Annotated in this window: 52 protein-coding genes, 1 tRNA gene and 1 pseudogene (1 of these 54 cut by a window edge); 38 read left to right on the top strand and 16 right to left on the bottom strand. The window is 71.4% G+C overall.

From position 1 onward, the window contains the following. Window positions 1-92, top strand: partial view of a DUF397 domain-containing protein gene (locus BIV23_RS40335; protein WP_071385975.1) — the final stretch only. Its footprint begins 109 nt before the window's first position; only the last 92 of its 201 coding nucleotides appear in the window; the start codon falls outside the window, past its left edge; it ends in the stop codon at window positions 90-92. Window positions 93-222: 130 nt separating this feature from the next. Continuing rightward, complete coding sequence (locus BIV23_RS40330; RefSeq protein WP_071385974.1) at window positions 223-2,472, top strand: mannosyltransferase YkcB-related protein; 2,250 nt, start codon at window positions 223-225, stop codon at window positions 2,470-2,472. A 63-nt stretch (window positions 2,473-2,535) separates the two neighbouring features. On the opposite strand, the gene BIV23_RS40325 is transcribed toward BIV23_RS40330, so the two are convergent. Next, complete coding sequence (locus BIV23_RS40325) at window positions 2,536-3,294, bottom strand: GntR family transcriptional regulator (protein ID WP_071385973.1); 759 nt, start codon at window positions 3,292-3,294, stop codon at window positions 2,536-2,538. Between the two features lie 466 nt (window positions 3,295-3,760). On the opposite strand from BIV23_RS40325, the gene BIV23_RS40320 reads away from it, so the two are divergent. Both BIV23_RS40320 and cyaB read left to right on the top strand, forming a co-directional pair. Continuing rightward, on the top strand, window positions 3,761-5,143 hold the full coding sequence (locus BIV23_RS40320; RefSeq protein ID WP_218161919.1) for a class I SAM-dependent methyltransferase: 1,383 nt from the start codon (window positions 3,761-3,763) through the stop codon (window positions 5,141-5,143). A 24-nt stretch (window positions 5,144-5,167) separates the two neighbouring features. Further along, window positions 5,168-5,728 (top strand): class IV adenylate cyclase, encoded by a 561-nt coding sequence (cyaB, locus tag BIV23_RS40315; RefSeq protein WP_281250205.1) that lies wholly within the window; start codon window positions 5,168-5,170, stop codon window positions 5,726-5,728. Window positions 5,729-5,947: 219 nt separating this feature from the next. Here cyaB and BIV23_RS40310 read toward each other — a convergent pair whose 3' ends face one another. Beyond that, window positions 5,948-7,438, bottom strand: a complete 1,491-nt coding sequence (locus BIV23_RS40310; RefSeq protein ID WP_177240214.1) for a PucR family transcriptional regulator — start codon at window positions 7,436-7,438, stop codon at window positions 5,948-5,950. A 193-nt stretch (window positions 7,439-7,631) separates the two neighbouring features. On the opposite strand from BIV23_RS40310, the gene BIV23_RS40305 reads away from it, so the two are divergent. The 4 genes from BIV23_RS40305 to BIV23_RS40290 all read left to right on the top strand — a co-directional run bounded on the left by BIV23_RS40305 (window position 7,632) and on the right by BIV23_RS40290 (window position 12,703). Further along, window positions 7,632-9,095 (top strand): sodium:solute symporter family protein, encoded by a 1,464-nt coding sequence (locus BIV23_RS40305; protein ID WP_071385969.1) that lies wholly within the window; start codon window positions 7,632-7,634, stop codon window positions 9,093-9,095. A 63-nt stretch (window positions 9,096-9,158) separates the two neighbouring features. Beyond that, complete coding sequence (gene speB, locus BIV23_RS40300) at window positions 9,159-10,127, top strand: agmatinase (RefSeq protein ID WP_071385968.1); 969 nt, start codon at window positions 9,159-9,161, stop codon at window positions 10,125-10,127. Between the two features lie 23 nt (window positions 10,128-10,150). Continuing rightward, window positions 10,151-11,836, top strand: coding sequence for a thiamine pyrophosphate-binding protein (locus tag BIV23_RS40295; protein WP_071385967.1), 1,686 nt, complete (start codon window positions 10,151-10,153; stop codon window positions 11,834-11,836). 81 nt (window positions 11,837-11,917) lie between these two features. After that, window positions 11,918-12,703 (top strand): phosphatase, encoded by a 786-nt coding sequence (locus BIV23_RS40290; protein WP_071385966.1) that lies wholly within the window; start codon window positions 11,918-11,920, stop codon window positions 12,701-12,703. An 83-nt stretch (window positions 12,704-12,786) separates the two neighbouring features. On the opposite strand, the gene BIV23_RS40285 is transcribed toward BIV23_RS40290, so the two are convergent. The 4 genes from BIV23_RS40285 to BIV23_RS40270 all read right to left on the bottom strand — a co-directional run bounded on the left by BIV23_RS40285 (window position 12,787) and on the right by BIV23_RS40270 (window position 16,157). After that, window positions 12,787-13,089, bottom strand: coding sequence for a hypothetical protein (locus BIV23_RS40285; RefSeq protein ID WP_071385965.1), 303 nt, complete (start codon window positions 13,087-13,089; stop codon window positions 12,787-12,789). 261 nt (window positions 13,090-13,350) lie between these two features. Continuing rightward, window positions 13,351-14,220, bottom strand: a complete 870-nt coding sequence (gene tesB / locus BIV23_RS40280) for an acyl-CoA thioesterase II (protein ID WP_071385964.1) — start codon at window positions 14,218-14,220, stop codon at window positions 13,351-13,353. Window positions 14,221-14,266: 46 nt separating this feature from the next. Continuing rightward, entirely contained in the window at window positions 14,267-15,424 is a 1,158-nt protein-coding gene (locus tag BIV23_RS40275; RefSeq protein WP_071385963.1) for an acyl-CoA dehydrogenase family protein, read from the bottom strand. A 133-nt stretch (window positions 15,425-15,557) separates the two neighbouring features. Continuing rightward, window positions 15,558-16,157 carry an SACE_7040 family transcriptional regulator gene (locus BIV23_RS40270; protein WP_071385962.1) on the bottom strand — a complete coding sequence of 200 codons (600 nt, stop codon included), beginning with the start codon at window positions 16,155-16,157 and terminating at the stop codon, window positions 15,558-15,560. 107 nt (window positions 16,158-16,264) lie between these two features. Between BIV23_RS40270 and BIV23_RS40265 the strand changes: the two genes are divergently transcribed. The 11 genes from BIV23_RS40265 to BIV23_RS40215 all read left to right on the top strand — a co-directional run bounded on the left by BIV23_RS40265 (window position 16,265) and on the right by BIV23_RS40215 (window position 27,866). Next, a complete protein-coding gene (locus BIV23_RS40265; RefSeq protein WP_071385961.1) occupies window positions 16,265-17,881 on the top strand; it encodes a carboxyl transferase domain-containing protein in 1,617 nt (538 codons plus the stop codon). A gap of 11 nt (window positions 17,882-17,892) precedes the next feature. Further along, on the top strand, window positions 17,893-19,818 hold the full coding sequence (locus BIV23_RS40260; protein ID WP_071385960.1) for an acetyl/propionyl/methylcrotonyl-CoA carboxylase subunit alpha: 1,926 nt from the start codon (window positions 17,893-17,895) through the stop codon (window positions 19,816-19,818). Beyond that, window positions 19,815-20,759: a hydroxymethylglutaryl-CoA lyase gene (locus BIV23_RS40255; protein WP_071385959.1), complete on the top strand. Its 945-nt coding sequence runs from the start codon at window positions 19,815-19,817 to the stop codon at window positions 20,757-20,759. The genes BIV23_RS40260 and BIV23_RS40255 overlap by 4 nt, the downstream gene beginning before the upstream one ends. A gap of 5 nt (window positions 20,760-20,764) precedes the next feature. Then, window positions 20,765-21,925, top strand: a complete 1,161-nt coding sequence (locus BIV23_RS40250; protein ID WP_071386036.1) for an acyl-CoA dehydrogenase family protein — start codon at window positions 20,765-20,767, stop codon at window positions 21,923-21,925. A 109-nt stretch (window positions 21,926-22,034) separates the two neighbouring features. Then, window positions 22,035-22,451, top strand: coding sequence for a hypothetical protein (locus BIV23_RS40245; protein WP_071385958.1), 417 nt, complete (start codon window positions 22,035-22,037; stop codon window positions 22,449-22,451). 271 nt (window positions 22,452-22,722) lie between these two features. Further along, window positions 22,723-23,907 (top strand): helix-turn-helix domain-containing protein, encoded by a 1,185-nt coding sequence (locus BIV23_RS40240; protein ID WP_071385957.1) that lies wholly within the window; start codon window positions 22,723-22,725, stop codon window positions 23,905-23,907. A gap of 142 nt (window positions 23,908-24,049) precedes the next feature. Beyond that, entirely contained in the window at window positions 24,050-24,385 is a 336-nt protein-coding gene (locus BIV23_RS40235; protein WP_071385956.1) for a hypothetical protein, read from the top strand. Between the two features lie 492 nt (window positions 24,386-24,877). Beyond that, the gene (tgmA, locus tag BIV23_RS40230) at window positions 24,878-25,093 is read left to right on the top strand and encodes a putative ATP-grasp-modified RiPP (RefSeq protein ID WP_071385955.1); all 216 of its coding nucleotides are present in this window, start codon (window positions 24,878-24,880) and stop codon (window positions 25,091-25,093) included. Between the two features lie 7 nt (window positions 25,094-25,100). Then, window positions 25,101-26,081, top strand: coding sequence for an ATP-grasp ribosomal peptide maturase (gene tgmB / locus BIV23_RS40225; protein ID WP_281250204.1), 981 nt, complete (start codon window positions 25,101-25,103; stop codon window positions 26,079-26,081). Continuing rightward, window positions 26,078-27,172 carry a methyltransferase domain-containing protein gene (locus BIV23_RS40220; protein WP_245790880.1) on the top strand — a complete coding sequence of 365 codons (1,095 nt, stop codon included), beginning with the start codon at window positions 26,078-26,080 and terminating at the stop codon, window positions 27,170-27,172. Before tgmB ends, BIV23_RS40220 begins: the two co-directional genes overlap by 4 nt. 247 nt (window positions 27,173-27,419) lie before the next feature. Continuing rightward, complete coding sequence (locus BIV23_RS40215) at window positions 27,420-27,866, top strand: NUDIX hydrolase (RefSeq protein WP_071385952.1); 447 nt, start codon at window positions 27,420-27,422, stop codon at window positions 27,864-27,866. Between the two features lie 89 nt (window positions 27,867-27,955). Here the strand turns inward: BIV23_RS40215 and BIV23_RS40210 are convergent, their stop codons facing one another. After that, entirely contained in the window at window positions 27,956-28,138 is a 183-nt protein-coding gene (locus BIV23_RS40210) for a hypothetical protein (RefSeq protein ID WP_071385951.1), read from the bottom strand. Between the two features lie 400 nt (window positions 28,139-28,538). On the opposite strand from BIV23_RS40210, the gene BIV23_RS40205 reads away from it, so the two are divergent. From BIV23_RS40205 to BIV23_RS40180, 6 genes are all read left to right on the top strand, one after another. Next, window positions 28,539-29,585, top strand: a complete 1,047-nt coding sequence (locus BIV23_RS40205) for an ABC transporter substrate-binding protein (RefSeq protein WP_071385950.1) — start codon at window positions 28,539-28,541, stop codon at window positions 29,583-29,585. 10 nt (window positions 29,586-29,595) lie between these two features. Further along, window positions 29,596-30,453 (top strand): siderophore-interacting protein, encoded by an 858-nt coding sequence (locus BIV23_RS40200; protein WP_071385949.1) that lies wholly within the window; start codon window positions 29,596-29,598, stop codon window positions 30,451-30,453. A gap of 125 nt (window positions 30,454-30,578) precedes the next feature. Next, the gene (gene desA, locus BIV23_RS40195) at window positions 30,579-32,021 is read left to right on the top strand and encodes a lysine decarboxylase DesA (RefSeq protein WP_071385948.1); all 1,443 of its coding nucleotides are present in this window, start codon (window positions 30,579-30,581) and stop codon (window positions 32,019-32,021) included. Beyond that, window positions 32,005-33,288, top strand: coding sequence for a lysine N(6)-hydroxylase/L-ornithine N(5)-oxygenase family protein (locus BIV23_RS40190; protein WP_071385947.1), 1,284 nt, complete (start codon window positions 32,005-32,007; stop codon window positions 33,286-33,288). Before desA ends, BIV23_RS40190 begins: the two co-directional genes overlap by 17 nt. Continuing rightward, entirely contained in the window at window positions 33,285-33,824 is a 540-nt protein-coding gene (locus tag BIV23_RS40185; RefSeq protein WP_071385946.1) for a GNAT family N-acetyltransferase, read from the top strand. Before BIV23_RS40190 ends, BIV23_RS40185 begins: the two co-directional genes overlap by 4 nt. Next, the gene (locus tag BIV23_RS40180; RefSeq protein WP_071385945.1) at window positions 33,821-35,590 is read left to right on the top strand and encodes an IucA/IucC family protein; all 1,770 of its coding nucleotides are present in this window, start codon (window positions 33,821-33,823) and stop codon (window positions 35,588-35,590) included. Before BIV23_RS40185 ends, BIV23_RS40180 begins: the two co-directional genes overlap by 4 nt. 65 nt (window positions 35,591-35,655) lie before the next feature. On the opposite strand, the gene BIV23_RS40175 is transcribed toward BIV23_RS40180, so the two are convergent. Beyond that, complete coding sequence (locus BIV23_RS40175; protein ID WP_071385944.1) at window positions 35,656-37,278, bottom strand: beta-N-acetylhexosaminidase; 1,623 nt, start codon at window positions 37,276-37,278, stop codon at window positions 35,656-35,658. 86 nt (window positions 37,279-37,364) lie between these two features. Between BIV23_RS40175 and BIV23_RS40170 the strand changes: the two genes are divergently transcribed. The 3 genes from BIV23_RS40170 to glmS all read left to right on the top strand — a co-directional run bounded on the left by BIV23_RS40170 (window position 37,365) and on the right by glmS (window position 40,427). Continuing rightward, window positions 37,365-38,243: a DUF4429 domain-containing protein gene (locus tag BIV23_RS40170; RefSeq protein WP_071385943.1), complete on the top strand. Its 879-nt coding sequence runs from the start codon at window positions 37,365-37,367 to the stop codon at window positions 38,241-38,243. 96 nt (window positions 38,244-38,339) lie between these two features. Continuing rightward, window positions 38,340-38,597 carry a hypothetical protein gene (locus BIV23_RS40165; protein ID WP_071385942.1) on the top strand — a complete coding sequence of 86 codons (258 nt, stop codon included), beginning with the start codon at window positions 38,340-38,342 and terminating at the stop codon, window positions 38,595-38,597. A 12-nt stretch (window positions 38,598-38,609) separates the two neighbouring features. After that, on the top strand, window positions 38,610-40,427 hold the full coding sequence (gene glmS / locus BIV23_RS40160) for a glutamine--fructose-6-phosphate transaminase (isomerizing) (protein WP_071385941.1): 1,818 nt from the start codon (window positions 38,610-38,612) through the stop codon (window positions 40,425-40,427). 69 nt (window positions 40,428-40,496) lie between these two features. On the opposite strand, the gene BIV23_RS40155 is transcribed toward glmS, so the two are convergent. Beyond that, a complete protein-coding gene (locus tag BIV23_RS40155; RefSeq protein WP_071385940.1) occupies window positions 40,497-41,057 on the bottom strand; it encodes a GPR1/FUN34/YaaH family transporter in 561 nt (186 codons plus the stop codon). Between the two features lie 139 nt (window positions 41,058-41,196). Then, window positions 41,197-41,724, bottom strand: coding sequence for a universal stress protein (locus BIV23_RS40150; RefSeq protein ID WP_071385939.1), 528 nt, complete (start codon window positions 41,722-41,724; stop codon window positions 41,197-41,199). Between the two features lie 376 nt (window positions 41,725-42,100). On the opposite strand from BIV23_RS40150, the gene BIV23_RS40145 reads away from it, so the two are divergent. The 4 genes from BIV23_RS40145 (at window position 42,101) to BIV23_RS40130 (ending at window position 44,953) form a co-directional block, all read left to right on the top strand. Then, window positions 42,101-42,457 carry a hypothetical protein gene (locus BIV23_RS40145; RefSeq protein ID WP_071385938.1) on the top strand — a complete coding sequence of 119 codons (357 nt, stop codon included), beginning with the start codon at window positions 42,101-42,103 and terminating at the stop codon, window positions 42,455-42,457. Between the two features lie 379 nt (window positions 42,458-42,836). After that, the gene (locus BIV23_RS40140) at window positions 42,837-44,045 is read left to right on the top strand and encodes a helix-turn-helix domain-containing protein (protein ID WP_071385937.1); all 1,209 of its coding nucleotides are present in this window, start codon (window positions 42,837-42,839) and stop codon (window positions 44,043-44,045) included. 127 nt (window positions 44,046-44,172) lie between these two features. Then, on the top strand, window positions 44,173-44,775 hold the full coding sequence (gene orn / locus BIV23_RS40135) for an oligoribonuclease (RefSeq protein ID WP_071385936.1): 603 nt from the start codon (window positions 44,173-44,175) through the stop codon (window positions 44,773-44,775). Between the two features lie 105 nt (window positions 44,776-44,880). Beyond that, window positions 44,881-44,953: transfer RNA gene (locus BIV23_RS40130), tRNA-His, on the top strand. A 253-nt stretch (window positions 44,954-45,206) separates the two neighbouring features. Here the strand turns inward: BIV23_RS40130 and BIV23_RS40125 are convergent. The 4 genes from BIV23_RS40125 to BIV23_RS50930 form a co-directional block, all read right to left on the bottom strand. Next, window positions 45,207-46,565, bottom strand: coding sequence for a lanthionine synthetase C family protein (locus tag BIV23_RS40125; protein WP_071385935.1), 1,359 nt, complete (start codon window positions 46,563-46,565; stop codon window positions 45,207-45,209). Next, window positions 46,562-49,789 carry a lantibiotic dehydratase gene (locus BIV23_RS40120; RefSeq protein WP_071385934.1) on the bottom strand — a complete coding sequence of 1,076 codons (3,228 nt, stop codon included), beginning with the start codon at window positions 49,787-49,789 and terminating at the stop codon, window positions 46,562-46,564. The genes BIV23_RS40125 and BIV23_RS40120 overlap by 4 nt, the downstream gene beginning before the upstream one ends. Before the next feature lie 171 nt (window positions 49,790-49,960). Then, entirely contained in the window at window positions 49,961-50,128 is a 168-nt protein-coding gene (locus BIV23_RS50935) for an FDLD family class I lanthipeptide (RefSeq protein ID WP_177240213.1), read from the bottom strand. Window positions 50,129-50,225: 97 nt separating this feature from the next. Then, a complete protein-coding gene (locus tag BIV23_RS50930) occupies window positions 50,226-50,378 on the bottom strand; it encodes an FDLD family class I lanthipeptide (RefSeq protein ID WP_177240212.1) in 153 nt (50 codons plus the stop codon). Window positions 50,379-50,491: 113 nt separating this feature from the next. Between BIV23_RS50930 and BIV23_RS40115 the strand changes: the two genes are divergently transcribed. Beyond that, window positions 50,492-50,773, top strand: a complete 282-nt coding sequence (locus BIV23_RS40115; protein ID WP_342746410.1) for a hypothetical protein — start codon at window positions 50,492-50,494, stop codon at window positions 50,771-50,773. A 37-nt stretch (window positions 50,774-50,810) separates the two neighbouring features. On the opposite strand, the gene BIV23_RS40110 is transcribed toward BIV23_RS40115, so the two are convergent. After that, window positions 50,811-51,023 carry a DUF6059 family protein gene (locus BIV23_RS40110; protein ID WP_071385932.1) on the bottom strand — a complete coding sequence of 71 codons (213 nt, stop codon included), beginning with the start codon at window positions 51,021-51,023 and terminating at the stop codon, window positions 50,811-50,813. Between the two features lie 277 nt (window positions 51,024-51,300). Between BIV23_RS40110 and BIV23_RS50925 the strand changes: the two genes are divergently transcribed. The 4 genes from BIV23_RS50925 (at window position 51,301) to BIV23_RS40095 (ending at window position 55,852) form a co-directional block, all read left to right on the top strand. Next, window positions 51,301-51,477 (top strand): hypothetical protein, encoded by a 177-nt coding sequence (locus BIV23_RS50925; RefSeq protein WP_177240211.1) that lies wholly within the window; start codon window positions 51,301-51,303, stop codon window positions 51,475-51,477. Continuing rightward, window positions 51,474-53,792 carry a TOMM precursor leader peptide-binding protein gene (locus tag BIV23_RS40105; protein WP_071385931.1) on the top strand — a complete coding sequence of 773 codons (2,319 nt, stop codon included), beginning with the start codon at window positions 51,474-51,476 and terminating at the stop codon, window positions 53,790-53,792. The genes BIV23_RS50925 and BIV23_RS40105 overlap by 4 nt, the downstream gene beginning before the upstream one ends. Before the next feature lie 110 nt (window positions 53,793-53,902). Beyond that, a complete protein-coding gene (locus tag BIV23_RS40100; RefSeq protein WP_245790879.1) occupies window positions 53,903-55,120 on the top strand; it encodes a sensor histidine kinase in 1,218 nt (405 codons plus the stop codon). A gap of 123 nt (window positions 55,121-55,243) precedes the next feature. Beyond that, on the top strand, window positions 55,244-55,852 hold the full coding sequence (locus tag BIV23_RS40095) for a response regulator transcription factor (RefSeq protein ID WP_071385930.1): 609 nt from the start codon (window positions 55,244-55,246) through the stop codon (window positions 55,850-55,852). A gap of 13 nt (window positions 55,853-55,865) precedes the next feature. Here the strand turns inward: BIV23_RS40095 and BIV23_RS40090 are convergent, their stop codons facing one another. Then, on the bottom strand, window positions 55,866-56,516 hold the full coding sequence (locus tag BIV23_RS40090) for a hypothetical protein (protein ID WP_071385929.1): 651 nt from the start codon (window positions 56,514-56,516) through the stop codon (window positions 55,866-55,868). A 189-nt stretch (window positions 56,517-56,705) separates the two neighbouring features. Here BIV23_RS40090 and BIV23_RS40085 point away from each other — a divergent pair. Then, window positions 56,706-57,040: pseudogene (locus BIV23_RS40085) on the top strand (2-oxoacid:acceptor oxidoreductase subunit alpha); the annotation flags it as partial.

The raw sequence follows: 57,040 nt of genomic DNA, 5'->3' as shown, positions 1-57,040 counted from the left end.
GCGACACCAAGAACCCCAACGGCCCGGCGCTGAGCCTCACCGCCCACGCCTGGTCCGACTTCGTCACCCTGGCGAAGGACGCTCACGTCTGAGCAACGGCGACGAATACAGACTCGGCAGCGTCAAAGGGGGCGCCGCCGAGTCCCCGAAGGGGCGCAGACCCACAGCTTCCCCCCAGGTACGGCACAGCGCGTACCCATCGCCGGTCTGCAGGGTGCAGTGGTGACATCTGCCACCGATCCCCTCCCCCACGCCATGACGGCGACCCCGGGTCCGCCGTCCCCGACGCCGACCCCGCCGGACACCGGTCCGGAGCGCGCGCCGCGCTGGTCGCTGCCCGCGCTGCTCGCGATCATGCTGCTCGCGGCCGTGCTGTACACCTGGAACCTCTCCGGCTCCAGCCTCAACAGCTTCTACAGCGCGGCCATCTACAGCGGCACCCAGAACTGGAAGGCCTGGTTCTTCGGCTCGCTCGACGCGGGCAACTTCCTCACCGTCGACAAGCCGCCCTTCGCCGACATGGTCATGAGCCTGTCGTGCCGGATCCTCGGCTTCGGCACCTGGCAGATGATGCTGCCGGAGGTCGCGGCCGGGCTCGGCGCGATCTGGATCCTGCACTCCTCCGTGAAGCGGACGTTCGGGCACGCGGCAGCCGCCGTGGCCGCACTGGTGCTGGCCCTGACCCCGATCACGGTCGCGATCAACCGGGACAACAACCCCGACACGATCCTCGTCCTGCTGATGGTCGGCGGCGCGGCGCTCGCCCTGCGCGCCACGCGCACCGGCAGGCTGCTGCCGCTGCTCGGCTCGGCGGTCTGCTTCGGCCTCGCCTTCAACACGAAGATGCTGGCCGGTTACATCGCACTGCCCGCCGTCTTCGCGGTCTACCTGCTCGCGGCGCGCCCGACGCTCGTGAAGCGGATCGTGAACCTGCTGATCGCGGGCGTGGTCCTCGCGGTCGCCGGCTTCTGGTGGGCGATCGCCGTCTCCCTGGTCCCCGCCTCCGAGCGGCCGTACATCGGCGGTTCGACCGACGGCACCGCCTGGAACCTGATCATGGGCTACAACGGCCTCGGCCGGATCTTCGGCGGCGAGGGCAACGGCGGCGGGGGTGGGGGCGGCGGAGGCGGCTTCTCCGGCTCCGCGGGCCTCGGCCGGATGTTCAACGACATCCTCGGCGGCCAGATCTCCTGGCTGATCCCGTTCGCGCTGCTCGCCCTCGTCTGCGGCCTGATCCTGTGCGGCCGCGCCCCGCGCACCGACCTCACCCGGGCCGCGCTCGTCCTCTGGGGCGGCTGGACGGTCCTGCACTACGTCACCTTCGCGACCGCCGAGGGCACGATGCACCCGTACTACACGACCGCCCTCGCGCCCGGCATCGCCGCGCTGTGCGGCGGCGGTGGCGTACTGCTGCTGCGCGCGTTCCGCGCCGACAGGCGCTGGGTGTGGGTCCTGCCGGCCGCTCTCGCGGTCACGGCGGTCTGGGCCGTGGTCCTGCTGCGCCGCGCGTCCGGCTGGAACACCTGGCTGTGGCCGACGGTGGGCGTGCTGATGGCGGCGGCGATCGTGGGCCTGCTCCTGTCCCGCTCCGCGGGCCGCGCCCGCCTGCTGGCGGCCTCCGTGACGGCGGCCGTGATCGCGGCGCTCGCGGGCCCGGCGGCGTACGCCTGGTCGGTGCCGTCCGGCTCGGGCGGCGGCATGGGCGGCGTGAACCCGACGGCCGGGCCCTCGACGGGAGGCGGCTTCGGCGGCATGGGCGGGGGCCGCGGCCGGGGCGGTTTCCCGGGCGGCGGCGAGATGCCGGGCGGCGGCCGGAACGCGGCGGCGGGGGGCGGCTTCCCCGGCGGCTCGGCGAACGGCGAGATGCCCGACGGCGGCATGCCGAGCGGCGGCTTCCCCGGTGCGGGCGGGCAGGGCGGCCGCAACTCCGAGACGGGCGGCACGCCCCCGACCGGCACCGGCACCGGCGCCGAGGCCGGTGGCGCACCGGCCGGTGCGACCGGAAACGGCCGTATGCGGGGCGCCATGGGCGGCGGCATGGGCGGCGCGGACAGCGACCTCGTCGCCTACCTGAAGAAGCACCGGGACGGCGCCACCTGGCTGCTCGCGGTCTCCAACTCGCAGAGCGCGGCCTCGATCGAGCTGAGCGCGAAGGTGCCCGTCATCTCCATGTGGGGCTTCACCGGCACCGACCAGGCGATGACCGTCGCCAAGCTGGAGGAGCTGGTCAAGAGGGGCGAGCTGCACTACATCCAGCTCGGCGGCGGCATGATGGGCGGTGGCCCTGGCGGCTCCACCAACAGCGTGTCCTCCGAGGTCACGGCCTGGGTGAAGAAGCACGGCACGCTGGTGAAGGAGAGCGCGTACAGCAAGAGTTCGGCGTCGGCCTCCGGGTCGGAGACGTCGTCCTCGGCCGCCTCGACCACGAACCAGTCCACGCTCTACCGCCTGGATCCGTCGGACCTGAACTAAAGCACCGCTCACCGACCGCACCACCCGCGCCAGGGGCCCACGGACCCCTGGCGCGTTCACATCTCAGGCCTCGAAGTCGTACTCCAGCACATACGCCGACGAGTCCAGCGTCATCTCGTTCACCTCGACTACCAGCCCCTCCGCGTCGTAGGCGGTGCGCACGATCAGCATGACGGGCACACCTGCCGGGAGCGCCAGCCGCTCGGCCTCGCCCTGGCCCGGCATCCGGGACCGGATCTCCTCGCGGAAGCGGACGGGCCCGTGCCCCAGCTCCGCGAGCCTCGCGTACGTACCGCCGGGCCCGGTCTCCGGTTCTGTGATCGGCGTACCGGTGACGAGGTCGGCCGGCAGAGACGAGGTGGACAGCAGCACCGGCTTGCCGTCGAGCACGAAGCGGCGCCGACGCACACAGACGAGGGCGCCCTCGCCCAGGCCCATGACCGCCGCCACGACAGCCGACGCCGGCCCTTCCGTCACCTCGACCGAGTCGACGACCAGTTCCCGGGCCCCGATGTCCGCTGACCAGATGGAGCGTCCCTCGCCCCACTGCGTACGCGCGAGCCGCTCGATCCCCCGCCGCCTGATGGGCCTGAAATCCCGGACGAACACCCCGGCCCCCTTGCGGGCCTCCGCGATGCCTTCGGCCTGGAGCACGCCCAGCGCCTGCCGCGCCGTCATCCGGGCGACGCCGTAATCGGCCATCAGGTCGTTCTCGCCGGGCAGCCGGTCCCCGGGCCGATACCGACCGGCTTCGACAGCCGCCCGTAGCTCTGCGGCGATCCGCTGGTACTTGGGCTGCCGCCCCGTCTCCCGGCTGCTCATCAGACCTCTCCTTCGATCATCTCTAGACATCCTAGGCATCAGAGATCCCACGCCCCAGTCGACAGGCAGACCCCTTTGAGTAAGCACTCCGATACATCTCTAGAGATGTGTTGCGAAGACTCGATGCGGTGCGCTTAACTGAGGCGGCCTGACATCTCTGGAGATGACGACTCTCGTCTTCGCTTCGGAGGCCCTCGTGCCGGACCAAGAAGCCCAGTGGCGCTTACCGCCGACACGGCATCAGCTAGGCAACCCGGGCAGGAGTCCGGCTTCCGTCGCTCGTTGCTCATCCCGGATGCGTCGACGCGAATCCCGCCCCGGTCCACGCTCCGGGGCCGGCCCGGATCTCCGACTGACGCACCCCCATGGCGACCGCAGGGTCAGGGTCGCACCTCATGAACGCCCCTCCCGTTGTGCCCCGCAACGCGCTGCGCGAGGGGCCCGGTAGCGCATCCCAGGAGGGATTGTGTCGAGTACCGAATTCCAGACAGTGCTCAAGACGGCATCGGGGTACCTCGACGTGGCCGCCAATGCGCACGGTGAGGAGAAGGCGTTCCTCGCCGTCCAGGCGCTGAAGCGCACGTGCCACCCCAGTCCCCATGTCGTTGCGGTAGGGCCCGGTGGCGGCTCCGCTGTCGCCCACCTGGCCTCACAGCTCTCCTTAGGCGAACCGCACGTCGAGAGCGCGCGCCTCACTCTCATCGAAGTGCCCGGTGTCACGTCGTCCTCGCTGGCGGATGCCGTGGAGGCCTTCAGCCGGGTTGGCACCTGTCAGTTGGTCTCCGGCTTCGCCCAGGACATGGGAACACTGCTTACCGAGCCGGCCGACGTCATCAGCGCTTCCGCTCTGCTGCACGAGGTGTATTCGTACGCCGGCGGCTACACCGGCCTGCATGGGGTGATCCGCACGCTGCCGACGGTCCTCCGCCCGGGCGGCATGTTCGCCTACCGCGATGTGTACGCGGTCAAGGGAGTGTCTCTCCACGACGGGTCGCTCCAGACGTACACCTCACGGTCGTGGCTCCGGTTCCTGCGGATGTTCGTCCCGCAGTATCTGGAGCACGGCACGCACCCTTACCACAGCGCCTCCGACCCGATGGTGTTCCGGCAGGACTCGCGGATCGTCCCCGTCGAGAGGCTGGACGAGATGACCAGCGCCGTCATCGCTGCCCCTGCCGGGGTGTTCCGGGAAGTGCAGAGGCACTACATCACCCTGCGCGACCACGTGTGGCGCTCGGGCGTCCTCGGCTTCCGGCCGTTCCTTGAAGGCCCCCTCGCAGCGGACTGGATCGACGCCAGGCGCGGGCACAAGCGGGTCCACTACGCGCTGACAGACACCGATTGGCTCCCCGACTCCCAGAAGTCCATGCTGATCGCTCTGAGCGAGCGGTACATTGACCACTACACCGTCGACGGGGACATCTTCGACGAGTGCACCGACATCGCACTCAACGCCTTCCTCACGCTGGCCGAACACGGCGACGGGGAGTGCGGGGAGGTCTGGCAGAACTGGGTGACCCGCGAGGGGCGCGAAACGTACGCGTACATGACGCTGGACTCCCTGCTCGCGGCCGTGGCCGTCCACTCCACCGAGGTGGCCCAGAACCAGCGCACCGTGCTCATGCCCGTGCAGCCGACCGACGTGCTGCGCCGCGACCGCACCTACTACAACCGCTACCTGCGGCGCGCACTGCCCAACCCCCTCCGCGACGCCAAGCAACTGGTCCTTTTCACCAACATCCCCGTCGGTGACACACGTTCGTTGTCAGAGGGGATGCACTGTCTCCAGCAGTGGTGCAGCAAGGGCAGCTTGGCCCGCGTGTACTCAGCGATCAATTCAGGAGGGTGACCAGCATTGGACGGGCACATCGAAGTGGAGCGCAAGCGACGCCTCCCGGATGAAGACGATGGGTCGTTCGTAGCACGGATGCTCACCGGGCTCGGCTGGCAGCCGGACGCGCCGGTGACCGAAGTGGACACGTACTACAGCCGCCCCGACGTCGACTACATGCAGACGGTGGAGTGCCTGCGCGTCAGGCGCCGCGGCGACTTCTGCGAGATCACCTACAAGCCCCCGTCCGCCGAGGCCACCCACAGCAGCGACGGCGTCATCTCCAAGAAGGAGACGAACGTCCTGCTCGCCTTCGACCAGGCACAGCAGGCCGACCAGCTGCTGGAGAACATCGGCATGCGACGCCTCGTCCAGGTGAAAAAACACCGAGCGGCCTACCGGCATCCGAAGCACCCGAGCGTCAGCGTGAACATCGACACCGTGGCAGGCGTCGGCGTCTTCGTCGAAACGGAGGTCATCAGCGCGGACCCGGAGACGGCATCCGACACCGTGGCAACGATCGAGCGACGGCTCGGCGTGGCCGACCTGCCGACTGTCGAATTGCCCTACCGCGATCTGGCCATGGGCTGCACCACTTCATGAACCTCAGCGCAACCTCACATCCTCTGAGAGAGCACGACCACTGACGGGCCCGGAGTTGTCGGCGCCTTGCGCAGGTCCTCTGCACTACATCCAGCTCGGCGGCGGCGTGACGGACGGCGGCCCCGAGCTCCTCCTCGTCCTCTGCCTACGCGGAAACCCCCGTCCCCCGAACACCGCGGCGCGCCAAGGGATTTGCCCCCTTGGCGCGCCGCGTCGTCGCTAGCCGTTCCGCAGCGCGAACCACAGCTCCATGCGGACGTCCGGGTCGTCCAGGTCGGTGTCCAGCAGGGTGGCGCAGCGGGTGATGCGTTGGCGGACCGTGTTGCGGTGGACGTCCAGGGCGACCGCGGTGCGGTCCCAACTGCCGTGCAGAGCGAGCCAGTTGCGCAGGGTCTCGGTGAGGGCCGGGTGGTCGGCGAGGGGGGCGAGGAGGGTACGGGCGTAGGACTCGGCGTCCGCGGGGGGCAGCAGATCCGCGAGGCCGGGCCGGGCCCCGTGCCGGACCAGCGGGGTGCGGGTGGCGCGGGCTCGGGCCAGGGCGCGGGCCGCCTGAGTGTCGGCGTCCGGCCACCCGTCCGGCGTCACCGCGGCGCTCACCCCGAGCGTCCAGCCGGGCTGCGCCTGCGGCTCCTGCCCGCCCGACAGCGGCAGCGGGACCAGCACCCGTACGACGTCGTGTGCGAGATCGACCAGCGGCGACCCCAGCGCCGCCCCGAGCGCCGAGGCGGCCACGGCGTCCGGGAGCCCGGCCTCCGGCCGGGCGTGGACGACGGCCCAGCTCCCCTCCCCGAGCAGCGGCGCGACCTCCTGCGGGCGCGCGCCGAGCAGCAGGCGGACGAAGGCGGACGAGCGTGCGGCACCGGCGCCGCTCTGGTGCTCGCCGGTCAGCAGGGACAGCAGGACGGAGGCCACGGAGGCGATGGTGTGGTCGCCGGACTCGCGCCGCGTGGTCGCCACGGCGAGGACGAACCCCTCGCCCGCCCCGAGCGCGTAGGCGGCGAGGTGCGTGTCGCCGAGGGTGTCCGTCGCGGAGGCCGGGCCGGGGGTCCCGGTCGCGTCCGGCCGTACGACCTCCGTCAGGGCGGCGAGGGCCCGGCGCACCCCCGCCGCCGGTTCCCGGCCCGCCGCGGCGGTCTCCGTGCCGTCGGGGCCGTACAGCACCGCGTGGCCGGTCAGGCGCCGGGCCAGCTGGCGCAGCACGGAGGGGACCGGGTCGGGGCGGGCGGCGGCGGAGGCGAGGCTCTGCTGCGCCTCGGTGACGCGCCGCAGCTCGGCCAGCCTGGCCTGCGCCATCAGCTGCCACACCGCCCGCGCCACGCCGGAGAACGTGGTCCGGGGCGGGACCTCCAGGAGCGGCAGGCCGTACCGGTCGCAGGCGGCTACCAGCGCGCGCGGGACCGTGTCGTGCACCGGCGCCAGGCCGAAGCCGAGGGCCGCGCCGCCCGCCTCGACGATCCGGGCGACGTAGTCGTCGAAATAGGTGCCGGAGCCCGCCGCCTCCGGGATCTGCACCCCGGCCGTGAGCAGCAGCTCGCCGCCGAGCAGATAGGGGTACGGGTCGGCCATCTCCGAGGTGTGCGCCCAGTGGATCACGACCGGCGGATCCGTCGGGCCCGCGATCTGCCGCAGGCCCAGGTCCTCGCGGGCCAGCAGGGCGGAGAGCGGGACCGGTGGGGTCGGTGGGACGGCTGGGGCGAGGGCATCCGGCATGGTGTGCGCTTCCTCCACTCCACCCCGTTCGTATGGATGAAACGTACACTTCGCAGTCGCTTTCCGGCCACCTAATGTCAGGTCAGCACGGCAGCCGCGGGTACGGGCGGATGTCCCCGCGATCCGCTGCCGGCACACCACCCCCCATGTATCTGCACGACACGCCACCGATCAGCGCGCGAAGGAGGGCCCCATGGCCGTCGACTACACAGTGATCGTCGTCTATCTCGCCGGGATGCTGGCCATGGGCTGGTGGGGCATGCGCCGCGCCAGGTCGAAGAGCGAGTTCCTGGTGGCGGGGCGCCGGCTCGGGCCGGCCATGTACTCCGGCACCATGGCGGCGATCGTCCTCGGCGGCGCGTCCACCATCGGCGGGGTGGGGCTGGGCTACCGGTACGGCCTGTCCGGCGCCTGGATGGTCTTCACCATCGGCCTCGGCCTGCTCGCGCTGTCGGTCTTCTTCTCCGCCCGCATCGCCCGCCTGAAGGTCTACACCGTCTCCGAGATGCTGGACCTGCGCTACGGCGGCCGGGCGGGCATGATCTCCGGCATCGTCATGTGGGCGTACACCCTCATGCTGGCCGTCACCTCGACGATCGCCTACGCCACGATCTTCGACGTCCTCTTCGACATGAACCGGACGCTCGCGATCGTCATCGGCGGCACGATCGTGGTCGCGTACTCCACGCTCGGCGGCATGTGGTCGATCACCCTGACGGACATGGTCCAGTTCGTCGTCAAGACGATCGGCGTGCTCCTGCTCCTCCTGCCGATCGCGGTCGTCAAGGCGGGCGGCTTCGGCGCGATGAGGGCCAAGCTGCCGACCTCGTACTTCGACCCGCTGGGCATCGGCGGCGAGACGATCTTCACCTACGTCCTGATCTACACGTTCGGCATGCTGATCGGCCAGGACATCTGGCAGCGCGTGTTCACCGCCCGCAGCGACACGACCGCCCGGTGGGGCGGTACGGTCGCCGGCACCTACTGTCTGGCCTACGCCCTCGCCGGCGCGGTGATCGGTACGGCCGCCAAGGTGCTGTACCCGAAGCTGGGCAGCCCGGACGACGCCTTCGCGACCATCGTCAAGGACGAACTCCCCGTCGGCGTACGGGGGTTGGTGCTCGCCGCCGCCCTCGCCGCCGTGATGTCCACGTCCTCCGGCGCGCTCATCGCCTGCGCGACCGTCGCCAACAACGACATCTGGTCGCGGCTGAAGGGCGCCGTCCGGCCCTCCGCCGAGGAGCACGACGAGGTCAGGGGCAACCGCGCCTTCATCCTGATCATGGGCGTGGCGGCGATCGGGACGGCGATCGCGCTGAACAACGTGGTCGAGGCACTGACCGTGGCCTACAACCTGCTCGTCGCCGGTCTGCTCGTGCCCATCCTCGGCGGCCTGCTGTGGAGGCGCGGCACGGCGCAGGGCGCGCTGGCCTCGGTGATCGTCGGCGGCCTCGCGGTCGTCGGCCTGATGGCCGGGTACGGCATCCTCGCCAACGAGCCCGTCTACTACGGCCTGCTCGCCTCCCTCGCCGCCTACGTCGCCGTGTCCCTGGCGACCAGGCCCACCGACGCGGCCGTCCTCGCCGTCTGGCGCGAGCGCCTCGCGGGACGGCCCGGCCCCGAACTCCCGTCCGAACCGGTACCGGCTCCCCAGTAGAGTCGTATGTCGTATGACAAGCAGTGCATGCGCGACGAAGCGCAGGAAAGAAGGCATTTCACCATGAGCAGCAACGAGACGCCCCGCGGCCCCGTCGACTCCTCCCGCGTCCCGCGCTACGCCGGTCCCGCGACCTTCGCCCGGCTGCCCCGCCTGGACGAGGTCGGCACCGCCGACGTCGCCGTCGTGGGCGTGCCGTTCGACTCCGGCGTCTCGTACCGGCCGGGCGCCCGCTTCGGCGGCAACGCCATCCGCGAGGCGTCCCGGCTGCTGCGTCCGTACAACCCGGCGCAGGACGCCTCCCCCTTCGCGCTCGCCCAGGTCGCGGACGGCGGCGACATCGCCGTGAACCCGTTCAACATCAACGAGGCGGTCGAGACGGTCGAGGCCGCGGCCGACGACCTCCTCGGCACGGGCGCGCGCCTGATGACGCTGGGCGGCGACCACACCATCGCGCTGCCGCTGCTGCGGTCGGTGGCGAAGAAGCACGGCCCGGTGGCCCTGCTCCACTTCGACGCCCACCTGGACACCTGGGACACCTACTTCGGCGCCGAGTACACGCACGGCACCCCGTTCCGCCGTGCGGTGGAGGAGGGCATCCTCGACACCTCGGCACTGTCCCACGTCGGTACGCGCGGCCCGCTGTACGGCAAGCAGGACCTCACGGACGACGAGAAGATGGGCTTCGGCATCGTCACGTCCGCCGACGTCTACCGCCGCGGCGCCGACGAGGTCGCCGACCAGCTGCGCCAGCGCATCGGCGACCGCCCGCTGTACATCTCGATCGACATCGACTGCCTGGACCCCGCCCACGCCCCCGGCACGGGCACCCCGGAGGCGGGCGGCATGACCTCGCGCGAGCTGCTGGAGATCCTGCGCGGCCTGGCGTCGTGCAACCTGGTCTCGGCGGACGTCGTCGAGGTGGCCCCGGCGTACGACCACGCCGAGATCACCTCGGTCGCGGCCTCCCACACGGCCTACGAACTGACCACCATCATGAGCCGCCAGATCGCGGCGGCCCGCACCGCCTGATTCTCCTTAGGGGACCGAGAGCAGTGACCCACGACCACGACCTGGTACTCCGCCCGACGCCTGCGCAGATCACCGCGGCCCTCGCCCCGCCCCCGGGGCGAGGCGGCGGAGACCTGGTCGTGGAGACCCTGTCCGGGCTCGGCGCGACGACGGTCTTCGGCCTGCCCGGCCAGCACGCGCTCGGCATGTTCGACGCGCTGCGCCGCTCGTCGCTGCGCTACGTGGGCCTGCGGGTGGAGAACAACGCGGGCTTCGCGGCGGACGCGTACGGCCGTGTCACCGGCGAGGCCGCGCCGCTCCTGCTCTCGACCGGCCCGGGCGCCCTGACGTCGCTCGCCGCGCTCCAGGAGGCGGCGGCGGCCTCGGCTCCCGTCCTGGCGATCAGCAGCCAGATCCCGACGGCGGGCCTGGGCGGCGGCCGCCACGGCTATCTGCACGAACTCCCGGACCAGTCGGCCTCGTTCCGGGGCGTGGTCAAGTCCGTCCACACGGTCCGTACGCAGTCCCAGATCCCGTCCGCGATCGCGGCGGCCTGGAAGTCGGCGCTGACGGCTCCGCACGGCCCGGTGTGGGTGGAGATCCCGCAGGACGTCCTGCTGTCGCCGACCGCCCTCCCGGTGGTGACGGCGATGGACGCGACGCCGGACGACCTGGTCCCGCGCCCCGAGCTGACGGCCGTGGCGGCCGACCTGCTGTCGCACGCGCGGCGCCCGGCGATCATCGCGGGCGGCGGGGTCGTGCGCGCGGACGCCTCGGGCAAGCTGAGGGCGCTGGCCGAGAAGCTGGACGCGCCGGTCGTGACGACCTTCGGTGGCAAGGGCGCCTTCCCCTGGGAGCACCCGCTCTCGCTCCAGTCCTGGCTGGAGGACCGGCACACGACGGACTTCCTGGAGGACGCGGACGTCCTGCTGGTCGTGGGCTCGGGGCTCGGCGAACTGTCCTCGAACTACCACACGTTCAGGCCCCGGGGCCGGGTGATCCAGATCGAGGCGGACCTCGGCAAGCTGGAGTCCAACCATCCGGCCCTCGGCATCCACGCGGACGCCCGCCTGGCCCTGCAGGCCCTGCTGGAGACGGTTCAGGAGCGCGGCGACGCGTCGGCGCCCCAGCGGGTGCGGGAGCTGCTGGCCCGGGTGGCCGCCCGTATCGCGGCCCAGGACCTCACCCTGGAACAGCAGGTGCTGGCGGCCGTCCGCAGCGCCCTGCCCGCCGACTCCCCGTCGTTCTGGGACATGACGATCCTGGCGTACTGGGCCTGGTCCGCCTTCGACGCGCAGGGCCCCAACACGATGCACTCGGCCCAGGGCGCCGGCGGCCTCGGCTACGGCTTCCCCGCGGCCCTCGGCGCGGCGGCGGCCGACCCGTCCCGCCCGGTCCTGGCGGTCTCCGGCGACGGCGGCGCCCTGTACTCGATCGCGGAACTGGCCACGGCCCGCCAGTACGACCTGCCGGTCACCTGGCTGATCGTGGACGACGGCGGCTACGGCATCCTGCGCGAGTACATGACGGACACCTTCGGCCAGGCGACGGCGACGGAACTGACCCGGCCGGACTACGCGGCCCTGGCGGAGTCCTTCGGCGTACCGGCCGTACGGACGTCCGCAAAGACCCTGGAGGAGGACCTGGCCAAGGCCCTGTCGGCCCCGGGCCCGTCGGTGGTCGTACTCCCGGCGCTCCTGCGGATGTTCGCGCCGACGCACCTGACCTAGCCCGGGTACGGCCGCCTCGCTCACGCCGGGGCGGCCGATGCGCCCGGGACTCCCGTCCCGCCCTGCCTCACAATGGAAGGCATGCCGATATCCGGGACACCCAGCCGCGCACAGCTCGTCGACCACCTGGTGAGGACCCGTATCGCGGGGGACGTCGCCACGCCCCGCGAGAACAACCTCTCCCACTACCGCAAGCTGGCCAACGGCGACCGCCACTACTGGCTCGGTCTGGAGCTGGGCGAGCGCTGGGCGGACGAGCAGGACGTGCTCGCGGTGATGGCCGAGCGGGTGGGGGTCAACGACGACCCCGAGTACCGGTACGGACAGGACACCATCGACCCCGAGTTGACCGTGGACGGGCTGGAGCGGATGGGGGCGCGGCTGCGCAAGGCGGCCGAGGGGCGGCAGCGGGTGCTGTTCGCGACCGGCCACCCGGGCGGCCTGCTGGACGTGCACCGGGCCACGGCCGCCGCACTGCGCGCCGCCGGCTGCGAGATCGTGGTCGTCCCGGACGGGCTGCAGACGGACGAGGGGTACGTCATGCAGTTCGCGGACGTGGCGGTGCTGGAGCACGGGGCGACGCTGTGGCACACCCACTCCGGGGAGCCGATGCGGGCCATTCTGACGGGACTTGAGCGCGAGGGGCGTCCGCTGCCCGATCTCGTCGTCGCCGACCACGGGTGGGCCGGGTACGCCGGGCAGTACGGTGTCGACTCCGTCGGGTACGCCGACTGCAACGACCCGGCGCTGTTCCTCGCCGAGTCCGAGGGCACCCTCCAGGCCGTCGTACCGCTGGACGACCATGTGCTGAGCCCGCGTCACTACGACCCGCTGACGGCCTATCTGCTGGCGGAATCAGGCTTCTGACGGACTGACAGCACCGGACGAACAGCACTGTGCGGCTCCTCGCGCGCGGAGCCGCACAGTGAAGGCGCTGTCTGTGTCAGTGGTCAGCGGCCGTTGTCGCCGCCGCCGCGGCCGTTGTCGCCGCCACCGCGGCCGTTGTCACCGCCGCGGCCGTTGTCGCCGCCGCCGTTGCGTCCGCGGTCGCCGCCGTTGCGTCCGCGGTGGTGACGGCCGCCGTGGCGGTGGTGGCCGCCGCCGCAGCCGCATTCGTGGTGCCGGTGGTGGCCGCCGCGGTGGCCCTCGGGCGCCGCCGCAGCGGTGCCGGCCGCGCCGATCGAGGCTCCGCCCGCCAGCATCAGGCCGGCGGTGGACAGCACGACATAACGCTTGATGCGCTGTGCTCGCATGGGTTGTACCCTTTCGTTTCCATCATCTGCCGCGCCTCCCAGGGGAGAAGAGGGACGGGTCGGATGGTCGGGCGCCGCGCTCACGGAGGGGGAAGGCACGGCGCGCTCTTCAGGTGTCACCGCAGAGGTTGGCCACACGGCCGTGACCTCCGGCATCACACGTTCCGCTTGCACGAATCGTGTCCGGTCGGTCACGCCGTGTACTGCGGCTTCACTGAATGAGCGTAGTGGCCCGTCCGCCATCCGGCATCTCGGGACGCATCAGGCACGCGGGACGCGGACCACGCCCTCCTGGATGACGGTGATGGCGAGTTGCCCGTCCTGCGTGTAGATCCGGGCCTGGCCGAGACCCCGGCCGCCGTGCGCGGACGGCGACTCCTGGTCGTACAGCAGCCACTCGTCGGCGCGGAAGGGCCGGTGGAACCACATCGCGTGGTCCAGGGAGGCGCCCACGACGTCCCCGACGGCCCAGCCGCCCCGCCCGTGCGCGAGCAGCACGGAGTCGAGGAGGGTCATGTCGGAGACGTAGGTGGCGAGGACGACATGGAGCAGCGGGTCGTCGTCGAGTTTGCCGTTGGTGCGGAACCACACCTGGGAGTGCGGCTCGCGCGGTGCGCCGAACTGGCCGTACGGCGGCTCCTCGGCGTAGCGCAGGTCGACCGCTTCCCGGGCCTCGATGAACTTCTCGACGACGGCCGGGTCGAGGTGGCCGTAGCCGCGCAGCCGCTCCTGGGAGGTGGGCAGGGTCGCCGGGTCCGGGGCGGGCGGCATCGGCGTCTGGTGGTCGAGCCCCTCCTCGTCCGCCTGGAAGGAGGCGGAGAGGTGGAAGATCGGCTTGCCGTGCTGGACGGCGACGACGCGGCGCGTGGTGAAGGAGCGGCCGTCGCGGATGCGGTCCACGGTGTAGACGATCGGCGCGCCGGGGTCGCCCGGGCGCAGGAAGTACGCGTGGAGGGAGTGGGCGGGCCGGTCCGCGGGGACCGTCCGCCCGGCGGCGACCAGCGCCTGCGCCGCGACCTGCCCGCCGAAGACGCGGGGTACGACGGCGGAGCGGGACTGGCCGCGGAAGATGTCCTCCTCGATCTGCTCCAGGTCGAGCAGATCGAGGAGGTCCTGAAGTGCCTGGCTCATGGCGTCAGTTGTACCGGCCACTCATGGGCGCCTGGTTTCACGGCCCTTACAGGCCCATGTCCTTGGCGATGATGGACTTCATGATCTCGCTGGTGCCGCCGTAGATGCGGTTGACGCGGTTGTCCGCGTACAGGCGGGCGATCGGGTACTCGTTCATGAAGCCGTAGCCGCCGTGCAGCTGGAGGCAGCGGTCGATCACGCGGTGGGCGACCTCGGTGCAGAACAGCTTCGCGGAGGCGGCCTCGGCGGGGGTCAGCTCGCCGGCGTCCAGCGCCTCGGTGGCGCGGTCGGCGACGGCCTCGGCGGCGTCGACCTCGGCCTGGCAGGCGGCCAGCTCGAACTTGGTGTTCTGGAAGGCGGCGACGGGCTGCCCGAAGACGACGCGCTCCTGGACGTACTGCTTGGCGAACCGGACGGCCGCCTTGGCCTGCGCGTAGGCGCCGAAGGCGATGCCCCAGCGCTCGGAGGCGAGGTTGTGGCCGAGGTAGTAGAAGCCCTTGTTCTCCTCGCCGAGGAGGTCCTCGACGGGCACCTTGACGTCGACGAAGGCCAGCTCGGCGGTGTCCGAGGTCTTCAGCCCCAGCTTGTCGAGCTTGCGGCCGACGGAGTACCCCTCCGCCTTCGTGTCCACGACGAAGAGGGAGATGCCGTGCCGGCGGTCCTCCTTGGTCGGGGCGGAGGTACGGGCGCAGACGATCATGCGGTCGGCGTGCACACCGCCGGTGATGAAGGTCTTGGCGCCGTTGAGGACGTAGTGCGTGCCGTCCTCGCTGAGCTTGGCGGTGGTCTTCATGCCCGCGAGGTCGGAGCCGGTGCCCGGCTCGGTCATCGCGATGGCCCACATCTCCTCGCCGGAGACGAACTTCGGCAGGTAGCGCTTCTTCTGCTCGTCGGTGGCGAGCAGCTTGATGTAGGGCAGGCCGAGCAGCACGTGCACACCGGAGCCGCCGAAGGAGACACCCGCGCGGGCGGTCTCCTCGTACAGGACGGCCTCGAACTTGTACGAGTCGATGCCGGCGCCGCCGTACTCCTCGTCGACGCGGATGCCGAAGACACCGAGCTCGGCGAGCTTGTAGTAGAAGTCGCGCGGCGCCTGGCCCGCGGCGAACCACTCGTCGTAGACCGGCACGACCTCGGCCTCGATGAAGGCGCGGAGGGTCTCCCGGAACGCCTCGTGATCCTCGTTGAACACCGTACGGCGCACGGTTACCTCCACGTACCTCGGCATATCGGCTGTCTAAGCGCTTGCTCAGATCGAAGATACCGGCCAGTACGGTGTGTCGTCCAGGGTGAGTCAGCCCACACACGGGCCCCGCGGCGGCGCACTGCCACGCGGCTCACCCCTCCCCCGCCGCCTCGAACGCCCCGCACGCCATCCGGTGCAGCAGGGCGGCCGTGGTGCCGCGGCCGGGCAGGGTGCCGGCGCGGCCGAGGTGGGGGGTGGAGTTCAGCAGGCCGAAGACCGAGTGGACGGCGGAGCGGGCGGCGGGCTCGGTCAGCGCCGGGTACACCTCGCGGACCACCTCCACCCACAGCTCGACGTACTGCCGCTGGAGCTGGCGCACCAGCTTGCGGTCGCTGTCGCGCAGCCGGTCCAGCTCGCGGTCGTGCAGGGTGATCAGCGGGCGGTCGTCCAGGGCGAAGTCGATGTGGCCCTCGATGAGCGAGTCGAGGACGGCCCGCGGGCCGGTGGCGCCGTCGGCCTCCGCCAGCCGCCGCCTGGCCCCCGTCAGCAGCTGGCCGCTGATGCCCACCAGCAGCTCGGCGAGCATCGCGTCCTTGCCCGGGAAGTGGCGGTACAGGCCGGGGCCGCTGATGCCGACGGCGGCGCCTATCTCGTCCACCCCGACGCCGTGGAAACCGCGCTCGGCGAAGAGCCGGGCGGCCTCCTTCAGGATCTGCTCGCGCCGGGTGGGGGCGTCGGTTCTGGTGACCATGCACGTAATTCTAGACAGCGAGGTTAGCGGTCGTTAACCTGGAGGAAATGGTTAACGCTCATTAACACGTGATCCACGGATTCGATCACCGGTGAGGGGACCGCAGGATGCAGGAGGCACCGGAGCTCCGGAGCGCGGCAGATCCCGCGTCGGAGGCCTGGCGGGCCAATGAACAAGCCCATCTCGCGCTCGTCGAGGAGCTGCGCGGCAAGCTCGCCGCGGCGGCGCTCGGCGGCGGCGAGAAGGCCCGCGCCCGGCACACCGCGCGCGGCAAGCTGCTGCCCAGGGACCGGGTGGACACGCTGCTCGACGCGGGCTCGCCGTTCCTGGAGCTGGCCCCCCTCGCGGCCGAGGGGATGTACGAGGGCGCGGCCCCGGCCGCCGGCGTGATCGCCGGGATCGGGCGGGTCAGCGGGCGCGAGTGCGTGATCGTCGCCAACGACGCCACGGTCAAGGGCGGCACGTACTACCCGATGACCGTGAAGAAGCACCTGCGCGCCCAGGAGGTGGCCCTCGACAACCGGCTGCCGTGCGTCTACCTCGTGGACTCCGGCGGCGCCTTCCTCCCGATGCAGGACGAGGTCTTCCCGGACCGCGAGCACTTCGGGCGGATCTTCTACAACCAGGCGCGGATGTCCGGGGCCGGTATCCCGCAGATCGCGGCCGTCCTCGGGTCCTGCACGGCGGGCGGGGCGTACGTCCCCGCGATGAGCGACGAGGCGGTGATCGTCCGCGGCCAGGGAACGATCTTCCTCGGCGGCCCGCCGCTGGTGAAGGCCGCGACCGGCGAGGTCGTCACGGCCGAGGAGCTGGGCGGCGGCGAGGTCCACTCCCGGATCTCGGGCGTCACCGACCACCTCGCCGAGGACGACGCACACGCGCTCAGGATCGTGCGGAACATCGTCGCCACACTGCCCGCCCGGCGCTCTCTGCCCTGGGACGTCGCCCCGGTCGTCGAGCCCAAGGCCGACCCCTACGGGCTGTACGGCGCGGTCCCGGTCGACTCCCGTACCCCCTACGACGTACGCGAGATCATCGCGCGCGTCACGGACGGCTCCCGGTTCGCCGAGTTCAAGAGCGAGTTCGGGCAGACGCTCGTCACCGGCTTCGCGCGCGTCCACGGCCACCCGGTCGGGATCGTCGCCAACAACGGCATCCTCTTCTCCGAGTCCGCGCAGAAGGGCGCCCACTTCATCGAGCTGTGCGACCAGCGCGGTATCCCCCTGGTGTTCCTCCAGAACATCTCGGGGTTCATGGTCGGCAAGGACTACGAGGCGGGCGGTATCGCCAAGCACGGCGCCAAGATGGTGACGGCGGTGGCCTGCACGCGCGTGCCGAAGCTGACGGTGGTGGTCGGCGGTTCGTACGGCGCGGGCAACTACTCGATGTGCGGCCGGGCCTACTCCCCCCGCTTCCTGTGGATGTGGCCGAACGCCAAGATCTCCGTCATGGGCGGCGAGCAGGCCGCGTCCGTCCTCGCGACCGTCAAGCGCGACCAGCTGGAGGCGCGCGGCGAGCAGTGGCCCGCCGAGGACGAGGACGCCTTCAAGGCGCCGATCCGCGCGCAGTACGAGCGCCAGGGCAACGCCTACTACGCCACCGCCCGCCTCTGGGACGACGGCGTGATCGACCCGCTGGAGACCCGTCAGGTGCTCGGTCTCGCGCTGACCGCCTGTGCCAACGCGCCCCTGGGTGACCCCCAGTTCGGCGTCTTCCGGATGTGAGGAGGGGAACCGTGTTCGACACAGTACTGGTCGCCAACCGGGGCGAGATCGCCGTACGCGTCATCCGTACGCTCCGCTCGCTGGGCGTGCGCTCGGTGGCGGTCTTCTCCGACGCCGACGCGGACGCGCGGCATGTCCGGGAGGCCGACACGGCGGTCCGGATCGGCCCGGCGCCGGCGGCCGAGAGCTATCTGTCGGCGGAGCGCCTGCTGGAGGCGGCCGCCCGCACGGGTGCGCAGGCCGTGCACCCGGGGTACGGCTTCCTCGCCGAGAACGCCGCCTTCGCGCGGGCGTGCGAGGAGGCGGGGCTGGTGTTCATCGGCCCGTCCGCGGACGCGATCGCGCTCATGGGCGACAAGATCCGCGCCAAGGAGACGGTGCGGGCGGCCGGGGTGCCGGTGGTGCCCGGCGGCCGTGATCCCGAACTGGCCGAGGCCGCCCGCGCGTTGGGCGCGCCCGTGCTGCTGAAGCCGTCCGCGGGCGGCGGCGGCAAGGGCATGCGCCTGGTGCGGGACCTGACGGTCCTGGAGGAGGAGATCGCCGCCGCCCGCCGCGAGGCCCGCGCCTCCTTCGGTGACGACACGCTGCTCGTGGAGCGGTGGATCGACCGGCCCCGGCACATCGAGATCCAGGTGCTGGCCGACGGCCACGGGAACGTCGTGCACCTCGGCGAGCGCGAGTGCTCGCTCCAGCGGCGGCACCAGAAGGTCGTCGAGGAGGCGCCGAGCGTGCTCCTCGACGAGGCCACGCGCGCGTCGATGGGCGAGGCGGCCGTGCAGGCGGCCCGCTCCTGCGGGTACCGGGGCGCGGGCACGGTGGAGTTCATCGTGCCCGGCAACGACCCCACCCAGTACTACTTCATGGAGATGAACACCCGCCTCCAGGTGGAGCACCCGGTCACCGAACTGGTCACCGGCCTCGACCTGGTGGAGTGGCAGCTGCGGGTGGCGGCCGGGGAGCGGCTGGGCTTCACGCAGGCGGACGTGACCCTGACCGGTCACGCGGTCGAGGCCCGTATCTGCGCCGAGGACCCCGCCCGCGGCTTCCTCCCCTCCGGCGGCACGGTGCTGCTGCTGGACGAGCCGCGGGGCGACGGCGTCCGCACGGACTCCGGGCTCAGCGCGGGCGCCGAGGTGGGCAGCCTGTACGACCCGATGCTGTCCAAGGTCATCGCCCACGGCCCCGACCGCGCGACGGCGCTGGCAAGGCTCCGGGCGGCCCTCGCGCAGACGGTCACGCTGGGCGTGCCGACCAACGCGGGCTTCCTGCGCCGGCTGCTGGAGCATCCCGCGGTCGTGGCCGGGGAGTTGGACACGGGGCTCGTCGAGCGGGTGGTGGACGAACTGGTCCCCACGCAGGTGCCGGAGGAGGTGTACGAGGCCGCGGCGGCCGTGCGCGCCGCAGCGCTGGAGCCCCGCGCCGAGGGCTGGGTCGACCCCTTCTCGGTGCCGAGCGGCTGGCGCCTGGGCGGCACCCCGAAGCCGCCGGTCTTCCACCTGCGGGTGCAGGACCCGGTGGCGTACACCCCCCGGGGCTCCCACACCGTCACCGGGGACCGGGTGACCGTCACGCTGGACGGCGTCCGGCACGCCTTCCACCGGGCCGGTGACTGGATCGGGCGCGACGGCGACGCCTGGCAGGTGCGCGACCACGACCCGGTCGCCGCGTCCCTGAGCGGGGCCGCGCACGCGGGCGCCGACTCGCTGACCGCGCCGATGCCGGGCACGGTGACGGTGGTGAAGGTCGCCGTCGGCGACGAGGTCGCGGCCGGACAGAGCCTGCTGGTGGTGGAGGCGATGAAGATGGAGCACGTCATCTCCGCCCCGCACGCGGGCACGGTCGCCGAGCTGGACGTGACGCCGGGCACCACGGTCGCCATGGACCAGGTGCTCGCGGTGATCGCACCGCACGAGGAGACCGGGGAGGTGGCGCAGTGACCGCCGAGGGTCTGCCCATGGTCGTACCGGCCTCCGACCTGCCCGCGCGGGTCCGGATCCACGAGGTCGGGGCGCGCGACGGGCTGCAGAACGAGAAGACGGCCGTACCGACCGAGGTGAAGGCGGAGTTCATCCGCCGGCTCGCCGACGCCGGCCTGACGACGATCGAGGCGACGAGCTTCGTGCACCCCAAGTGGGTGCCCCAACTGGCCGACGCCGAGCAGCTGTTCCCGCTGGCCAAGGACGTCCCGGGGGTGGAGCTCCCGGTGCTGGTCCCCAACCAGCGCGGTCTGGAGCGGGCCCTGGCCCTCGGCGCCGAGCGGATCGCCGTGTTCGCGAGCGCCACCGAGTCCTTCGCGAAGGCCAACCTCAACCGCTCGCTGGACGAGTCGCTGGCCGTGTTCGCACCGGTGGTGCGCCGGGCGAAGGACGAGGGCGTGCACGTGCGCGGCTATGTGTCCATGTGCTTCGGCGACCCGTGGGAGGGGGCGGTCCCGCTGCACCAGGTCGCCCGCGTCTGCACGGCCCTGCGGGACATGGGCTGCGACGAGCTGAGCCTCGGCGACACGATCGGCGTGGCCACCCCGGGCCATGTGCTCGAACTTCTCTCCCTGCTGAACGAGGAGGGCGTGCCGACGAACACGATCGGCGTGCACTTCCACGACACCTACGGCCAGGCGCTCGCGAACACCTACGCGGCCCTGGAGCACGGGGTGACCACGGTCGACGCGTCCGCCGGCGGGCTCGGCGGCTGCCCGTACGCCAAGTCGGCCACCGGCAATCTCGCGACCGAGGACCTCGTCTGGATGCTGCACGGCCTCGGCATCGAGACCGGGGTCGACCTCGGCCGTCTCACCGCCACCAGCGTGTGGATGGCCGAACGACTGGGCCGGCCCAGCCCGTCCCGTACCGTCCGCGCTCTCTCCCACAAGGACCAGTGATCAGCATGGACCACCGTCTCAGCCCCGAGCTGGAGGAACTCCGCCGTACGGTGGAGGAGTTCGCGCACGACGTGGTGGCGCCGAAGATCGGCGACTTCTACGAGCGGCACGAGTTCCCGTACGAGATCGTCCGCGAGATGGGCCGCATGGGCCTGTTCGGGCTGCCGTTCCCGGAGGAGTACGGCGGCATGGGCGGCGACTACCTGGCCCTCGGCATCGCGCTGGAGGAGCTGGCGCGGGTCGACTCCTCCGTGGCCATCACCCTGGAGGCGGGAGTCTCGCTGGGCGCCATGCCGCTGCATCTGTTCGGCACGCAGGAGCAGAAGCGCGAGTGGCTCCCCCGGCTGTGTGCGGGCGAGGTCCTGGGCGCCTTCGGCCTGACCGAGCCGGACGGCGGCTCGGACGCCGGGGCGACCCGCACGACGGCCCGCCTGGACGCGGACACGAACGAATGGGTGATCAACGGCACGAAGTGCTTCATCACCAACTCCGGTACGGACATCACGGGCTTGGTGACGGTGACGGCGGTGACGGGCCGCAAACCGGACGGCAAGCCCCTCATCTCCTCGATCATCGTCCCGTCGGGCACGCCGGGCTTCACGGTGGCGGCGCCGTACTCGAAGGTCGGCTGGAACGCCTCGGACACGCGCGAGCTGTCGTTCGCCGACGTCCGGGTCCCGGCGGCCAACCTGCTGGGCGAGGAGGGCCGGGGCTACGCCCAGTTCCTGCGCATCCTGGACGAGGGCCGTATCGCCATCGCGGCGCTCGCGACGGGCCTGGCGCAGGGCTGTGTGGACGAGTCGGTGAAGTACGCGAAGGAGCGCGAGGCGTTCGGCCGCCCGATCGGCGCCAACCAGGCGATCCAGTTCAAGATCGCCGACATGGAGATGAAGGCCCACACGGCCCGCCTGGCCTGGCGCGACGCGGCGAGCCGGCTGGTCGCCGGGGAGCCCTTCAAGAAGGAGGCGGCCCTGGCCAAGCTCTACTCCTCCACCGTCGCGGTGGACAACGCGCGCGACGCGACCCAGATCCACGGCGGCTACGGCTTCATGAACGAGTACCCGGTGGCCCGTATGTGGCGGGACTCCAAGATCCTGGAGATCGGCGAGGGCACGAGCGAGGTCCAGCGGATGCTGATCGCGCGTGAGCTGGGGCTGGTGAGCTAGAGGTACAGGGTGGTCTTCGGCGAATCAGGTGGTTCTCTCGGGGCAGGGCATTGCGTGACGGGCGTGCGGGACGTTGATCAGCGCGTCCGTCATCTGCCTGGAGGTAACCGTGAAAGCCGCGAAGTACGCGACCGGATTGACGCTGGGACTGATGGTGACCGCCACGCTGGTCACCCCGGCCGCGTCCGCCGCGCCGCACTCCGCTCGGGCCGACCGCCTCGTCCTCACCGACTCCGACAACGGCCGCAGCGTGGCCCGGTCGGTCGGTGACGACACCGAGATCCGCCTGAAGGCCTCCCGCGAGCGGGGCCTGACGTACACGTGGAGCATGCCGAGCACGCGCGGCGCCCACGTCCTGACTCGGACCGTCAGCGGCACGACACCGGCCGGTGACGTGTACGCGGTCCTGCACGCGGAAAGCCCGGGCACCAGCACCATCACCGCGGTGCGGCAGTGCCACGCCGGCCCCGGGCACGCGTGCCCCCGTGCCGTCATGCCGTGGAAGGTCACCATCGAGGTGAGCTGAGAGGTGGCGCGGCGTCGGCTTTCAGAACGTGCTGGTGGCGTTGAAGGCCGACGTCGCGCATCGCGAGGTACGGGCCGTTCGGTCGTGGGCGCCGGTCAGCAGGCGACGCAGATCAACACCACGAGGACCGGCGAAGCCGCTGCCGGCAGGCTCTGCCCGATGTCCTCGTAGCCCCACGACCACCAGCACCCAAGCGCAGGGGGGCCGATCACCGTTCCCCTGTCGCTGACCAGGAGTACCGTTCTGATGTCGACGCAGAACGGAGACCAGCATGCCCCCGCGCATTCAGGAGCACGCAGGCGCGCGCATTGCGCACGTGCGCAAAGTCCGCCGGTTGACACAACGTGAGTTGGCGGATCTCTCACACGTCTCGTACAGCACGCTCACCAAGGTCGAGCAGGGCATCATGCCGGCGAGTCCTTCGGTCATCGGAGCGCTCGCCCGTGCCCTGTCGGTGCCGGTCACCGAACTGACCGGGCAGCCCTATCTCGAAGAGTTGCGGCAAGACCAGCTTGACGGCCTGATCAACCCGATTCGCGAGGCTCTGAACATCTACGACCTGGGCCCCGACCCGGACGTTGTCCCGCGCCCGATCGAGGAACTTGAAGCGCACGCGGAGAAACTGTGCGCCATGGTGCGCGCGACGAACATCAAACAAGTCGCCGTCGACCTTCCCGGGCTAATCCACGAGGCCACGACAACGGCTCACACGAACCCTGTCGACCGCAGCTGGCAGTTGCTCGCGAGCACGTACCGGACCGCCTACGACGTGACGACGAAGCTCGGGTTCCCCGACCTGTGCACGGTGGCACTCGACCGGATGGACTGGGCGGCACAGCGGGCGTCCGATCCAGTACTCGGCGGGATGCGTCAGTACCTACGGGCGCTCGCTTACTTCCGGGCCAGCGACTACAAGACGGGTAAGCGCCTGATCAACCTAGGCATGTCCGCACTGGAACAGGCAGAAACGGGACAGGTTTTCGACGTCCTGACCGGACAGTTGCACCTCGGGGCAGCCGTATTGGCGGGACGTGACAAGGACAGAGACGCCGCAGAGGGACACCTCGGCGAAGCAGCGCGTATCGCGGAACGAACGGGCCCAGCCGAGAAGGTTCATTGGCTGTCGTTCGGACCGACCAATGTCGGCGTACACCGCGTGAGCGTGCTGGCGGAACTCGACCTGTACCCAGAGGCCGTCCACGAAGCACAGGAAGTCGCGATTCCAGAGGATTGGCCCCCCTCTCGACTGGCGCACCATCACGCGGAGGTCGCGCGTGCGCAGATGTGGACGGGGCGCACCGATGCGGCGTTCAAGAGCCTCCAGATGGCACGCAAACTCGCACCCCAGCAGACGCGTTACCACCCGACAGTGCGCGAGACGTATGCAGGACTGGAAGCAGCGAAGCGCCGGATGCCCGACACATTCGGCAACTTCGGCGCATGGCTCAACGTGTGACTTAGTGTCAATTAATGGCCGGGGCTATCAGTGACGTCTGATAGTTCCGGCTGTCGCTTGTCGGCACTCTGAGTCAGCACGAAAGACCCCGGCGGCCTGGCAGGGCCCCGGGGCGTGGCTGACGCTGATTAGGAGCGCCAACATGTACGACCTTATCCGCCGTATCGCCGCTTGGCTGTGGCAGGTCTTCAACCCCGGTCCTGGTATGCGCCGGGCAGGTTCCCGCCCCGCCGAACCGGTCCTTGCGCGCAGGCCCGAGGAGCCTCGTACCACCACCCCATGGCCCCCGGCCCACCGCTCCCCGTACGGCCTGAATACGCCACTCGACGGCAGCGCGAACGCGGTCGTCCGCCCCTACCTTCTCGAAGACGAGCACGAGCGGGCACGGCAGAGTCGGCGGCGGCTGACCCTGGTCCTCGCGGCTGACTTCGGTATTGACCTCGACCAACACGTGGTCGGCGCCGAGGCGGTGGCGTGATGGGCGCAACCGTGAAGCGGCCACCAGGGACGGGGAGTGGCGCGGACCCGTCCTGGCTGTCGGCCGAATGCGCGCTCGCCCCGCGGCCCGGCTACGAAGACCTGCACGACGCCTGCCACCAGACGGCGGACGTGCTACTACCCGGCAGTCTCGGCCTGCTGCTGATGCGTCGCTGCCCGTGCGCCTGCCACGCACCGGTTGCGGGAGGTGCACGGTGAACGCCGGTACCCGGCCCCAGCCGGGGGAATCCCGCCTGACGATCCACATCTACCGGCTCGCCCACGATGGCAAGCGCCTCGCACAGTCCAGACAACTTACGGTTGCGGCCACCCCCGACCCGGAACGCCTCGTGGACTCGTTCGCCTGGCCCCCGTGCCGCTGCCCCCGCTGCCGCGCTGAACGGAACTGAAGACTCCCTGCCGAGGCCGGGCTCGTTCACACCATGCCGAGCCCCGGCAGGGTCACTGCACCACCAACCACACGGAGGTAGATGTGACGACCGCGACCATCCCGTTCGGCGCCCGTGCCGAGCGTCAGCCGTACACCATCGACGTGGACGGCTCCACGTTCGCCTACGACCACCAGCGCCAGGTCAACGTCATGGCCGACGGCACCCTTCTCGCACACTCCACCCTGCGGGCGTCGTGCACCAACACCAACTGGGACAGCAAGAACGACGACACGTCCGACCCCTACATGATCCGGTGACCTGTCGGTGACGCAGCAACTTCCAAGCGGCGCTGTACTGGTCGTGGCCGAGGAGATGGACCCCACCGCTGACCTCGTCGTGGACGAGTTGACGCGACGGAAGGTGCCAGTCATGCGGTTCGACATGGGCGACTTTCCCCAGCGGGTAACACTCACCGCCGAACATGACGCGGCCCCCTGGTCCGGCATCCTCGCCGACGCATACCGGTCTGTGCGGCTGGAGGAGGTGAGGGCCGTCTACTACAGGCGGCCCCGCCTTCCCGCCGTCTCCAGCACCGTCCCCGAACCACACCGCACTTGGGCCGACGATCAAGCGTTGGCCGGTCTCCTCGGCGCCCTCTACGCCCTCCCGGTGCTGTGGGTGAACCGCCCCGAGATCGACGGCATCGCCTCTCACAAGCCCGGCCAACTCCCCATCGCCGCAACCCTCGGCCTGCGTACGCCCCGCTCGCTGATCACCACCGACCCCGGCGCGGCGCGCGCGTTCTGCGAGAGCATGGGCGGTCCGGTGATCTGCAAACCGCTCATGGGCGGCCCGTTGCGCTACGCCGACGGCCGCCGCAACGGCGTCCCCACGCACCTGATCGACCCGGCAGAGATCGACGACAGCGTGTCCCTGACCGCCCATCTGTTCCAAGAGTGGATCGACAAGATCCATGAAGTGCGCCTGACGGTCGTGGGGAGCCGGATGTTCGCCGCAGAGATCCACGCCGGCAGCGACGCGGCCCGCATCGACTGGCGCAGCGACTACGACGCGCTCACCTATGAGCCGTGCACAGTTCCGGAGACGGTACGTCGCGGAGTGCTCGGCTGGCTCGACCGCTTCAACCTCAACTTCGGCGCGTTCGACTTCGCAGTCACCCCGCGAGGGGACTGGGTGCTGTTCGAGTGCAACCCGTCGGGTGAGTGGTCGTGGATTCAGAAGACGACCGGGATGTCGATCGCCGCCGCCCTCGCCGAACTCCTCGCGGAAGGCAAAACCTCATGAGCATGATCACGCCCGACACCGACGAGGCCCGGCGCCTGCGCCGCGGCCTCGCCTCCGCTCTCGCGGAGAAGGGAGACCTGACCGATCCGGGATGGAGGAAGGTGTTCGAGAAGGTCCCTCGCCACGTGTTCGTGCCCGAGTTCTGGCTCGGACCGGACCGGCGCCTCACCGCTGCGGATGTCGACTGGCTCAGCCACGTCTACACGGATGACGTTCTCGTGACGCAGATGACCGAGGGCGCGGCAACCTCGTCCTCAACGGCCCCCGGTCTGATGCTCGTCATGCTTCACGCCCTGGACGTCACCGACGGAGCGCGCGTCCTGGAGGTCGCCACCGGCACGGGCTACAACGCGGCGCTTCTCGCCGCCCGGCTCGGGTCCGCGAACGTGACCACGATCGAGGTGGACCCGGAGCTGGCCAAGCTCGCCGAGGAGCGGCTGAATGCCTGCGGCTACACGCCCACCGTCCTCACGGGAGACGGCCGCGCCGGGCACCCGGCAGGCACCCCGTACGACCGGCTGATCGCCACCTGTGGTTTTGCCCAACTGCCATATGCGTGGGTGGAGCAGGTCAGGCCCGGCGGGGTGATCGTGTGCCCGCTCGGATGGGGCACAGTCCGGCTGACCGTCGAAGACGGCGGCACCGCCTCGGGCCGCTTCCTGGCAACGCCCTCGTACTTCATGACCGTACGGTCGAACGGTGAAACGGGCTCAGTCCCATACCCGGGTGACCCGCAGAACCCGGACGAGCGCGCAACGCACCTTGACCCGTCCGCGCCGTTTCGGGACGACGCGTTCCCGTTCCTGCTCTCCCTTGCCGTCCCCGGCACCGCCCAGGCATCCGACCTGGACGACGATCGGCGCGTGATCGGCTGCCGCCTGTGGGCCGCTGACGGCTCATGGGCCCGCGTGGAAGGCGACAGCGTGCGGCAAGCAGGTCCCCGACGGCTCTGGGGCGAAGCAGAGGCGGCCTGGCGGTGGTGGGAGGAGCAGGGACGGCCCGGCCGGGACCGGTTCGGGCTGACCGTAGACCGTGACGGACAGCGGGTGTGGCTCGACTCCACGGACCACCTCCTGCCGGTCGCCGGCTGAGCTGCCCCGCCCGCGCGTTCCCCCGTGACGAACAGGTGGGGCCCCACGGCCGGACCCTCCCCGCACCACAGTGCCGTACGGAACGGTCCCCCTGCTGACGCACCGCCGTGGCCGGTCATCGTGTGCGCTGATCACGGTGACGCCTTCGGCGAGGACGGCTACCACGGCCGTGGCATCGCGCACCCCGCCGTGCTGAACGTGCCGTTCGGCGCGATGCTTCTGGGCCCCGGGGCTACGCTGACGCAGCATGGCCCACGCCCACGGCATTGATTCGAAGCCCGACGCCTCCGTGATCGTCGCCCGAGACGATCACGGACAGATCGCCATCCTGACCGCAGACTTCCCCCGGCATGGAGGCGAGTACCTTTTCCTCCCCGGAGGAAAGGCGGAGCCCGGTGAGACGCCAGAACAGTGTGCCCGCCGCGAACTCCTCGAAGAAGCCGGCATCACCGCCGAGTACTGGCGGCACCTTGGTTCGTACGCCATGACGCTCAATTCCCCCGCCAGAGTGCACCTCTTCGAAGCCACACAACTTACCTGCGGACCCCAGCAACTCATGCCATGGGAAGCGGACTTCAAGCTCATGTGGTGGTCGATGGACAACGCGCTCAAGGCCGTCCGCGAGGGCCGCTTCCTCTTGCAGGGCGGTCCTCTGGCGCTGTTCCTCGCGGGCACAACAGCCGCCGAGCCCTAGACGCGGGTTGCGGTGGGGCCACGTCGGCAGGACTGGCGTCGGCCAGAAGGCCTCCCAGCTGTCGCCGGCGAAGCGGGGCGCCATGCCGGTCATTCCGACTCCGGAGGGTCGGCGTCGTTCCGCTGCCGCTCGCCCCTGCGGGCCTCGGCCACGACGCGACGCCAGGCACGGATCACGTCGGGCACCTGGTCGAGGATGCCCTTGAGGGCAAAGAGGAAGGCGGAGACGACACCCGCCGTCCCCAGAATTCCCAGGACGATCTGTAGATCCACGCTCGGCTGCCTTCCACGGAAGGAGGGGGCCGAACCGAGGGCGAACCACGTGGAGGATGGCAGGTGTCTCAGGCCGACCACCCCGGAAACGGATGATCAACTGAGGCCCTGCCGACGCACAGGCCGTGTGTGCAGTTGTCGCGATTGACGCGGTGTCCTCTACCGACACCGCGCCCGAAAGGGACGTCGGACCCATTCCCGTCGCAGTCGGCAGAGCCGACCGTGCGCACACGACTCTAGCCGTGACCCCTCCGGGCTGTCCGCCGTATCGGGCGATCCCTTTCCAAGCCGGCGCGGCGCCGGGGGCGCCCCCGCCCCCTGGACATCAAGTGAGGTTAGGCTAACCTACCTTCGAACCTGTCCGGCGGGCTCCCCGCCCCGTTCGAAAGCAGTCGTATCCATGTCCCTTGCCCGTGCCACCCACCTCACCCGCCGCGGAATCCTCGCCGCGGGCGGCGCCGTCGGACTCGGTGCCGCGCTCGCCGCCTGCGGGGGCGGGAAGGGGAAAGACAGCGGCTCCGGCAAGGGGACGGCCGCAGGCAGGTCCGGGCCCTGGTCCTTCAAGGACGACCGCGGCACGACCGTGAAGCTGGACAAGGTCCCCGCGAACATCGTCGCGTTCACCGGCGTCGGCGCCGCGCTCCACGACTACGGCGTCCAGGTCAAGGGCGTCTTCGGCCCGACCACGACCAAGGACGGCAAGGCCGACGTCCAGGCCGGCGACATGGACGTCAGCAAGGTGACCGTCCTCGGCAACGCCTGGGGCCAGTTCAACATCGAGAAGTACGCCTCGCTCGCGCCCGACGTGCTGATCTCCACGACGTTCGACAGCGCCGGCACGCTCTGGTACGTCCCCGAGGAGTCCAAGAAGAAGATCGCCCAGCTGGCCCCCAGCGTCGCCGTCTCCGTCTACGACCGCCAGCTGACCACGTCCCTGGAGCGCATGTGGGAGCTGGCCGCGTCGCTCGGCGGTGACATGAAGGCCGCCACGGTGACCGACGCCAGGAAGCGGTTCGAGGCCGCCGCGACCCGGCTGCGCGCCGCCGCCAAGGCCAGGCCCGACATCAAGGTGCTGGCCGGCTCCGCGAGCGACCCGCTCTTCTACGTCTCCGGCACCCACCTCTCCGTCGACCTGGAGTACTTCAAGGCCCTCGGCGTGAACTTCGTCGAGCCGCCGGAGAGCGCGAAGAAGGCGACCGGCGGCTGGTTCGAGTCGCTGAGCTGGGAGAACGTCGACAAGTACCGGGCCGACATCATCATGATGGACGACCGCACCTCGGCGCTCCAGCCCGCCGGCATCACCAAGCCGACCTGGAAGAAGCTGCCCGCGGTGAAGGCGGGCCAGGTCATCGCCCGTTCCCCCGAGCCGATCCTGTCCTACGACAAGTGCGTGCCGCTGCTCACCACACTCGCCGAGGCGCTGGAGAAGGCCAAGAAGGTCAGCTGAGGAGCCCCTTATGACGACGGCCGTAGCCGCCCCGTTCCGTTTCTTCCCCCTGCACGTCGTACGGACCCGGCGGCTCGGGCCGTCGCTCGTCCGTGTCACCTTCGGCGGGAGCGATCTGCACGCCTTCCGCTCCGAGGGGCGGGACCAGTCCCTCTCCCTGTTCCTGCCGCACCCGGGCCAGCCCGAGCCCGTCGTCCCCCTGGACCTCGGATGGGGGTCCCCCCGTTCGAGCGAAGCCGAGAATGGGGGAGGCTGGTGGCAGGCCTGGCGTGAACTGCCGGACGACGTACGGGCCGTGATGCGTTCGTACACACTGCGGTCCCTGCGCCGCGGCCCCGACGAGATCGACATCGACTTCGCCCTGCACACCCCGGCGGGCCCCGCCTCCCGCTGGGCCGCCCGCGCCGGCGCCGGTGACCGGGCCCTGGTGCTCGGCCCGGTCCTCGCCGACAACCGCGCGATCCGCTTCCGGCCGCCCGCCGACACGGACCTGGTCGTGCTGTGGGGCGACGAGACCGCCGTACCCGCCGCGACCGCGATCCTCGAATCCCTCCCGGCCGGCACCCGCGTCCGGGCCTGGCTTCAGGTGCCGGACGCCGGCGACATCCAGGACGTGCGCACCGAGGCGGACGCGGAGATCACGTGGCTCGTACGGCACGACGGGACCCCCATGGCCGTCGACGCCGTACGGGCCGCCGCCCTCCCGTGCGGCGAGCGGACGTACGTGTGGCTCGCGGGCGAGTCCGGCCAGGTCAAGGCGCTGCGACGGTACTTCGTCGGTGAGGGCGGGGTCGACCGGCGGCGGGTGACCTTCGTCGGGTACTGGCGGCAGGGGATGACCGAGGAGCAGTTGCGGGCCGCCGAGTAGGCGCCGCGCCGCCCAGTACCACTCCGCACCGCCCCCCGTGACAGTGATCACGGGTGAGGCATGCCTCGATTTCGAAAACTTAGGTTAGGCTTACCTAAGTTCGATCAGCCCTCGGAGGACCCCACATGCGCTCGCACCTGCTCAATGGCCTCACCGCGGAGCACTACCGCAGCTCCGTGACCGAAGGAGTCGAGCGGGTGGCGGCCAAACTCGCCACCACCGACCGGCCGTTCACCGGCGTCACCGTGGACACCCTCGCCCCCCGCGTCGACGCCATCGACCTGGACCGCCCGCTCGGCAGCGCCACCGCCGTGCTGGACGAGCTGGAGGAGGTGTACCTGCGCGACGCGGTGTACTTCCACCATCCCCGCTACCTCGCCCACCTCAACTGCCCGGTCGTCATCCCGGCGGTGCTCGGCGAGGCCGTGCTCTCCGCGGTCAACTCCTCCCTCGACACCTGGGACCAGTCGGCCGGCGGCACCCTGATCGAGCGCAGGCTCATCGACTGGACGGCCCGGCGGATCGGCCTCGGCCCCGCCGCCGACGGCGTGTTCACCTCCGGCGGCAGCCAGTCCAACCTCCAGGCGCTGCTGCTCGCCCGGGAGGAGGCCAAGAGCCCTTCCCCGGCGAAACTGCGTGTCTTCGCCTCCGAGGTCAGCCACTTCAGCGTGCAGAAGTCCGCCAAACTCCTCGGCCTGGACCCGGACGCGGTCGTCCCCATACCCGTCGACCACGACAAGCGGATGCAGACCGTGGCCCTCGCCCGCGAGCTGGAGCGCTGCGTGCGGGACGGCCTCGTCCCCATGGCCGTCGTCGCCACCGCCGGCACCACCGACTTCGGCTCCATCGACCCGCTGCCCGAGACGGCCGAGCTGTGCGCGCGGTTCGGGACCTGGCTGCACGTCGACGCGGCCTACGGCTGCGGACTGCTCGCCTCCCGCACGTACCGGCACCGCATCGACGGCATCGAGCGCGCCGACTCCGTCACCGTGGACTACCACAAGTCCTTCTTCCAGCCGGTGAGTTCGTCCGCCCTCCTGGTGCGGGACGCGGCCACCCTGCGCCACGCCACCTACCACGCGGAGTACCTCAACCCGCGCCGCATGGTGCAGGAGCGCATACCCAACCAGGTCGACAAGTCCCTGCAGACCACCCGCCGTTTCGACGCCCTGAAGCTGTGGATGACGCTGCGGGTGATGGGCGCCGACGGCATCGGCGAACTCTTCGACGAGGTCTGCGACCTGGCGGCTCGGGGCTGGGAACTGCTGGCCGCCGACCCCCGCTTCGACGTCGTCGTGGCGCCCGCCCTCTCCACCCTCGTCTTCCGCTACATCCCGGCCGCCGTCACCGACCCGGCCGAGATCGACCGCGCCAACCTCCACGCCCGCAGGGCCCTGTTCGCCTCCGGTGACGCCGTCGTCGCGGGCACCAAGGTGGGCGGCCGCCACTACCTGAAGTTCACCCTGCTCAACCCCGAGACGACCACGGCCGACATCGCCGCCGTCCTCGACCTGATCGCCGGCCACGCCGAGCAGTACCTGGGAGACTCCCTTGACCGCGCTTCCTGAAGCCCGCCGCATCCATGACGTCGTGGGGATCGGGCTCGGCCCCTTCAACCTCGGCCTGGCCTGCCTGACCGAGCCGATCGCCGAACTGGACGGCGTCTTCCTGGAGTCCAAGCCGGACTTCGAGTGGCACGCCGGGATGTTCCTGGACGGCGCCCACCTCCAGACGCCGTTCATGTCGGACCTGGTCACCCTCGCCGACCCGACCTCGCCGTACTCCTTCCTCAACTACCTGAAGGAGAAGGGGCGGCTGTACTCGTTCTACATCCGCGAGAACTTCTACCCCCTGCGGGTCGAGTACGACGACTACTGCCGCTGGGCGGCGGGGCGGCTGAGCAGCGTCCGGTTCGGCACGACGGTCACCGAGGTGACGTACGAGGACGAGCTGTACGTCGTCCGCACCGAGCGCGGAGAGACGTACCGCGGCCGGCACCTGGTCCTGGGCACGGGCACGGTCCCCTTCGTCCCCGACGCCTGCCGGGGCCTCGGCGGCGACTTCCTGCACAACGCGCAGTACATGCACCACAAGGCGGAGCTGCGGACGAAGAAGTCCATCACGATCGTCGGCAGCGGCCAGAGCGCGGCCGAGATCTACCACGAGCTGCTCGCCGAGATCGACGTGCACGGCTACGAGCTGAACTGGGTCACCCGCTCCCCGCGCTTCTTCCCGCTGGAGTACACCAAACTGACCCTGGAGATGACGTCCCCGGACTACATCGACTACTTCCGCGCCCTGCCCGAGGAGACCCGCTACCGGCTGGAGAAGCAGCAGAAGGGGCTGTTCAAGGGCATCAACTCGGACCTGATCGACTCGATCTTCGACCTGCTCTACCAGAAGAACGTCGAGAGCGGCGGCCACCCGGTCCCGACCCGGCTGCTCACCAACTCCTCGCTGAACAGCGCCCGTTACGAGGACGGTGCGTACACCCTCGGCTTCCGCCAGGACGAGCAGGGCAAGGACTTCGAGATCCGCTCCGAGGGCCTGGTGCTGGCCACCGGCTACCACTACACGCCGCCCGCCTTCCTCGCCCCCGTGCGCGACCGCCTCCGCTTCGACGGCCACGGCCGCTTCGACGTCGCCCGCAACTACGCCGTCGACACCACCGGCCGCGGCGTCTTCCTCCAGAACGCCGGTGTCCACACCCACAGCATCACCAGCCCCGACCTGGGCATGGGCGCGTACCGCAACAGCTGCATCATCCGCGAGCTGCTCGGCGCCGAGTACTACCCGGTCGAGAAGTCCATCGCCTTCCAGGAGTTCGCCGTATGACGTTTGACTTCCGTACCGTCGACCCGCTCAAGGACGCCGAACTCCTGCACTCCTGGGTCACCCACCCCAAGGCCGCCTTCTGGATGATGCAGGACGCAAGGCTGGAGGACGTCGAGCGGGCGTACACGGAGATCGCGGCCGACCCGCACCACCACGCCCTGCTCGGGATCCAGGACGGCGAACCCGCCTTCCTCATGGAGTACTACGACCCGACGCGCCGTGAACTGGTCGGGCTGTACGAGGCGTTGCCCGGTGACATCGGGATGCACTTCCTCACCCCGCCGGCCGAGACGCCCGTGCACGGGTTCACCAGATCCGTGATCACCGGCGTGGTGGCGCGGCTCTTCGAGGACCCGGCCGTGACGCGCGTCGTCGTGGAGCCGGACGTGCGCAACACGGCCGTGCACACCCTGAACGAGGCCGTCGGGTTCGTGCCCGAACGGGAGATCCAGAAGCCGGAGAAGAAGGCGTTGTTGAGCTTCTGCACGCGTGCGCGGTTCCTCGCGGCGACGGCGGCGACGGAGGTGTCCGCATGAGCCTCGCCGACGCCGTGGCCCACCTCTCCCCCGAGCGCTGGGAGCAGGCCAACCGGCTGCTCATCCGCAAGGCGCTCGCCGAGTTCGCGCACGAGTGCCTGATCACCCCGGAGGCCGACGGTGAGGAGTACGTCGTCCGCAGCGACGACGGGCTCACCTCGTACCGGTTCACCGCCGTGCGCCGCGCCCTCGACCACTGGCAGGTCGACCCCGAGTCGATCACCCGGCACCGGGACGGAGAGCGGCTCCCGCTCGCCGCCCTGGACTTCTTCATCGAGCTGAGGGAGTCCCTGGGCCTCTCCGACGAGATCCTGCCGGTCTACCTGGAGGAGATCTCCTCCACCCTCTCCGGCACCTGCTACAAGCTGACCAAGCCCCGCGTCACCTCCGCGGAGCTGGTCGCGAGCGGTTTCCAGGCGATCGAGACCGGGATGACCGAGGGACACCCGTGCTTCGTCGCGAACAACGGACGGCTCGGGTTCGGCATCCACGAGTACCTGTCGTACGCCCCGGAGACCGCGAGCCCGGTCCGGCTGGTGTGGCTGGCCGCGCACCGCTCGCGGGCCGCGTTCACGGCGGGCGTGGGCATCGGGTACGAGGAGTTCATCCGGCAGGAGCTGGGGGCGGACACCGTCGAGCGGTTCGCGGGGACCCTCGCCGGGCAGGGCCTCGATCCCGCCGACTACCTCCTCATCCCGGTCCACCCCTGGCAGTGGTGGAACAAGCTGTCCGTCACCTTCGCCGCCGAGGTGGCCCGGCGGCACCTGGTCTGCCTCGGGGAGGGCGACGACGAGTACCTGGCCCAGCAGTCGATCCGGACGTTCTTCAACAGCAGCGCCCCGCACAAGCACTATGTGAAGACGGCCCTGTCGGTCATCAACATGGGCTTCATGCGCGGTCTTTCGGCCGCCTACATGGAGGCCACCCCGGCGATCAACGACTGGCTGGCCCAGCTGATCGAGAACGACCCGGTGCTGAAGGCGACGGGCCTGAGCATCATCCGGGAGCGGGCGGCCGTCGGCTACCGGCACCAGGAGTACGAGCGGGCCACCGACCGCTACTCGCCGTACCGCAAGATGCTGGCCGCGCTGTGGCGGGAGAGCCCGGTGCCCTCCCTCGAGGACGGCGAGTCCCTCGCGACCATGGCCTCGCTGCTGCACGTCGACCACGCCGGCGCCTCCTTCGCGGGCGCGCTGATCGAGCGGTCCGGCCTCGCGCCCACCGAGTGGCTGCGGCGGTACCTGCGGGCGTACTACACCCCGCTGCTGCACAGCTTCTACGCCTACGACCTCGTCTTCATGCCGCACGGCGAGAACGTCGTCCTGGTGCTGGAGGACGGCGTCGTCCGGCGGGCGGTCTACAAGGACATCGCCGAGGAGATCGCGGTGATGGACCCGGACGCCGTACTGCCGCCGGAGGTGCGGCGGATCGCGGTCGAGGTCCCCGAGGACAAGAAGCTGCTGTCGATCTTCACCGACGTCTTCGACTGCTTCTTCCGCTTCCTCGCCGCGCACCTGGCCGCCGAGGGGATCCTGGCGGAGGACGGCTTCTGGCGCACGGTCGCCGAGGTCACCCGCGAGTACCAGCACGCGAACCCCGAACTGGCCGACGGGTTCCGGCGGTATGACCTGTTCGCCCCCGAGTTCGCGCGCTCCTGCCTGAACCGGCTGCAGCTGCGCGACAACCGGCAGATGGTGGACCTCGCCGACCCGTCCGGCGCGCTCCAGCTCGTCGGGACCCTGGAGAACCCCATCGCGGGGCTCTGACCGCGGGATCCCGTCGGTGGGACACGGGCACCCCGGAGTACGGTCCTCCGGGGTGCCCGGTCAGCTCAGGCGGCCGGCCACGGGACCTGCGGCGAGCGGTAGTAGCCGATCCCGAGGGCGTCCCAGCGCGGGGCCTGCGCCGCGAGGCGCACCTTGTACGCGTCCCAGTCGTGCGTGACCGCCGGGGACCAGCCCAGCTCGGCCGCGCCCGGAAGCCGCGGGAACGCCATGTAGTCGATGTCGGCGGACGTCTTCAGCGTCTCGGACCACAGGGGTGCCTCCACGCCCCTGACCGCCGAACCCGGCGCACCGGCGAGGTAGTTCCCGGGATCCCAGTCGTACGACCGCCGCACCTCCACCAGGCCCGCCCAGTCGAGGCCCGGCTTGGTGTCCTTGGTGTACTTCATGTCGAGGTAGACCCGGTCGGCCGGGGACAGGATCAGCCCGGTGCCGTTGCGGGCCGCCTGGACGACCTGGTCCTTGTCGGCGGCGCTGGTGCTGTCCAGGCCCCAGTACTGGGCGATCGCGCCCTTGACCGGATGGGCACCGGTGAGCTGGTGCCAGCCGATGACCGTCTTGCCGTACTTTCCGACGAGGGGCTGCACCCGGTCCATGATGGTCACGTAGTCGGCGTGGCTGGTGGAGTGCGCCTCGTCACCGCCGATGTGGAGGTAGCGGCCAGGGGTGAGCGCCGCCAGTTCGCGCAGGACGTCGTCGGCGAAGTCGTACGTCACCTGCTTGGCCGCGCACAGCGAGCTGAAGCCGACCTTGGTGCCCGTGTAGAGCGGGGGCGCCTCGCCGTTGCAGTTGAGCGGGGCGTAGGAGGCGAGGGCCGCGTTGGTGTGGCCGGGCATGTCGATCTCGGGGACGACCTCCAGGTAGCGGGAGGCCGCGTACCGGACGATCTCGCGGTACTCCGCCTTGGTGTAGTAGCCGCCCTTGCCGCCGCCGACCTCGGTGGAGCCGCCGTAGGTCGCGAGGCGCGGCCAGGAGTCTATGGCGATGCGCCAGCCCTGGTCGTCGCTGAGGTGCAGATGCAGCTCGTCGACCTTGTAGAGGGCGAGTTCGTCGATGTAGCGCTCGACCTGGGCCACGGTGAAGAAGTGCCGGGAGACGTCGAGCATGGCGCCGCGGTAGGCGTAGCGGGGGCGGTCGGTGACGGTGCCGCCGGCGATCTGCCAGGGGCCGGGCTGGACGGTCCGCTTCTCCACGGCGGCGGGCAGCAGCTGACGCAGCGTCTGCACCCCGTGGAAGAGCCCGGCGGGGGCGCTCGCGGTGAGGGTGACGCCGTCGGCACCGCTGTGCAGCCGGTAGCCCTCGGCGCCGTAGTCGCCCTTCGCCAGATGGAGCCGGATGCCCGCGGTGCCGGACTCGGTGAGCGGCAGCCGGTAGCCGGTGGAGGGCCGCAGGATGCCGGCGAGGTAGGCGCCGATGCGGCGGACCTCGGGGGTGGCGTCGACCCGGACGGAGGTACCGCGGGCGAGGCGGTACGGGGTGCCGCCCGGCTGGACGGAGGCGGGGGCCGGGATCACCCGGTCGAGCGGGGTGGGGGGCACGGCCGCCCGTGCGGAGGGCGCGGCGCCGAGGGTGAGGACACCGGCCGCCGCCACGAGGAGCAGGGACCCGAACACCCGGGAGGACCCGGGCAGTCGGGGGGTTCGGGGAGTCGTGCTGTGGTTGCGTCTCACATGCGCTCCCTTCCAGAGATGGTCGAGACCACTGTCCCGCAGATCCGGTGAAACCTGTCCCGCAGATCCGGTGAAACAATCCCTCCATGGCGGAAATCATCCAGAAGGACGGCACCTGGGCCTTCGACGGGGACGCCCTGCGGCTCACTCCGGGCCGGGACAAGAACGTGAGCCTGCTCCGCCGTGAGCTGGGCGAACTCGTCGTACCGATCGGGGCGTTGGCCGGTGTCTCCTTCGAGCAGGGGCGCAGGTCGGGGCGGCTCAGGCTGCGGCTGCGCGACGGCGCCGACCCGTTGACGCAGGCGACCGGCGGACGGCTCGCCGAGGCGGACGACCCGTATCAGCTGGCGGTGCAGACCGACCGGTACGGCGTCGCCGAGTACGTCGCCGACGAGGTGCGCGGCGCGCTGCTGCTGGAGCAGGTCTCACCGGAGCCGGCCGACGGGTACCTGCTGCCGGGCCCGGCGCTGCCGGTGTCCGCCTCCGCCGGGGACGGCACGGCGAGCTTCGACGGGGATCAGGTGCGGCTGGAGTGGAACTGGAAGACGGAGGACGCCAAGGCCGCCGCCGGGCCTCGGGTGCTCCCCCTCGCGGAGATCACCGGCGTGGAGTGGCAGCCGGCGGCCGGGCTGGAGAACGGGCATCTGCGGTTCCTGGTGCGCGGCGCGCCGATCACGGCTCCGCCCAAGTACGACCCGAACGCGGTCGAGTTGTGGGGCTTCAAGAAGGACCCGCTGATGGCGCTGGTGGCCGCCGCCGTGCAGGCCCGGCTGCCGCATCCCGCGGCCCCCGCCCCGGCCGCCGTACCGCCGCAGCGGCCGGCGCCCGCCGAGGAGCCGGCCGGGGGCGAGGACCACGACGCGCTGCTGCGCCGGCTGCGCGAGCTCGGCGAGCTGCGCCGGGACGGGGTGCTGACGGACGAGGAGTTCGCCCTGGCCAAGCAGGCGGTCCTCAGGCGCATGTGACGTAGACCATGTGACACAGACGACTCCACGTCGCCTGCTGCCCGAAATCGGGCACGTTTCTTGCGAAACCGCGCCTCGTACCCCAGGATCTACCGGGTGCACGACGAACTTGTTGATCATCTGACGCGCTCCACGACCCTGAACCGGGGCGAGGCGCTGCGGGTGGTCCAGGACGTGCTCGCCTACTTCGACGAGTCGACGGAGGACTACGTCCGTCGCCGCCACCGCGAGCTGCAGGCGCAGGGCCTGGTGAACGCGGAGATCTTCGAACGGGTCGCGGCGGACCTCAGGTATCGAGCGGTGGCACCGCCCGAGCTGACGCTCAGGCAGTTGCGCCGCATCGTCTACGGCTAGGAATACCCATACATGTGCGGAATTGTCGGATACATCGGAAAGCGTGACGTCGCCCCGCTGCTGCTCGAAGGGCTGCAGCGGCTGGAGTACCGCGGCTACGACTCCGCGGGCATCGTCGTCAGCTCCCCGAAGACGCCCGGTCTGAAGATGGTCAAGGCCAAGGGCCGGGTGCGCGACCTGGAGGCCAAGGTCCCGGCGCGCTTCAAGGGCACCACCGGCATCGCCCACACCCGCTGGGCCACCCACGGCGCCCCCTCCGACGTCAACGCCCACCCGCACATGTCGGCCGACAACAAGGTCGCCGTCGTGCACAACGGCATCATCGACAACGCCGCCGACCTGCGCCGCAAGCTGGAGGCGGACGGCGTCGAGTTCCTCTCCGAGACCGACACCGAGGTCCTCACCCACCTCATCGCCCGCTCCACCGCCGACAAGCTGGAGGACAAGGTCCGCCAGGCGGTCCGGGTGATCGAGGGCACGTACGGCATCGCGGTCGTGCACGCCGACTTCCCCGACCGCATCGTGGTGGCCCGCAACGGCTCCCCGGTCGTCCTCGGCATCGGCGAGAAGGAGATGTTCGTCGCCTCCGACATCGCCGCGCTGGTCATGCACACCCGCCAGATAGTGACCCTCGACGACGGCGAGATGGCCACCCTGAAGGCCGACGACTTCCGCACCTACACCACCGAGGGCACCCGGACCACGGCCGAGCCGACCACGGTGGAGTGGGAGGCAGAGTCGTACGACATGGGCGGCCACGACACCTACATGCACAAGGAGATCTTCGAGCAGGCCGACGCCGTGGACCGCGTGCTGCGCGGCCGCATCGACGACCGCTTCTCCACCGTGCACCTCGGCGGCCTCAACCTGGACGCCCGCGAGGCCCGGCAGATCCGCCGCGTGAAGATCCTCGGCTGCGGCACCTCGTACCACGCGGGCATGATCGGCGCCCAGATGATCGAGGAGCTGGCCCGCATCCCCGCCGACGCCGAGCCCGCCTCCGAGTTCCGCTACCGCAACGCGGTCGTGGACCCCGACACGCTGTACGTCGCGGTCTCCCAGTCCGGTGAGACGTACGACGTCCTCGCCGCCGTCCAGGAGCTGAAGCGCAAGGGTGCCAGGGTCTTCGGCGTCGTCAACGTCGTCGGCTCGGCGATCGCGCGCGAGGCCGACGCCGGGATCTACGTCCACGCCGGCCCCGAGGTCTGCGTGGTCTCGACGAAGTGCTTCACGAACATGACCGTGGCCTTCGCCCTGCTCGCCCTGCACCTCGGCCGCACCCGTGACCTGTCGGTCCGCGACGGCAAGCGGATCATCGAGGGCCTGCGCAGGCTGCCCGACCAGATCACCGAGATCCTCAAGCAGGAGGAGAAGATCAAGGAGCTGGCCGAGCTGTACGCCGACGCCCGCTCGATGCTCTTCATCGGCCGCGTCCGGGGCTACCCCGTGGCTCGCGAGGCCTCCCTGAAGCTCAAGGAGGTCTCCTACATCCACGCCGAGGCCTACCCCGCCTCCGAGCTGAAGCACGGCCCGCTGGCCCTGATCGAGCCGGCCCTGCCGACGGTCGCGATCGTCCCCGACGACGACCTGCTGGAGAAGAACCGCGCCGCGCTGGAGGAGATCAAGGCCCGCAGCGGCAAGATCCTCGCGGTGGCCCACCAGCACCAGGAGAAGGCGGACCAGACGATCGTCGTCCCGAAGAACGAGGACGAGCTGGACCCGATCCTGATGGGCATCCCCCTCCAGCTCCTCGCCTACCACACCGCGCAGGCCCTGGGCCGGGACATCGACAAGCCGAGGAACCTGGCGAAGTCGGTGACGGTGGAGTAGTTCCCGACGACAGAACGGACCCCCACGTGTGCCACCAAACACGTGGGGGTCCCTTCCGTGCTGCTCGAATCAGCCGGCGGCCGTCACCCCCCGGCCCGCAGCACGCCCCGGAAGGACCGTCGGCCAGTGCGCGAGCCGCGCAGTCGCCGCGTACCAGGCCACCGCGCCGGACACCGCCGCGACCCAACCCCCGGCCTTGGTCAGAGAGGAACTGTCGGCGAAGGCCGCGACGGCCAGCACCAGCATCGCCAGGAACAGCAGCCCGTGCATGACCTGTCCGAGGCTGTCCCCGCCCGCGAGGGTCAGGGTGAGCGCCACGAGGGCGAACAGAAGCAGGAAGAGCCCGGCCGCGTCGGCCGAGGAGTGACCTGCGACGGCCCAGGTGAACCACAGGGCGCCGAGAGCCACGGAACCCGTACCGGAGGCGCTGTCGCCGCCCCGGAAGGCCACCAGGCCGACGAGGAACAGAGCGACTCCGCCCACGTAGTGGGCCACTGACACGGCGTCGGACGCGGCCACGCCGTGCATCACGCCAGTCGTACCGAGGCCGAACGCCAACAGGGTGATTCCCAGGGCGAGTCGGCCTACTACCGTAGTGCTTCCGCTTCCCGCAGAGACTTCGCTGTCCACGGCGGGCTCCCTTCGTGCTGTGCTGATGCGGGGTGACCGGTATATGCCCTTCACAAGGGCACAAACCACCTCTACGCGCGAGTAGTTTCGCGCTGCACAAAAGGAAGCCGGACCAGGGGAGTTGGAGCGTGCGGAGTGGTCAGGGAATGACGATCACGGGCCGTCGCGCCCGCTTGGCGAGCCGCCCGGCGACCGAGCCGAAGATGCGGCCGACGATGCCGTGCGTGGAGCCGACGACGATCGCGTCCGCCTCGTACTCCCGCCCGACCTCTTCGAGTTCGTGGCAGATGTCCCCGCCCCGCTCGACCAGGATCCACGGCACCTCGGCCAGATAGTCCGCACAGGCCAGTTCGAGCCCGAGGACCTCGGTGCGGTGGTCCGGCACGTCGACGAAGACGGGCGGCTCGCAGCCGGCCCACACGGTCGTCGGCAGCCGGTTGGCGACGTGCACGATGATCAGGCCGGCGTGGGAGCGGTGGGCCATGCCGATCGCGTAGGCGAGGGCACGCTCGCTGGAGGTGGAGCCGTCGAAACCGACGACGACTCCGTGCCGGAAGGCTGGGTCGCAGGAGGGGCGTGGCTCTTCCGCCGCCAGGGGCTCGGACGCCGCGGGATCGGCGACGGGCCGCTTGCGGTCCGCTGGTTCGAAGAATTCGTGACCGGCCATGGCTGTCTCGGCGTCTTGATCCTTTACGGGCGGGGACGACAGTTGCGCGTCGGAGCAGGCACGGAGCTGTGTCCGGGAAACATCTTCCCAACCCCATACCCCCAAGGGTACGGCGGCACGCCTCCCGAGCCCAGATCCCGCACACGCTCCGTAAACGGTCCCCCGACGTCAGGGAGTGGGTTCACCGGAGCATGCACGAGCCGCGCCCGTAACGCAATGGTTGCTGCCCCGTACAGGCGGTTTGCACACGGTTAACTGACGCGCGACCGGTGATCGGCCGGTGACCGAGTGGTCGAACGGACGTTGAACCGGGCGAGCCGCCACCCGGGACGTACCCCCAAGGAGTACACCCGGGGAGCACGAAGGGGAGTACGAGATGCCCGGACCGCGATCCGCCGCACAGCCACGTCCGGCGCCGCCGGACGGCGCGAGCGAGGTGATCCGCTGGGCCGCCTTCAGCTGCGTCCTCGTCCCCGTCGTCCTGGTCTGGTACGGCACCTCGCTGGCCGGCGCCGCGGGGGCCGCGCTGGGGCTGGCCACCGTCACGGCCGCGTGCCGGGTGCTGCTGCGGCGATCGGAACGGTGCGCCGCGCGGAGCGCCGGGCGCGGCGCCGCACGCACCGGCGCGCGGAACGCCGCCCGGCGCTCCGCGCGGTCCGCCGAGCCGTACGCGGACCGTTCCGGGCCGCAAAGCGGCAGACGTCACACCCGGGGACGGACACCGGTCAACTGACCTGTTTCCGTACCCCCGAAGGTCTCTTTTCAGCCAACTTCTCGATGTCGACCCAGGGGGGCCGCGACCACCCCCCAACCCCCGTTTGACCTGCACGGAAAGGGTCCATGGGCGGCGGCGCACCCTACGCGGTTCGGCCACCGCGACAAGGCGCACTTCCCTACACCCCCCGCGAGTGCAACGCTTCGTGATCGAATGCTTCACGCCAAGTTGTCATGTCGACAATGTCCGGCGTGTCGAACCGGCCACCGTGAGACCGCGGTAGCCAGTAGATTCGATCTTGACTGTCTTTACGGCGGGGGACTCGTGCAGGACCGAGGGGAAACGTGCAGGAGCGACACAACCGAGGAGCCGCGACCACCGAGGGGGGCTTAGCAGTATGAGCCACGACTCCACTGCCGCGCCGGAAGCCGCGGCCCGGAAACTCTCCGGGCGCCGCCGCAAGGAGATCGTCGCGGTGCTGCTGTTCAGCGGCGGCCCCATCTTCGAGAGTTCCATTCCGCTGTCGGTGTTCGGGATCGACCGCCAGGACGCCGGCGTGCCGCGCTACCGGCTGCTGGTCTGCGCCGGCGAGGAAGGTCCGCTGCGGACCACAGGGGGCCTGGAACTCACCGCACCGCATGGCCTGGAGGCGATCTCACGCGCCGGGACGGTCGTCGTACCGGCCTGGCGTTCGATCACCTCGCCGCCACCGGAGGAGGCGCTGGACGCCCTGCGCCGGGCACACGAGGAGGGCGCCCGCATCGTCGGGCTGTGCACCGGCGCCTTCGTCCTCGCGGCGGCCGGCCTGCTGGACGGCCGCCCCGCGACGACGCACTGGATGTACGCGCCGACGCTGGCCAAGCGCTATCCGTCGGTGCACGTCGATCCGCGAGAGCTCTTCGTGGACGACGGCGACGTGCTCACGTCGGCGGGGACGGCGGCCGGAATCGATCTCTGTCTCCACATCGTGCGGACCGACCACGGCAACGAGGCGGCCGGCGCGCTGGCCCGCCGCCTGGTCGTCCCACCGCGCCGGACAGGAGGCCAGGAGCGCTACCTGGACCGCTCTTTACCAGAGGAGATCGGCGCCGACCCGCTGGCCGAGGTCGTCGCCTGGGCGCTGGAACACCTCCACGAGCAGTTCGACGTGGAGACGCTGGCGGCACGCGCCTATATGAGCCGCCGTACGTTCGACCGCCGGTTCCGCTCGCTGACCGGGAGCGCGCCGCTGCAGTGGCTGATCACGCAGCGGGTGCTCCAGGCGCAGCGGCTGCTGGAGACGTCGGACTACAGCGTGGACGAGGTGGCGGGCCGCTGCGGCTTCCGCTCCCCCGTTGCGCTGCGCGGGCACTTCCGCCGCCAGCTCGGCTCGTCCCCCGCCGCCTACCGGGCCGCCTATCGCGCCCGTCGACCGCAGGGCGACCGGCCGGGTGAGCCCGAACCCGCGCTGCCCCAGCCGGGCAGCCCGGCCGGCCTGCCCGGACCGGGCCCGGTGACCGGCCCGGTCCCCGCCCTCCTGCACCCGGAGAGCGGCGTCCCGATGCAGAGCCGCCGGCAGGCGGCGGGCGCGGTCGGTCTGCTGCCGGGGCCCCGGCACGGCAGCTGAGCACAACCGGAGGGGGCGGGCCACACCCGCCCCCTCCGTCTCTTGTGCCCCGGCGGCCCCCGGCGCCCCGCGGGACCGCACCGGCACGGGGGGACCGAAAAACACCGGCCCGCTTTAGGGTGGTCGCATGAACGATCGCATGGTGTGGATCGACTGCGAGATGACCGGCCTCTCGCTGTCCGACGACGCTCTCATCGAGGTGGCCGCCCTCGTCACCGACTCCGAGCTGAACGTACTCGGCGAGGGAGTGGACATCGTCATCCGCCCGCCGGAGCGGGCGCTGGAGACGATGCCGGAGGTGGTGCGTCAGATGCACACCGCGTCCGGGCTGCTCGACGAGCTCCCGAACGGCACGACGCTGAAGGACGCCGAGGAGCAGGTCCTCGCGTATGTGCGGGAGCACGTGAAGGAGCCCGGCAGGGCCCCGCTGTGCGGCAACTCCGTCGGCACCGACCGCGGCTTCCTGCTGCGCGACATGCCGACCCTGGAGGACTACCTGCACTACCGGATCGTGGACGTCTCCTCCATCAAGGAGCTGGCCCGCCGCTGGTACCCGAGGGCGTACTTCAACAGCCCGGAGAAGAACGGCAACCACCGGGCCCTCGCCGACATCCGCGAGTCGATCGCCGAGCTGCGCTACTACCGCGAGGCGGTCTTCGTCCCGCAGCCCGGTCCGGACTCCGACACGGCGAAGTCGATCGCCGCCAAGTACGTCCTGCCCGCGCAGTAGCCCCGGGAACGGTGCTCGCGAAAACATGTGCGCGAGCACCTCTTCGGACCCTGTAGACTTCTTCTCGGCCGGTCGGGGAAACGACAAGTTCCACCACCGGTCATGGTGGGTGTAGCTCAGCTGGTAGAGCACCTGGTTGTGGTCCAGGATGCCGCGGGTTCGAGTCCCGTCACTCACCCTTGCATGAAAGGCCCCTGGCCTGCGGAAACGCAGGCCAGGGGCCTTTTGGTCTCCCGGCTCGGCCAAACGGCGGCCAAACGCGGCCGGATGCCTGCATACCGACGACGGCGCCGTGAAGGCGGTCCTCCCTCGCCGACCCGGTGCCTCCCACTCTGCCGGAGGGCACGGTGGCGTGCCCGGAAGTCGCCGCCGTCAAGGGGCCGGACAAGCGGCGAAGGCGTCTCGGGGTGCCCGCGCGGTACGGCCCACGATCAGGACAGGAGCAGCACGCGGTCCCAGACGGGCTCGTGCTGTTCGCCGCCCGGCCCGCCCGGGCCCGGCAGCACCGAGAGCAGTGCGGCGGCCACGCCCGCCGCACCCTCCAGGATCCCGGGGTTGTCCTCGACCGGTGGTCGGCCGTGCTGCGGGCCGGTGGCGCCGCGGGGCCCGGCCAGGTGCCGGTAGCCGTAGTCGGCCTGTTCGTCCCAGGCCGCGGCGAGCCGGTCGGCCAGCCGGTCGCAGTGTTCGAGCAGCGCCTGGTCGGCGGCCTGCTGCCCGAGCCTCCACAGGCTCTGCAGGAAGCCCGCCTCGCCGTGGCAGACGGTGGGGCCCTTCAAACCGTCCAGGCTGCCCGGACGGGCCAGCACCGCGTGGGCACTCGCCAGCGCGAGCCGGCTCCAGGTCTCCTCGCCCGTCACCCGGGCCGCACGCAGCAGGCCGCCTGCGATACCGACCGTGCCATAGCACCAGGCGGCCCCCGCGGCGCCGGCGTGGGGCGAGGAGGGCGGGGGGCGCTCGCCGCGGGCCCGGGCCAACTCGTCGTCCAGCGGGAGCCGCCGCTCCCAGTACGGCCCGTAGGCGTCCCGGTCGGCCCGCTCTGCCAGCCAGCCGCCGATCCGTCGCAGGGCGGCCGACTGCCCGTCGACCGCCACGCCCAGCTCGGCACTGCGGGCGAGCAGCGCCAGCGGACCGGCGATGCCGTGCGCCGTCCCGAGGTTGAGGTCACCACGTGGGAAGCGGGCCCGGTCCGCCTCGGTCACCTGGCGGTGGCCGGGCACCCACCAGCCGGGCACCTCACGGCCGTCCACCCGCACCGGCCGGCTGACCGAGACGAGGTGGGCGAGGGTGGCGCGCAGCGCGGGCTCCGCCGCGGCCCGCTCCTCGGCGTCGCCGTCGGTGACCGCGCCGAGCAGCACCCGGCCGACGCCGGCGGTGCCGGTGACGGCGTCGTAGCTGGACCAGGACACCCCCGGCCCGGCGGACTCGGCCGCGAGGCGGGCCAGTTGCTCCGCCGCGACGTGTGCGGTCAGGGTGCGGCGCAGGCCCGGATAGTGACCGCCGACCCGGGCAGCCGCCTGAACGGCCGTCAGCACCGCGGCCGGGCCGTGATGCACGCCGAACGAGGCCGTCCCGGTCAGGGCCTTGGCCGCCGCCGCCAGCCGGCCGTGCGCGGCGGGCAGCCGGCCCGGATCGCGGCGGGCCAGCTCGGCGAGGAGCAGGGCGACGCCGGAACCGCCCTCCAGTGCGACCGCGGGGCCGGTCGGGCGCGACTCGTCGGTGAGGGCGGCGGCCACCCGGTCGACGACCGCCGCGATCCGCGCGGCGCTGCCGGGCCCTGTTGTTGTGGTCACCGCTGGTGCTTCCTTCGGTCGGCGTTCCCGGTCACGCAGGCGCGGGCGAGGGCGTGTACGCGCAGCTCGGCCTCCCGGTCGGGCCCGAGCAGCCGGTTGCAGGACATGTGGAGCAGACTCGCCAGCACCCCGGGCAGCGGCGACCAGTCGGCGCCGCGGGCGGCGAGCGCGTCCAACTGCTCACGGTAGGCGCGCAGATGACCGGCCTGGTCGGCCAGGGCCTGCGCCAGCCGGTCGCCCAGCGGATGCCCGGCCAGAGCGGGCCAGCCGCCGACCGGGTCGATCAGCCGCAGCCACTGCGCCCGGTGGGTCCGGAAGCCGGCGGGCGGCTGCTCGCCGGCGGCGCTGCCTGCCAGCCAGGCTGCGCCCGGCTCCTGATAGCGGGCCGGGGCGTCCACCGCGGGCGGCGGGCCGAAGGCCTGCGCGATGGCGGCGAGCGACAGCGCGGCCAGCGTCTCCTTGTCCCACGGCACGTCACCGCTCCCGCCGTCGGCCTGCCGGGCGATCCACAGCAAGGTGAGCGCGGTACGGCTGTCCGCGGCGAAGAAGCGCTCGGCGGCCGCCTGGGCCTCGGGACCGCCGTAGCGCTCCCACTCGGGGTCGTAGCCGTCCAGCACGAACCGCCCGACGAGTCCCTGGGCCGTCCACTGCCGGACCGCGGTGCGCAGCGGCGGCAGCAGTTCCCGCCACAGGCCGTCGGCGGGCCCGTGGAACCGCAGCCGGAGGTGGTCGTCCGGGTCCCGGTACCGGATGAAGAACCATCGGTCGATCAACTCGCGGGCCGATTCCGGAAGTTCGGCCAGGAACGGGGCGAGTCGCTCGGTCAGGAAGGAGTCCGCCTGCCGGCCCGCGAGGTAGAGCTTGGCGTACAGCCACTCGCCGCCGGGCTCGGCCAGCCTGGGCTCGGCCGGGCGCACCGCCGGGACCCGGGGTGCGGCGGGGGCGAGCGCCGCGGCCGTCGGCTCCCGGACGAAGGCCAGCGCCAGTTCGCAGTGGTGCGCCCGGTCCTCGGTGTCCCGCAGCCAGCCGTCGGCCCGCTCCTCCCCGCCGGGCGGCTCGACGGCGAGCAGATGGGGGTCCTTGGAGAGCGCGTCGCGCAGCAGTTCGCGGTGCCAGGGCTCGGACAGGTCGACCGGCAGCCGCAGGTCGGCGCGGGTCAGCACCAGCTGCTGCGGCGCCCGCCAGCGCTCCTGCCAGTGCCGCACCGCCTCGGCCCAGCCGGCCGGATCGAGGCCGGTGCGCTCGCGCAGCTCGTCCAGGCGCCAGGTGGCGGGGGCGAGCACCACCCGGCCGTAGCGCACCCGGGGCAGGAACGGCGCGCTGGTGGCCGGTCCCCAGTCCCAGGGCGCATACGAGCGGTGAGCGTCCCGACCGACCTCGATCAGGAAGCGGGCGGCGTTCGGCGCCTGGCCGCGCAGGTCCATCGCGTGGTGGGCGTGCGGCAGCAGCCGGCGGCCGGTCGGCAGGTGCACCAGATAGAGGTGCTCGAAGGTGGCGGCCACTCCGATCTCGTCCAGCCGTACGGCGGTTGCCGCGGGGTCCGGCGGCAGCCCGATGGTCACCTCGTGCTCCGCGGTGCGCGGGCTGTTGGCGACGTTCAGCGCCCGGGTGAGCCGCGGCTGGTAGGCGACAGCGAGGTGGATCGCGTCCGGCTGCTCGGGGAAGGCGAAGGCGGCCAGCTCCTCGTTGACCGAGCCGGCCAGTCCGGCGAACCGGCCGTAGGTGGCGCCCGCCTCCAGCGCACCCGGTCCGCCACCGCCGACCAGCAGGAAGTCGCCCTCGGCCAGCGCCTGTTCGTCGGCGGCGACCAGGGTGCAGAACAGCTCGCAGGAGCGCGGCAGCAGCTCGCGGTCCGGCTCCCCGGGGGCCAGGCGTGCCACCAGGTCGTCGTCCAGCACCACCTCCCGGGCGCCGTCGCGCACCGCCTCGGCGGCCAGTCGGCCCAGCAGCAGCTCCAGCTCGCGGGCCGGCCGCGGTGCCGGGTCCTCGCTGCGGGACGAGGCCGGCCAGGTGTAGCCGGCCGGCGCGCCGAGGCCGACCGTGTCGTCCAGCACCTCCAGCACCGGGACGACCCGACCGAGTCCGTAGCGCTCCAGGAAGTCCCGGTGGTAGCCGCGCAGCGGCGCCGGGCCGGGCACGGACAGCCGCCACAGCACGCCGAGCCCGCGGGCCGCCTCCTCGGCGACCGTGTGCGGCAGCCGCACCTCGGCATCCAGCGCCAGATCGACGTGGACCAGCCGGTCGGCGTCGGCCAGCTGACGCATCCTCTCCTCCAGCGCGGCCAGCACCGCGCCGCGCTCGCCCGGGGTGGTGGCGGCGTCGTAGCGGTCGCGGTCGGCGGCTATCGCGCGCAGGGGCTCCAGCAGCGGCAGCGGTCGGCCGGCGGACCGCTGCGCGGCGGTCAGTACGTCGATCACACGGCTGAGCGGGTCACCGCCGTCCAGTACCGGCCGCAGCCCCGTGATCAGGAACTCCTGGCGGACCAGCGTGGCCAGCACAGCGGCGGCCGCGCCGGGTGGTGCGGTGGGGTAGCGCCGCTCCAGCTCAGCGGCGGCCTCCTTGCCGGTCGTGCCGGCAGCGGCCAGTTCCAGCGCGGCGGCGACCACCGGCGTGAGCCGGACCGAGACCTCGCTGCGGGTGCTGTCGCCCGCCGTGGCGCCGGGGTTGGAGGGTGCGGCCGTCACCAGCCGGCCGCCGCGCGGGATGGTCCCGGCATGGACGTGCAGGCTCAGGTGCGGGAGCAGGTCGCGGTCCTGCTCAAGCTGCTGGACCACGCGCAGCAGCCAGTCGAGATCGACCCGGGTGCGACTGCGGGCCGGGCCGGACCAGGACACCTTCGCCGCCGGGCCGTCGGCCGCGCGGGCGAAGCGGACCGGGGCGACGCCGGCGAAGCGCCCGAACGGGGTGCAACGGGAGCGCAGCCGGATCTCGTAGCGCAGCACGGAGACCACGGCGCGGCGCAGTTGGGCGTCGGTGCGACCGGCGAGCCCGGTGGGGTCGGTGCTCGCGGCCACGAGGCTCGCCAGGCTGGGGCTGGCGACCCGTAGGGCGTCCATGAAGACGCCGTCACCGGCCGCACCGCTCAGCAGCTGCTCGCAGGCCGCGCGGTCGGTGGGGAAGCCGACGGCCCAGGCGGCGCGGTGCTCGTGGCTGCGGCTCGGGGCTCGCAGCAGGGCGACCGGGGCGGTGCGGAAGAGCGGCTGGGGGGCGGGCGGCAACGGCATCGGTGGCAGTCCCTCGGTGGCGATCCCTGGGGTGGTCGGCGCGTCGGGCGCGGTGACGGCGGGACGCGCGGGCGGGCCGGGGGCCGACAGCCTTGGGGCGCCGGCCCGTGGGCCCTCAGCTGCCGGCTCCGTCGGGCGTACGCGGTGGACGGAGCCGGCCTGCGGCCTTGCTCAGCAGCCGCACTGAGTGGGGAAGGTGGACCAACAGGTGAAGCTGCAGCCGATGGAGGTGAACCCGGCCTCGACGGAGTTGGCCTCGTCCAGCTTGATGCGGACGTCCAGGTCGAAGAGGTCGTCGAGCTGGGTGTCGTCGAGGACCGGAAGGGTGGCAGTGCTCATGTCGATCTCCTCAGGATGGTTGCTGGAGCGGTGAGCCGTGCGACGTCGGTCTCACGGCAGTGCGGGGAGCGGTGCGGGCGCCGGTCGGCAACCGCGCTCAGCAGCACCAGGTGGGGTAGCAGGAGGAGCAGGTGATGGAGGTGAACGCGGCCTCGGCCGAGTGGGTGTCGTCCAGCTCGATGCGGACGTCCAGGTCGAAGAGGTCGTCGAGCTGGGTGTCGTCGAGGACCGGAAGGGTGGCAGTGCTCATGTCGATCTCCTCAGGGTGGTTGTGGGAGCGGTGAGCCGTGCGAGGGGAGGCTAGTCACAGCGGCCTAAGCGGCGCTTGAGCCGACTGGCCGCGCGCGGAAGCCGCAGGAGCCGGTGACCCATCAGGACGTCTGGTACGTCCGCCGCTCTCCCCCGTCGTCGACGCCCTCACCCTCAGCGGTCATGACGGCGGGCGGCACCGCCCCCATGGAGGCGGCCCTGGGCCGGCTCGCCGCGATGCGCGCACACATGCGGCGCGTCCACCTCGGCGAGGAACGGGACCCGTCGATCGCACACGGCGTCGGCATGACCGGGTCCGGGCTGGAGGCCCTGTACCGGCTGCCGGCGCCCGGCCACGCCGTGTGCCCGTACGTCGTCCACCGCTCGCAGGGCTGACCGCTGCCGGCGCGGCGGTGAGGGTCGTAGGCGCGTCTCAGCCCAGCCTGTCCAGGTCCGACAGCTGCTGGTCCAGCGCCCGTTCGACCGGGGTGAGCGGGATGTCCGGGCGCACCCGTTCCAGAGGGTGCGCCCCGGGCGGTGCGAGTGGGTCGGAGGGCATCCATGTCCACAGCCGGCCGTAGGCGACCAGGGAACGGTACGCCTCGTGCACGAGACGGGCGAGATGCCGCGCGAGGGGTCGGTTCACCGGGGTTCCCTTCGGCAGGTGCGCATACCCGGTGACGCTCTCGCGCCGCGCTGTACTCCCACTAGAGGAGCCATGTCGGTCCTGACGGCGGCAAGGCGGTGAAAGCGTGAAAAGTTCACCCCCCACAGGTGACGGCAGCACTGTCTGCGCCCCCTTCACGCCCGCAGAATTCTGGCCACAGCGCAGGGAAGTTCGCCAGTTCGACGAACACCTGCCGGACCACTCGAACCAGCCGTCAGACACCGTCGGAACATCATCAGAGGGAAGGGTTTCCCCCATGGTCAACGCAGTACCGTCCGGTGCCCGCAGCTTCGACACCCCGGCCGCGCAGGCCCCCGGCAGGCATCTCGTGATCGAGGATCTGGACTCCGCGGGGCAGTGCGAATCGGTCATGTTCACCATCTGCATCATCCAGCCGCCGGTCACCGACGGCCGAGGGCAGTTCGCGGGATGAACCGTACCGGGGGGCACGAGGCCGGGACGCTGCTCCCGGACGACAGCGCACTGGTGGGCTTCAAGCGCCATCTGAGCCCGGTCGTGGTTCCCGGTGAAGCCACCTATCTGGTCTCCCGCCGAGGCGTCACCGCGCTGCGCGGCCCGCACGCGGAGGTGCTCGCACCGCTGCTCGACGGCACGCGCACGGTGCGTGAGGTGCTGCGGGAGGCCTCCTCGGCCCTCCCCGCCGGAGGCGCGGCCGAGTCCCTCGACACGCTCACGCGGTCCGGGCTGGTCGGCCTCCGCCCGGCGGGCCCGGCCGCCGGGGCTGCCAGGTGTCCCGATCCGGTGGCCGAGGCCTACTGGGACCTCGCGGGTCTCGACAGCGGCCGGGCGGCGGCCGAACTGGCCGGCGCCGGGCTGTGTCTCGAGGCGCTGCCCGGCATCGACCTGGAACCGGTGCGGTCCGCCTGCCGGGAGTCGGGGGTCGCCGTCGCGGCCCCCGGCTCCGCCCACGCTCTGGCCCTGGTCCTGTGCGACGACTACCTCTCCGCCGAGCTGGCCGAGGTGAGCGCCCGGCACCGGGCCACGGGCATCCCCTGGCTGCTCGCCAAGGTGTGCGGCACCGACCCGTGGATCGGCCCCTTCTTCCGGCCCGGCCAGGGACCGTGCTGGTCCTGCCTGGCCGACCGGCTGCGCGGACACCGGAGCGCCGAGGGGCGGGTGCAGCGCGCCCTGGGGCTGCCGGGTCCGCCCGCGCGCCCCGCCGCCTCGCTGGCCGCGGGCCGGACCATCGCGCTGCACATCGCGGTCCTGGAGGCCGTGAAGTGGCTGGCCGGGATGCGGTATCCGACGCAGGGCCAGGTGCACACCCTGGACACCATGCTGCTGCGCGCCGCCTCCCATACGGTCCGCCGGCGGCCGCAGTGCCCGGTGTGCGGCGACCCGGAGGCGGTCGCCCGTACGGTGCGCGCCCCGTTCGTGCCGGTGTCCCGGCCGAAGAGCGCGCTGCGCGGCAACGGCCACCGTGCCCTGACACCGCGGGAGATGCTGGAGCGGCACGGCCATCTGGTCGGGCCGGTGACCGGAATCGTCAAGGAGATCCGTCGGGCGCCGCGCAGTCCCGGTTTCGTCGACGCCTATCTGTCCGGGCACAACCTCGCCTTCACCCCGCACAGCCTGGACGGCCTGCGCGCCGGCCTGCGGGCGCTCAGCGGTGGCAAGGGCCTGGACGCGACAGAGGCTCAGGTCAGTGCGCTGGGCGAGGCGGTGGAGCGGTACAGCGCCACCCGGCAGGGCGACGAGCCCGTGGTCCGGGACTCCCTGCGCGCGCTGGGCGCGGACGCCGTCCATCCCAACGCCTGCCAGCTCTACCACGAGCGGCAGTTCGCCGAGCGGGAGAAGTGGAACGCGAGCGGCTCCCATTTCCAGTACGTGCCACGGCGATTCGACGAGTCGGCGCCCACCGAGTGGACACCGGTGTGGTCGCTCACCGGACACCGGCACCGGCTGCTGCCGACCTCCCTGCTGTACTTCTCCGGCGGCCTCCCCGCCACGGACGGACTGCACGCCGACTCCAACGGCAACGCGGCCGGCAGCAGCCGGGAGGACGCGCTGGTGCAGGGCTTCCTGGAGCTGGTGGAACGGGACGCGGTCGCGCTGTGGTGGTACAACCGCACCCGTCAACCGGCCGTGGACCTCGACGCGTTCGCCGGGCCCGAGGTCGACCGGATCCGCGAGGGCCTGACCGGCCTCGGCCGCGAGGTGTGGGTGCTCGACCTCACCTCGGAATTCGGCATTCCGGTCCTGGCCGCGCTCTCGCGCAGGACCGGCGCTCCCACCGAGGACATCGTGTTCGGCTTCGGCGCCCACTTCGATCCGCGGGTGGCGCTGCGCCGGGCGCTGACCGAGCTGGGGCAGCTGCTGCCCGCGGTGCTTCCCCGACGCCCGGACGGCACCGGCTACGGCATCGACGATCCCGAGGCCTGCGCCTGGTGGCGTACCGCGACGACCGCCGGCCGTCCCTATCTGGCCCCCGATCCGCACACCGCCGCGCGTACGCCCGCGGCATGGCCGTACGTCCCGCGCGCCGATCTGCTGGACGACGTCGCCGCGATCGGGGACCTGGTGCGCTCACGCGGTCTGGAACTGCTCGTCCTGGACCAGACCCGCCCGGACGTGGAGATTCCCGTGGTCAAGGTGATCGTCCCCGGGATGCGGCACTTCTGGGCACGGCTGGCACCCGGGAGGCTGTACGACACTCCTGTCGCGCTGGGCCGGCTGGAGCGGCCGACCCTGTACGGCGACCTGAACCCCGTCGCCTTGTTCGTGTAGGTCTTCTGTTCGCCCACGTCTTCAATTTCTGGCACAAATCGTCCACGGCCTTCACGCCTTTCCCATATACGATCCGCAACGAGCTCCGTCTCACGGGAAAAGGGGAGTCCGTGAAGACCAGACCCCATCGCGGGCCGCGGGAGGGTGTCGTCCGGCCGTCGGAGTCCGGGCCGGGCGCGCCGACGCCTGCCGGGCCGGCGTTGCCCGGTCCTCGGCTGGCCCGGGTGATCCTGCGGGTGGCGCTGTTCAGCTACCTGTTCATCACCATGCTGAACATCGTCAGCAGCAGCCTCGGCCCCGTCGCCGACGCCTGGGCCGTCGCCGCGCTCGTCGCCGTGTTCCTGCTGCAGCTGCGGCATTCCTCGGCGGGCGCGGCCCGGCGTCCGCGCCGCGAGATCGCGCTGACGCTGGGCACGCAGTCCCTGCTCACCTATCTGCCGCTGCTCGTCTATCACGCGCAGTGGGGCGCCCTCGGCGGTTTCCTCGCCGGCTCGCTGCTGCTCCTGCTGCCGTCCCGGCTCGCCTGGTCGCTGTACACCGCCGTGGGCCTGAGCATGCTGGTGCCGCCGCTGCTGAACCACCAGGGCATCGTCGACTCCGTCTACCTGTGCCAGTCCACGCTGCTGACCGGGCTGGTCGTCTACGGTCTGTCGCGGCTGTCGGAGGTGATCCGGGAACTGGTCGACGCACATGGCGAGCTGGCCCGGCTCGCGGTGGTCCGTGAGCGGCTGCGGTTCGCCCGCGACCTGCACGACCTGCTCGGCTTCAGCCTCTCCGCGATCACTCTCAAGAGCGAACTGCTGCACCGCCTGATCCCCGCCCAGCCCGAGCGCGCCCTGCAGGAGGTCGACGACATCCTGGCCATCTCCCGCCAGTCGCTCGCCGACGTGCGCCGTGTCGCCAGCGGCTTTCGCGACATGTCCCTGGACCAGGAGGTCGGTTCGGCCACGTCGGTGCTGCGGGCCGCGGACGTGGTGGTCGAGGTCGAGACGGCCGCCGTACCGCTCGAGCGGCAGGTGGAGAACGCGCTGGCGGCCGTGTTGCGGGAGGCCGTGACCAACGTGCTCCGGCACAGCAAGGCCACCCGCTGCTCGATACGCGTGGCGGCCGAGCAGGACTCGGTCGTCCTCGCCGTGGTCAACAACGGCGCGAGCACCGAGCGCCGCGCCCCCTCCCCGCACGGGGGCAGCGGCCTGGCGAACCTGGCTCTGCGGCTGCGCGAGATCGGCGGCTCGCTCGACAGCGGCACGCTGCCCGACGGCTCCTTCCGGGTACGGGCCTCGGCGCCGACGAGCGACCCGGCGGCCGCGCCCCCCGCAGCGCCCTGACCGGCGGCTCAACCCCTGCATCCGGAAGGGGAGTTACCAGATTTTCCCAACGCCGCCGGGACTCACTCACCGCTCGGTCGGCTTGATACAGTCACGGCACGTGGGGACGGGGACGGGGGTTCTGTGATTCGCGTACTGCTGGCCGAGGACATGAACATGGTCCGAGGCGCTCTCGTGGCGCTGCTCAACCTCGAGCACGACATCGAGGTCGTCTGCGAGGTGGACAACGGCGACGACATCGTCCCGCAGGCCCTCGCGCACAAGCCGCAGGTCGCCGTCATCGACATCGACCTGCCCGGCGTCGACGGACTGACCGCCGCCGTCCAGCTGCACGAGCGGATGCCCGGGTGCAGGATCCTCATCCTCACCAGCATGGGCCGTCCCGGCACCCTGCTACGCGCCATCTCCGCTCAGGTCAACGGCTATCTCCTCAAGGACGCCCCGCCGAGCGAACTCGCCTCCGCGGTACGGCGGGTGGCGGCCGGTCAGCGCGTGGTCGACCCCCAGCTCGCCCTGGCCGCCTGGGGCGGACAGGAGAGCCCGCTGACGGACCGCGAGACCGAGGTGCTGCGGCTGGCGGCCAGGGGCGCGGAGCCCTCGGAGATCGCGGCGCAGCTGCACCTGTCCACGGGGACGGTGCGCAACTACCTCACCAACATCACCACGAAGCTCAACGCGCGCAACCGGGTGGACGCGGTGCTGATCGCGCAGGAGTCCGGCTGGCTGCTGTGAGGCCCCTCGGCGGTCAGCCATGCGCGGCCCGCCGCGGACCGCAGTCCTCCGTCATCCCGGCGGCCACCAGGTAGCTGAGGACCGCCCGGGTGACGTCCGGCGGCAGCGGCAGCGCGGACGTCATGTCCGACGGCGTGACGGGCCAGGCCAGCAGCCCGACCACCCAGACGGCCTCCGGCCGGTGCAGACGCACCTGGTAGGCGGCGCCGACGAGGTCGAGCGTGAACCCGGCCTCGGCCAGGGTGAGCCGCACGCCGCTCATCAAGCGGATCAGGCGCCGCGCCGACACGGCCACGGGGACGAAGGCGCCGGCCTGCCGGACGGAGGCGACGGACAACAGGGGCCCGCGCAGATCATCCCAGCTCAGGGTGCGCACGATCAGATGGGAGAGGCGGTTGAGGACCGTCGGCAGCACCAGCCGGGTGCCGTGCCCCTCGTACCGCGCACCGTCCGGCGGCCGGGCCGTGACGTTGGTGAGCAGCACCGGACCCAGTTCCATGCGCCGCAGCGCCTCGCGCACCAGCGGGTCGGGTCGGTCGATCCGCTCCGGGCCGAAGCGCCGGCTGTGCAGCACCAACTCGTCCGCCCGCGGCCCGGGTTCGACGACGACGTCCTCGCGCAGCGACCACAGGTGCAGCACACGGCCGGCGGTGACCTGCGACATGAGGTCCCCTTCCGCCGCGGTCGATGTCCAGTTCGCACCGCCGATTCTGGCCGAGCGGCCACCGGCCCGACAGCGAAGCCCTCATTCCGTCCATGTGAACTTCTCATGCCCGCCCCGCACTTTGGCAGGTCACAAGGGCCGCTCCCTACGGTGCGACCGGTCGGCGTCATCCGACGGGAATTCCGACGCATGCGACGGAAAGGGGGGCGGCCCGTGGCCGTTCACACAACAGGGACTACGGCGGAGGGACCACGGTACCGGTCCGGGCCGGTCCGCCGTCTGGACCGGGTGATCATCCGGTTCGCGGGGGACTCGGGTGACGGCATGCAGCTCACCGGTGACCGTTTCACCTCGGAGACCGCTTCCTTCGGCAACGACCTCTCCACCCTCCCCAACTTCCCCGCCGAGATCCGCGCCCCCGCCGGCACCCTGCCCGGTGTCTCCAGCTTCCAGCTGCACTTCGCGGACCACGACATCCTCACCCCGGGTGACGCACCCAACGTGCTCGTCGCGATGAACCCGGC

Origin of the sequence: Streptomyces monashensis, assembly GCF_001866665.1 — a bacterium.
Lineage (GTDB): Bacteria > Actinomycetota > Actinomycetes > Streptomycetales > Streptomycetaceae > Streptomyces > Streptomyces monashensis.
Note: the sequence above shows the minus strand (reverse complement) of the source record. Positions and strands in the feature narration are given on the sequence as shown.

Bases quoted from the DNA above. Each gene is read 5' to 3' on its own strand.
- BIV23_RS40240 (WP_071385957.1), top strand. From the start codon at position 22,723: ATGCCCCCGCGCATTCAGGAGCACGCAGGCGCGCGCATTGCGCACGTG.
- BIV23_RS40305 (WP_071385969.1), top strand. From the start codon at position 7,632: ATGGCCGTCGACTACACAGTGATCGTCGTCTATCTCGCCGGGATGCTG.
- BIV23_RS50935 (WP_177240213.1), bottom strand. From the start codon at position 50,128: ATGAGCACTGCCACCCTTCCGGTCCTCGACGACACCCAGCTCGACGAC.
- BIV23_RS40325 (WP_071385973.1), bottom strand. From the start codon at position 3,294: ATGAGCAGCCGGGAGACGGGGCGGCAGCCCAAGTACCAGCGGATCGCC.
- BIV23_RS40290 (WP_071385966.1), top strand. From the start codon at position 11,918: ATGCCGATATCCGGGACACCCAGCCGCGCACAGCTCGTCGACCACCTG.
- BIV23_RS40235 (WP_071385956.1), top strand. From the start codon at position 24,050: ATGTACGACCTTATCCGCCGTATCGCCGCTTGGCTGTGGCAGGTCTTC.
- BIV23_RS40170 (WP_071385943.1), top strand. From the start codon at position 37,365: ATGGCGGAAATCATCCAGAAGGACGGCACCTGGGCCTTCGACGGGGAC.
- BIV23_RS40285 (WP_071385965.1), bottom strand. From the start codon at position 13,089: ATGCGAGCACAGCGCATCAAGCGTTATGTCGTGCTGTCCACCGCCGGC.
- BIV23_RS40205 (WP_071385950.1), top strand. From the start codon at position 28,539: ATGTCCCTTGCCCGTGCCACCCACCTCACCCGCCGCGGAATCCTCGCC.
- BIV23_RS40250 (WP_071386036.1), top strand. From the start codon at position 20,765: ATGGACCACCGTCTCAGCCCCGAGCTGGAGGAACTCCGCCGTACGGTG.
- BIV23_RS40105 (WP_071385931.1), top strand. From the start codon at position 51,474: ATGAACCGTACCGGGGGGCACGAGGCCGGGACGCTGCTCCCGGACGAC.
- BIV23_RS40200 (WP_071385949.1), top strand. From the start codon at position 29,596: ATGACGACGGCCGTAGCCGCCCCGTTCCGTTTCTTCCCCCTGCACGTC.
- BIV23_RS40220 (WP_245790880.1), top strand. From the start codon at position 26,078: ATGAGCATGATCACGCCCGACACCGACGAGGCCCGGCGCCTGCGCCGC.
- BIV23_RS40120 (WP_071385934.1), bottom strand. From the start codon at position 49,789: ATGCCGTTGCCGCCCGCCCCCCAGCCGCTCTTCCGCACCGCCCCGGTC.
- BIV23_RS50930 (WP_177240212.1), bottom strand. From the start codon at position 50,378: ATGAGCACTGCCACCCTTCCGGTCCTCGACGACACCCAGCTCGACGAC.
- BIV23_RS40140 (WP_071385937.1), top strand. From the start codon at position 42,837: ATGAGCCACGACTCCACTGCCGCGCCGGAAGCCGCGGCCCGGAAACTC.
- BIV23_RS40215 (WP_071385952.1), top strand. From the start codon at position 27,420: ATGGCCCACGCCCACGGCATTGATTCGAAGCCCGACGCCTCCGTGATC.
- BIV23_RS40090 (WP_071385929.1), bottom strand. From the start codon at position 56,516: ATGTCGCAGGTCACCGCCGGCCGTGTGCTGCACCTGTGGTCGCTGCGC.
- desA (WP_071385948.1), top strand. From the start codon at position 30,579: ATGCGCTCGCACCTGCTCAATGGCCTCACCGCGGAGCACTACCGCAGC.
- BIV23_RS40180 (WP_071385945.1), top strand. From the start codon at position 33,821: ATGAGCCTCGCCGACGCCGTGGCCCACCTCTCCCCCGAGCGCTGGGAG.
- BIV23_RS40265 (WP_071385961.1), top strand. From the start codon at position 16,265: ATGCAGGAGGCACCGGAGCTCCGGAGCGCGGCAGATCCCGCGTCGGAG.
- speB (WP_071385968.1), top strand. From the start codon at position 9,159: ATGAGCAGCAACGAGACGCCCCGCGGCCCCGTCGACTCCTCCCGCGTC.
- glmS (WP_071385941.1), top strand. From the start codon at position 38,610: ATGTGCGGAATTGTCGGATACATCGGAAAGCGTGACGTCGCCCCGCTG.
- BIV23_RS40310 (WP_177240214.1), bottom strand. From the start codon at position 7,438: ATGCCGGATGCCCTCGCCCCAGCCGTCCCACCGACCCCACCGGTCCCG.
- orn (WP_071385936.1), top strand. From the start codon at position 44,173: ATGAACGATCGCATGGTGTGGATCGACTGCGAGATGACCGGCCTCTCG.
- BIV23_RS40150 (WP_071385939.1), bottom strand. From the start codon at position 41,724: ATGGCCGGTCACGAATTCTTCGAACCAGCGGACCGCAAGCGGCCCGTC.
- BIV23_RS40145 (WP_071385938.1), top strand. From the start codon at position 42,101: ATGCCCGGACCGCGATCCGCCGCACAGCCACGTCCGGCGCCGCCGGAC.
- BIV23_RS50925 (WP_177240211.1), top strand. From the start codon at position 51,301: ATGGTCAACGCAGTACCGTCCGGTGCCCGCAGCTTCGACACCCCGGCC.
- BIV23_RS40185 (WP_071385946.1), top strand. From the start codon at position 33,285: ATGACGTTTGACTTCCGTACCGTCGACCCGCTCAAGGACGCCGAACTC.
- BIV23_RS40270 (WP_071385962.1), bottom strand. From the start codon at position 16,157: ATGGTCACCAGAACCGACGCCCCCACCCGGCGCGAGCAGATCCTGAAG.
- tesB (WP_071385964.1), bottom strand. From the start codon at position 14,220: ATGAGCCAGGCACTTCAGGACCTCCTCGATCTGCTCGACCTGGAGCAG.